The sequence below is a fragment of the Terriglobales bacterium genome, assembly GCA_035543055.1.
In the GTDB taxonomy this organism is placed as follows: domain Bacteria; phylum Acidobacteriota; class Terriglobia; order Terriglobales; family Acidobacteriaceae; genus JAIQFD01.
Genome location: DATKKJ010000036.1, coordinates 1 through 47,543 on the forward strand (window position 1 = coordinate 1; position 47,543 = coordinate 47,543).

Genomic DNA, 47,543 nt, shown 5'->3' on the forward strand with positions numbered 1-47,543 from the left:
GCGGCCCATGTTCCTCAGCGGCTAAAGCCGTGCGGTTTCCCAGTTATCCCCTGCGGGCCTAAAGGCCTGCTCCACCCCGCGGACGCAGAAACTGCTTGTTTTACTTGAACTTTCTGCCATAATCAGCGTGGCTCTGGCGTACTTCGTGGAATCTCAACAAGCTAAGACATTTTTGTCTTTGTTGAGGACGAATACGCCAACATGAAGTTCTTCGCACGGCTGTTCACGCCCACCAGCAACCGGCGGCTCAATGAGCTGATCGGGTTCTTGCTATTCGTCTCCGCGATCCTCCTTTTCCTCGCGCTGGTCTCGTACTCGCCGCTCGACCGTTCCTTGAACACGGCCGCGCCCCAGCCCGCCTCCAGCCCGGCCCGCAACTGGATCGGCCTGTTCGGCGCGCTGCTCAGCGACCTGCTGCTGCAGGCCTTCGGCATCGGCATCTTCCTGCTGCCGGTGATGCTGGGATTGTTCGGCGCGCGCTGGTTCCGGTCGCGCCCGGTGAGCTCGCCGGTCGCAAAGTGCCTGGGAGCGCTTGCCCTGCTGGTCTTCGTCCCCGGACTGCTGGGACTGCTGCCCTGGCATTGGCGCTGGGTGCATGCGGTGCCGATCGAGGGCCTGCTGGGGCGGATCGTGGGCGATGCCCTTATCCATTACTTCAACCTGACCGGCGCCTACATCGTGTGCTTGGCGGTCATCGCCGTGGCCCTCTATCTCTCCACCGCGTTCAGCTTCGGGGCCATGCGGGTGTGGGTGGAGACCCGCTTCGCTTTCGCCTTTGCCGCCTGGGACCGTTTCCAGGATTGGCGCATGCTGCGGGCAAAACTCAAAGCTCAAAAAGAGCTTGAACGCCGCCGGATGATGAAGGCGAAGCCTCTTGTCACCACCCAACTGGTCACCGCCAAGCGTCCGGTGGAAGACAAGCGGGAGAAGACGGGGATCGAGAAGGTGATGGAGGAAGCGGTGCCGACGCCGGCCGCCGCGCCTCTGGCGGCTTCCGTGCCTCCGCCGCCTGCTACGGCCGGCGACGCTCCCGGCATCGGCGCCCGCGCCGACGTCGCCCTCAAGCACAAGACGGTGCTTCCGCGGGTCTCCGGCGGATACAAGCTGCCTTCCAGTTCCCTGCTTCACCGGCCCGACGAGCAGCGCTCGATCGACGAGGAAGAGCTGCGCAACCTGGCCCAGGTGCTCACCGAGAAGTGCGCCGAGTTCGACGTGCGCGGCACCGTCACCCACATCAATCCCGGCCCGGTGGTGACCACCTACGAGTACAAGCCCGAGGCCGGCATCAAGTATTCGCGCATCACCAGCCTGTGCGACGACCTCTGCCTGGGCCTGCGGGCCGAGAGCATCCTCATCGAGCGTATGCCCGGCAAGTCCACGGTCGGCATTCAGGTGCCCAACCGCGAGCGCGAGACCATCTGGCTCCGGGAGGTCATCGAGGCGCAGGAGTTCGCCGGCTCGAAGTCGAAGCTGACGCTCTCCATGGGCAAGGACATCAACGGGCGCATCGTCACCGCCGACTTGGCCTCGATGCCGCACCTGCTGATCGCCGGCTCGACCGGCTCGGGCAAGAGCGTGGCCATCAACGCTTTCATCATGTCCATGCTCTACAAGTCGACGCCCGACCAGGTCCGCCTGATCCTGGTGGACCCCAAGCGGCTGGAGCTGGGCGTGTACGAAGGCGTACCGCACCTGTTCACGCCCATCATCACCGAGCCCAAGGTGGCGGCGGTGGCGTTGCGCAACGCCGTGCGGGAGATGGAGAAGCGGCTGAAGATGCTGGCCGACAAAGGGGTGCGCAACATCGACCAGTACAACAAGCTCTTCGAGGGCGAGACCCCGAGCCTGTTCGAGACGCAGGACGTCGAGCACCGGCCCATCCCCTACATCGTCATCATCATCGACGAGCTGGCCGACCTGATGATGCTCGACGGGCACAACGTCGAGGAGTCCATCACCCGGCTGGCGCAGATGGCGCGCGCCGTCGGCATCCACCTGGTGCTGGCCACGCAGCGGCCCTCGGTGGACGTCATCACCGGCCTCATCAAGGCCAACTTCCCGGCGCGCATCTCGTTCCGCGTGGCCACCAAAGTGGACTCGCGAACCATCCTGGACGCCAACGGCGCCGAGTCGTTGCTGGGACGCGGCGACATGCTCTATCTGCCGTCCGGTTCCGCCCGGGTGCACCGGCTGCACGCACCGCTGGTCACAGAGAAAGAGATCGCCGCCGTGGTGGAGTTCTGGCGCCAGCAAGGCACCGCGCAGTACGAGCAGAAGTTCCTGGAGGCTCCCAAGGACGAGAACAGCAAGGCCGAAGCGGGCTCCGCGGGCGCCGGCATGGAAGATGGCGACGAGAACGACGAGCTCTACGACGACGCCGTGCGCCTGGTGCTGGAGTTTGGCAAGGCGTCCACTTCCCTGCTGCAGCGGCGGCTGCGCATCGGCTACGGCCGCGCCGCCCACCTCATCGATCTGATGGAACAGGAGGGCATCGTCGGCGCTGCCGATGGCCCCAAGCCGCGCGAAGTGCTCAAGCGCCCCGACTGGCTGAGCGAAGTGGAACAGTCGCTACGTTAGAACCTTAACCGCCGAGAACGCCGAGATCGCGGAGAGGATTTAGGCCACGGGTTTACGGATTTTCACGGATTCAGAGCCGCTTCTATCCGTGAGCATCCGTGAAATTCGTGGCCTTTCTTTTCTCTGCGTTCTCTGCGATCTTTGCGGTCAAATTCAGCTGCTGGCGGCCAGGACGACCTCGGCGCGCTCCCGCGCGATCTGGCGCACCCGGCCCAGGTCGATCTTCCCCGTCCCCAGGTAAGGCAGCGCTTCCACGCGGTAGAACTGGTTGGGACGAGGCTTCCACAGCGCCGGCAGGTCTTCGTCGGCGAGGCGATCCAGAACGACCTTGAGCTCCTCGTCGCCGAGCGTGTGCAACACGGCCAGGCGCTCGCCCTTCCTCTCGTCATGGACAGCGGTGACGGCAAAGGTCTGCTCGGTCACGCCGGCGAGCCCGTGCAGGATGTCCTCGATCTTCAAGTGGGGCACCATCTCCCCGCCCATCTTGCTGAAGCGGCTGAGCCGGTCCGACATGGTGAGGAAGCCATCTTCGTCGAGCGCAGCGATGTCGCCGGTGATGTACCAGCCGTCGCGGATGACCTCCGCGGTCTTGTCCGGCCGCCCGAAGTAACCCAGCATGACGTTCGGCCCCTTCACCAGCAGCAGGCCGGACTCGCCCAGCGGCAGCGGCTCCATGGTCTCCGGGTCCACGATCTTGACACTGATGCCCGGCAGCGGGTGCCCGATCTTGCCGCGCTTGGTGCCCACCTGGCGGAAACCCGGCTCGCGGTACTCGCGGCAGTTCACCGCCACCACCGGCGCGCATTCGGTGCAGCCGTAACCTTCGAGCGGCGCCAGGCCGTATTGCTCCTCGAAAGCGTCGGCCACGCGCGTGGGAAGCTTCTCCGCGCCCACGATCATGTATTGCAGCGAGCTGAACTCCTCCCGGGTGCAGCGACGCATGTAGGTCTGAAGGAAGGTTGGGGTCGCCACCAGCAGCGTGCAGCGGTACTTCTCGGTCAACTCGCCGACCGCTCGGGCGTCGAGCGGGTTGGGATGGTAGATGCTGCCGATACCCAGCACCGGCGGCAGCCACAGCAGGACGGTGTAGCCGAAGGCGTGGAACAGAGGAAGGATGCTCATCACCCGGTCGTGCTTGTTGAGCATGAACACCTGCCCCATCTGGTCGATGTTGCTGACGATGTTGAAGTGCGTCAGCATCACGCCTTTGGGCTCGCCGGTGCTCCCGCTGGAAAAAATGACGGTAGCCAGATCGTCGAGATTGGGTGAGAAAGTCAGCCCGCCGAGCGCCTTCTCGATGGCCTGCACGGGGAAGGTCCATGCCATCAGCGCCGCCATCAACTTCTCGTGCAGCCTGGGCTTGGCCGCCACCTCCTCCAGCAGCACCATGCCCGGCAGCTTCAGCGGGACTTTCTCCAGGAACGCGCGCGCGGTCACCACCGTCCTTACGCCCGCCTGTTCCATGCACCGGGTGATGGTGCTCTCCGATGTCGTGTAGTTCAGGTTGACCGGGATCTTGCCGGTCAGCGAGGCGGCGAAGTTGACCAGCGCGCCGCCCACGGTCGGCGGCAGCAGGATGCCGACGAAGCGCTGCCCTTCCCAGACTCTCTGCAGCCGTCGCGCCAGGTAGATGCTCTTGATGAGAGCGGAGATGAACGTGACCCGCGGCGTGCTGGCGTCCGCCATCAGCAGGCGGAAGGGATGGCGGCGCGCCCCGCGCACCAGCGATCGCGGCAGGGTACGCATCTTCTGCTTGCGGTGCTGGTAGGCCTCGGTCGCCAACTCCTGCACCGCCTGCCGGACCTCGTAAGACCTGGACGCGGGCGGCATGGGACGTCCGAAGCTCACGCCGACGTCGTAGGGGATCTGCCAGGGGATCTTCCACAGGAAACGGCCTTGGTCGAAGCTGAAGATCGAGCCCCAGGCGCCGTCCAGGTGGACCGGGATGATGGGGGCATCCACGCCTTTGGCTACGCGCTCGAAGCCGCGGCGGAACGGCAGCATGTGCCCGATGCGCGTGATCTGCCCCTCGGCAAAGATGCAGACCAGGTCACCATCCAGGACGGCCTGGCGGGCCTTGCGCAGCGCCTGGATCATGTCGCGCGGCCGCAGCTCCGAGGAGATGGAGATGGCCCGAGTCATGCGCGCCCACGGGTTCACCACCGGATGGTCGTAGATGCCTTTGTACATCACGAAGCGCACCTGGCGTCGAGTGGCGGCGGTCAGGAGCATACCGTCGAGGAACGAAAGATGATTGCAGACCAGCAGCGCGCCGCCGCTGGCGGGCACGTTGTCACCCCCCGTGACCCGCAGGCGGTACACGGTGTGGGTCAGGAGCCAAAGGAAGGCACGCAGCAGCCAGTGGGGCAGCACCGACAAGGCCTGCCCCAGCGCGATGAAGAAAAGGCTCCCCAGTCCGTCGGGACGGGGGTCGGCGGATCGATCCGAGGCCGGCTGGAACGCTTCTGTCATCGCATGGCCGCCGTCAGGAGTGAAGCTCCTGTGGCGCTAGTGCTTGAGATTCTAGCTGGAAATGTGACGCCAGTCACCGTTGGCGCCGCTCCCTGGGCGCATAATGTAGAGTTGGCCATTCATCCAGATTCATAGGAGTGCAGTATGAAGATCGGCATTCTGACGGGCGGCGGCGACTGCCCGGGCCTGAACGCGGTGATCCGCGCCGCGGTCCGCAAGGGCATCTTTCATTACGGCGACGAATTCATCGGCTTCCTGGAGGGTTGGCGTGGCGTGCTGGAGGACAAGACCGTCCCTCTCGGCCTGAACGAGGTGGCCGGCATCCTGCCCCGCGGGGGCACTATTCTGCGCACCTCGCGCACCAATCCCGACAAACACCAGGGCGGGGTCGGCCGGTGCGCCGAGAACCTGAAAAAGCACGAGATCGACGCCCTGATCGCCATCGGCGGCGACGACACCATGCGTATCGCCACCAAGCTCTGCGAGCTGGGCCTGAAGGTCGTGGGCGTGCCCAAGACCATTGACAACGACCTGAGCGGCACCGACTTCTGCTTCGGCTTCGACACCGCGGTCAACGTCGCCACCTCCGCCATCGACCGCGTTCATACCACCGCCGAGGCCCATGCCCGCGTCATGGTGGTCGAAGTCATGGGACGCGACTCCGGCTGGATCGCCATCTACAGCGGGCTGGCGGGCGGCGCCGACGTCATCCTGGTGCCGGAGCGGCCCTTCGATATCGAAGAAGTCACCGCGGTCATCCGCAAGCGCTACGAGCGCGGGCGGCTGTTCAGCATCGTGGTGGTGGCCGAGGGAGCGAAGCTGGCCACCGACGTGGACCCGTCGCATGGCGCGGCCGTGGTCACGGAATTCGGCAAGGACGAGTTCGGCCATGTGCGGCTGGGCGGCATCGGCAACGTGCTGGCCCGCGAGATCGAGAAGCGCACCGGCTTCGAGACCCGCACCGTGGTGCTCGGGCATATCCAGCGCGGCGGCTCGCCCAGCGCCTTCGACCGCGTGCTGGCCACGCGCTACGGCATGGCGGCCATCGACGCCATCCATCGCAACGAGTTCGGGATGATGATGGCGCTGCGCGGCACCCAGATCGTTTGCGTCCCGCTCAACGAGGACATCCTGCGCACCCGCTACGTGGACCAGGAGCTGGTGGAGGTCGCCCTCGGCCTGCACGACAAGCTGGTGAAAGACACGGTCAGTTAGGGTTTTCGCGGATGTTCAGCGGCGGGTTTCCCGCCTTTTTTTGTCCACACCGCGATGGCGTTGGTACAATGTCGCGCGCAGAGTCCGAGCCCGGAGGAGAGTTCCCATGAAGCGAGTGGTAAGAGTAGGGGTCGTGGTGCTGGTCGTGTCGCTGCTGGCGCAGGCGGCCGAAACCCGCAAGAAGCGCCTGGCAATCATGGACTTCGAATACGGCACGGTGCGCACGGCGGTGGCCGGGATCTTCGGCACCGATGTGGACGTGGGCCGCGGCATCCGCGACCTGCTGGTGAAGTACCTGGTCAAGGACGGCACTTATTCCGTGATCGAGCGCGCCGCCCTGGACAAGATCCTGCAGGAACAGAACTTCTCCAATAGCGACCGCGCCAATCCCAGCAGCGCCGCCAAGATCGGCAAGCTGCTGGGCGTAGACGCCATGGTCTTCGGCAGCATCACCCAGTTCGGCTACGACACCAAGAAGACCCAGGTCGGGGGCGGAGGAGGCGGCTGGGGCGGCTTCGGGCTCGGCGGCTTCTCCCATAAGAAAACCAAGGCCATCGTCACCGTGGACGCCCGGGCGGTGGATATCGATACCGCGGAGATCCTGGTGGTCGCCGACGGCAAGGGCGAGTCTGCCCGCGAGAGCACTTCCATGCTGGGCAGCGGCGGAAGCTGGCGCGGATGGGGCGGCGGCAACGTGGACTTCGGCTCCAGCGACTTCCAGAACACCATCCTGGGCGAAGCGGTGAAGGCCGCCACCGAACAGATGGCATCGTCTCTCATCCAGGGCGCCGACAAGCTGTCGGCCCGCACCATCACCGTCGAAGGCCTGGTGGCGTTCGTGGACCGCGGCACGGTGGTGCTCAACGTGGGCGCCAAGTCGGGACTGAAGGCCGGCGACCAACTCTCCATCGAGCGGGTGACGCGCGAGATCAAGGACCCGGCCACGGGCAAGGTGCTGCGCCGCATGAGCGACAAGATCGGGGTCATCCAGGTCACCTCCACCGACGACAACTCAGCCGAGGCCAAGATCGTCAGCGGCTCCGGCTTCAAGGTCGGCGACATGGCCAAGACCACGACCCAGTAATGCTTGTGGCCCGGCCGTGTCGGCCGGGCTGCACGGGCGACACGCCCGTGCCACACAAGACGAGAGGCCGGCGGCAGCCGGCCATTTCTTAGGCCAGCTGTGCGACATATCCAGCACCCCCTACCCCCTCCCCCCTGGTCTGTCGAAACAAAGGAGTTAGGGGCAAGAATATGTCAGATATGTTGACCCTTCGCTCCGCTCAGGGTCTCGACCGTGGGAGTCAGGAGTCAGGAGTCAGGAGTCAGCGGCTCGGGACGACGAGTTGTCAAAGAACGGCGGCTGCACGCAGCAGCGGCGGCGCCCTTCGGCTTCACCTCAGGGCAGGCTTTAGGCCGCTACAGACAGAGTAGCAAATCGTCAAGTTGTGGACCTGGAGGTCGAGAACGCGAACAACAGCGGAATCAATGACTTGCGGAGGGCGGTAAGATGGGACTTGCTATTGCTTAAAGCTATAAATGAGACGACTAAGTGGTTCGCTTATAAGGGCTTGGCGGGATGCGCAGTAGAGTGAGACGAAAGGAGAATAATGAAGAAATCTTGTTCCTAACCCAGGCAAGCAAAACCAGCTTGCCTGGGGCACCCCCTCATAGTGTGGGCCCGCCTTCCAAGAGCCGTGTACTCATTCGATGGCTTGGGTTTAGACTTCACGCTTCCCATCGTACGCCCATTGAGGAACCCTCCAATGAAGGACGACATATCTCTCCAGATGGTCAAAATTCTCCGCTCACAACGCGACCGGATAAACTGCCTTGAGGATTCTGTACAGGCATTAAAGATGGTGATTTCTCGTATGTCCGGAGCAGATGCTCGAGAAGCATTTGCTGGTTTTGCTGGTCTAGAGCATCAATTTCGTGAAGCTCGCACAGGACACCAAGAGCGCGACCAACTAGACGCTCTGATTGAACTCGCGGATCGCGGGAAAACAACCGACGAAATAGACGCCTAGCCACCAATGCAGCAGCGAATACTAGACTCACTTTCTTCTGCGGGCTCACGTCTGAAGATTGAACGGGCCGAAAAACACATCCGCGACATCAATGCCCTGCTTGAGGAATTTGTCGCGTCTGATTTTTACTCCGTCGAAATCGAAACGAATGGGCATTGCTGCCCCAACTACCTGCGATTTCACATTGACACTTCCGGATTCCGCCTGGACATCGCAGCGGTCGTCATTGGAGACGCCCTGCACAATCTGAGAAGTGCTTTGGATCTTCTCTACTACGCGGCCATTTTGGAATGCGGTGGGCGGCCAACCAGGTGGACACGGTTCCCAGTTTTCGACACGGGGAAGGACGTTGAAAACAAACTTAGAGAGGCTCTGAAGAAGAAGCAGATTACTACCGGAATTCAGGAGCTTCTTCTCGATACGATAAAACCTTACGAGGCTGGGAATTACGCCCTCTGGGCCGTAAACGAGTTGAACATTACGGACAAACACCAACTCCTCATTCCAACTCTCCAGCTTATGCGGTTTGTCGGTATCTGCCTTGAGGACGAGAAAGGCGACGTGGTCATGGAAGATACCGCGTACTTCATGGACACTTCGGGAAGGGTGAGATTGGATCAGGAGCTGGATTGTCGAACTATCACACTCACAGATAAGGGCCATGCTGCCGCTACGATAATGTTCAACATTGGCCTGCCCTTTCAGGCACAAGCGGTTATTCCAACTCTCCATCAACTTGTGGAAGTAGTTTCTGGCGTCGTTGAGTCTTTCCGGCGGGCTGGATTCGTAAAGTAGCGCAGTGGCCAAAGCACACTCCCGCTACCATCGCGCACAGTTCCGCTATGTAGTGTCAATCGTTCCGGCAGGAGAATCCGACATTTGGATCTCAAGAGCTAACTCCTTTGTTTCAACAAACCAGGGGGAGGGGGTCAGTCCGACGCCGGGCTGGGCATTTCGCGGGCGATCTCGCCGTGGGGAGTGGTGCCGGTGAGCTCTTCGGCGGGGACGCCGCCGGCGGCCTGCTGGGCGACGATCAACTGCCGGACCTCGGGGCGCAGGGCGGGCAGGTGCAGTCCGAAGGCGATGCCGCCTGCGATGCACACGCCTCCGCCCAACGCGACTGTGACGGGGGCGCTGAGTCCGTGGGCCAGGGCGCCGGCCAGCAGCGCGCCGAAGGGCGCCATGCCCATGAACATCATTGAATAGAGGGCCATGACGCGGCCGCGCAGATGGTCGGGCACCATGGCCTGGATGAGGGTGTTGGACGACGCCATCTCCACCATGAAGGCGAAGCCGGTGGGCAGCAGCAGGGCCGCGGAGAGCCAGAAGCTGCGGGAGAAGGCAAACAGGATCAGGCTGGCGCCAAAACCGATGGCAGAGGCCGCGACCCACGAGCCCAAGCCCTTCAGTCCGCGGCGGCTGGCCAGGGTCAGGGCGCCGATCATCGCGCCCACGCCGGTGGCGCCCATCAGGATGCCAAGGCCGCGGGCCCCGCCGTGCAGGACCTGGTCGGCGAAGATGGGCATGAGCACGGCATAGGGCATCCCCATCAGGCTCATCAGGCCGAGCAGCAGGAGCAGGGCGCGGATGGGGCCGGTGCGGGCGGAGTACTGGAACCCTTCGACGATGTGGGCCAGGGCGGAATCCGCGCCGCGGGCGCGGATGAGCGGGCGGATATTCATCAGCAGCAGTCCGGCGATGACGGCGATGTAACTGACAGCGTTGGCGAAGAAGCACCAGCCCTCGCCGATGGCGGCGACCAAGATGCCGGCCACCGCCGGCCCCACGATGCGCGCCCCGTTCACCATGGAAGAGTTCAGGGCGATGGCGTTCATCAGGTCGTCCTTGCCCACCATGTCCACCACGAAGGCCTGGCGCACCGGGATATCGACGGCGTTGACCACCCCCAGCAGCGCCGAGAGTACGAAGATGTGCCACACCTTGATGGCGCCGAGCAGGGTCAGGGCGGCGAGGGCAAAGGCCAGCAGCATGGCGGCGGTCTGGGTGGCGATGACGACGCGGTGGCGATTGTGGCGGTCGGCGATGGCCCCGCCGAAGGGTCCGAAGACAAAGACCGGGAACTGGCTAGCGAATCCCACCATGCCGAGCAAGAGCGCGGAGCCGGTCAGGCGATAAACCAGCCAGGACTGGGCCACCGACTGCATCCAGGTGCCGACCAGGGAGATGAGCTGCCCGCCGAAAAACAGCCGGAAATTGCGGTGACCGAGGGCGCGGAAGGTGGCGGCCAGGCGGGACGGCTCAGGTTGCATCGCGGGATCAGCCGGTGCGGTCGGACTCACTCGATATCGCCCTCGAACATTGGATGCACCGTGTCCCCGCAAGAATGCAGCCTACTTCTTCCCCGGTCGCTTGCCGGGAAGGCCCGCTGGGTTCTCATGGGTGCGTTCGCGATAGCCGCCGCGCAAGCCGCTGGCCAAGCCGACGGAAGAGTCGCCAAACTTGTCGCGGAGGCGGTCGGCGGCGGAGAGAGCCTGTTTCCAGCGGTCGTGGCGCTGGCCGTCCAGCAGGTCGAGTTGGCCCTGGCTGCTGCTGAACCCGGAGGTGTGCACACCTAGCAGACGGACCAGGGTCCCGGTGGACCAGTTGGCGCGAAAGAGCGTCCGGACGTGCTCGAAGAGCTCGGTATCGAGCTGAGTGGCGCTCGGAAGAGTGTGGGCGCGGGTGATGGTGGAGAAGTCGGCGTGGCGGAGCTTGAGCTGGACGGTGCGGGCGAAGAGCTTGTGCTCGCGCAGGCGGCGTCCCACCAGCTCGCAGAGGTGAGAGAGGACGGATTCCAGTCGCTCCTGGTCGGCGGTGTCGTGGCTGAAGGTGTGCTCGTGGCTGATGGACTTGGGGCCCACGTCCTCGCCGACCTCGGAGTCGAACCAGCCGCCGGCATCCTCGCCGCGGGCCTTCCCGGCCAAGGCCAGGCCCCACTTGCCGAAACGCTCCTCGAGAAAGGAATCGTCAAGGCGGGTGAGATCGCCGACGCGGTGGATGCCGAGATCATGCAGCTGCTTCTCGGTGACCTTGCCGACACCAGGGATTTTGCGGACGTCAAGCGGCGCCAGGAAACGGGCTTCCTGGCCGGGGAGGATCCACAACAAGCCGTTCGGCTTGGCCTGCTCGGACGATACCTTGGCCACCAACCGCGAAGCGGCGATGCCGATGGAGCAGTTGAGGCGGGTCTCACTCTTGACCGCCTGGTGGAGCGCGTCCGCGGCCCGCAGCGGGGAGCCGTGCAGGCGCTCGGTCCCGGTCATGTCGAGGTAGGCTTCGTCGATGGAAGCCATCTCCACCTGCGGAGAGAAGTTGCCGAGCACCTTGTAAACCTTTCCCGACTGTTCCCGATAGCGGTCGGGGTGACCGTCGAGGAAGATGGCGTGGGGACAAAGCTTGTATGCCGTGCGCAGAGGCATGGCGGAATGGACGCCGAACTTGCGGGCCTCGTAGGAGGCCGCCGAGACCACGCCACGCTCGTTGGGGCGGCCTCCGACCACCACCGCCTTTCCCTTAAGCGAGGGGTCATAGAGCTCTTCGACCGAGACGAAGAAGGCGTCCATGTCCACGTGGAAGATGGTGCGCTGCACCCTTGTAAAGTACAGAGTACAGAGTGCGGAGTACAGGGGGATCGCCCTGCCGTTGAAGGCGTGCCCTTCCGCCCTCGTGTAACATAGTCCGGCTTGCGGGGAGCGGCCGGGAACGGCCGTGTCTGTGGGAAAGCGGGGGTGTGATTGTACGAAAAAGACCAGACCAAGCCGATCCTGCCTGGCCAGGGGGCGTCCGATTACGAGCGGTATCTGAGGACCGACGACCTGTTGGCGTTGCAGAAACCGCGGGAGGAGATGCTCCACCCCGATGAGCTGACCTTCCAGGTCACGCACCAAAGCTCGGAGCTGCTGATGAAGGCGGCGGCGTGGGAATTGGAACGGGCGCGGGAGTACGTCGAGCAGGGCGACTACGGGAATGCGTCGCGGCTTATCCGGCGGTCGAACCGGGAGCTCGACTTCCCCATCGACATGCTGCACATCCTGGAGACCATCACACCCTACGAGTACCACGTGATCCGCGCCGGGCTGGGGCACGGCAGCGGGCTGGACTCGCCGGGATTCGTGGCCCTGCTGCACATCGGGCCGCGGCTGGGAGAGGCGTTCTTCGCCGAATTGGCGAAGGCCGGGCTGAGCCCGGATGAGCTGTACCGGCGTCACGCCGAGTTCTTCGGCCTCCATGAGCTCGCCGAGCAACTGCTGGAATTCGATTCCCGTATGCAGCTCTTCCGCTACAAGCATCTGAAGCTGGCGCAGCGGATCATCGGCGGGCAGGTGGTCGGCACCATGGGAACGCCGGTGGAGATCCTGAAGCAGCGGATGGAGCACGGAGTGCTGTACAAGCCGCTGTGGGACGTGCGCAACGAGATCACGGCGAAGATGAATGCCGCGCTGGAGAAAGAGACCCAGGGACATGGCTGATCGCCGGGATCGCCGTGATTCGCCGAGATCGCCGTCATCAAGACCGGACCAAGGAAGAGGAATGAAGCTCGTAACCTTTGAAGATGTCTTGAAACGACGACGGATTGGTGTGCGTGCACCGGGCGGCGAGATCGTGGACCTGACCGCCGCCTATGCCTTTTATCTCAGGGACGTGGAGAAGAGGCAGGACGCAGCGCAGGCGGCGGAGAAGCACGTTCCACCCAACATGCGGAAGCTGTTCATGGAAGGGGCGGTCGAGGACGCCCGCAAGGCTTTCGACTACGCCGTCCGGCAAGGGCCGGAGGCACGGGGTCCCGTGGGCGAGCGCATCTTCTATCCGGCGAAAGAGGTCACGATCAAGGCGCCCATCATCCCGCGCAAGTTCTTCCATACCGCGGGCAACTTCCGCGAGCACCACGAAGAGGCGCAGAAGGCCGGCTTTTCGCATCCGGTGCTGCCGTGGATCGTCTTCTTCCAGAACATCGACGCCATCGTGGGGCCGGACGAGCCGGTGGTCTATCCATCGCACCTGACCCAGGAGGTGGATTACGAGCTGGAGCTGGCGGTGGTGATCGGAAAAACCGGCAAACATTTCACGGAGCAGGAAGCGCCCGACTACATCGCTGGCTACGTCATCTTCAACGACGTGACGGCGCGGGACATCCAGCGCCGGGAGATGAAATCAGGTGTCTTCAGTTTTTGCAAAGGTATCGACACGTTCTGCCCACTGGGGCCGCACATCGTCACCGCCGACGAGATCCCGGACCCGCACAACCTGGCGATGGAACTGCGGGTGAATGGCGAGGTGCGCCAGCGTTCGCATTCCTCCAAGATGGCGGTGAAGATCCCGCAGATCATCGCGCATTATTCGGCGATGGGCTATAGCGCGGGCGACGTGCTCTCGACTGGAACGGTGTCAGGGGTAGCGGCGTTCAGCGGCGATCCCAAGGCCTGGTACCTGAAGCCGGGCGACGTCATGGAGTGCGAGATCGAGAAGATCGGCGTGCTGCGCAACCCGGTGATCTCGTGGGAGGAGGCACACGGCGGGCCTCCGCCCAAGGTCGCGAGGGCGACATCCTGATATGACGGGCAAGATCTGGACCAGCGAACTGAACCGCAGGCCGGGGGTGCGGCCGGAGTTCGCCTATACCGGCCCAGTGCGGTTCTACGATACGACGCTGCGCGACGGCGAACAGACCGTGGGTGTGGTGCTTACGCCGCAGCAGAAGCTGGAGATCGCCCGCAAGCTGGATGAGCTGGGGGTCGGCCGCATCGAGGCCGGGTTCCCGCGAGTCTCGGCCGACGACGCGGAAGCCATTCGCCTGGTCTCGCAAGCCGGGCTGAAAGCTGAGGTGTGGGGCTTTGCGCGGGCGGTGACTGCCGACGTCGAGGAGCTGATCAAGCTTGGGGTCAAAGCGACGGTCATCGAAGCCCCGACCAGCGACCTGAAGCTCAACGCCTACGGCATCGGGCGCGAGCAGGTGCTGGAGCGGGTGGGCAATGCCATCCGCTTCGCGAAGAAACATGACATCCGTGTCGCGTTCTTCGCGGTCGATAGCACCCGGGCGGAACCGGAATTCTTGCGCCAGGCATACTCCAGGGCGATCGAGGCGGGCGCCAGCGAGATCGTGGTGGTGGACACCATCGGGGTGTGCGGGCCGGAGGCGGTGTTCCACCTGGTGAGCCAAGTGCGCTCGTGGGTGGGGCCGGAGATGCCCATTCACTTCCACGGACATAATGATTTCGGCATGGCGACGGCGAGCGCGGTGGCAGCAGTGCGCGCGGGCGCCAGTTGGATCCAGGGGACGGTCAACGGGATGGGCGAACGGGCGGGGAATGCCGACCTCGCGGAGGTCGCGCTGGCTCTGCAGTGCGTCTACGACGTGCCCGTTGAATTGAATCTGGCCAAGGCGCGGGAGGTCTCGGAGACGGTGCGCCGGCTGGCCGGATATCAGCTCGAGCCGTGGAAGCCGGTGGTCGGCGAGACGCTCTTCATGCGCGAGAGCGGCGCCGTCGCCACTCAGTTCCACATCCCCGAAGCCATCGAACCCTATTCCTCGGAGCTAGTGCAGGCGAGGCGTGAGCTGGTGCTGGGCAAGAAGAGCGGGCTGGATTCCATTGAGATCAAGGCGAAGGAGCTGGGGCTGCACGTCGCGCCGGAGCAGCGTCCAGCATTGCTGGCGGCAGTAAAGCAGCGCGGCATCGAGAAGCGGGGGCTGGTGACGGACGAGGAATTTCGAGAGATGGTCGGCCGTCTCGGGGCGAGAAGCTAGCGCCCTCCTCGACCAGAACCGCTCAGCTGGCGATGTCGGAGCGGGCGCGGCGGGCGTACTCCAGTTGCACTCCCAGACATTTCGGACACACGCCATGGGAGAAGCGCGCGGGTGAGTACTTGGTGACGAATTCTTCCAGGGGCATCCATCCCCCCTTGCCGCGGCCTTTGCGGGCGTCGTCGCGGACCGAGCCGCAGACGGCGCAGGTGGGTAGGATGGATTCGTAGAGCTCCAGGCGCTGATGGAAACGGCGGCTGCGTTCCACCAGCATCAGCACCATGCTGACGGTCATCATGGTCTCGCAAGCGCCGTCGAGCAGAAAGAGGTCCTGGCGGAACAGGCTGAATCTCTCCCAGCCGCCGATCAGGACGGCATTCCACGCTTCGATCGCCTTCACCACCGCAAATGCGGCACAGGACCAGGTGACCAGGCGGGCTCCCCGCGATCGCTCGTAGTGCAAGTAACGAGCCACCATGAAGGCGCCGTAGAGGTAGGCCGCCCCCTCGGCCGAGGAACGAGCCAAGGAACGAACGGCGTAACTCAGGCGGACATCACCACGCAACAGGAAGGAACAGAGGAAGACCAGCAGGCCCATCCAGATGGCGCCCATCAGATACACCTGGCGCAGCTTGGGCCCGGGCCTCCCCCGGAGGCGCAGTGACAGGGCGCCCATGAAAAGAGAGGCGACCTGCAGGAAGGTCAGCAGCAGCGAAATGCAGATCAGAAGCCACTTCGCGGGTTCCCGGGAGAGGTTACGGTCGAGCGCGAACCAGGAGCAGGCGAGCGCCATGCCAAAGAAGATCCAGGCCCTCATCCAGAATGCGAAGAAGGCGGTGGCGGCGTACATCTTGAGGAGCACCATCAGGGCGACCAGGAAGGCGGTCAGGGACAGTTGCCAGAGGATCCAAAGGCGCAGCGAGTCAAGCATGGAGGCACTCGCGAATCCAGCCGCACTCTGTGTGCCAAAGCAGAAGCGGTAAGCGGCTGCTGCCATAGGACTTGAGTGCCGACTGCGAGAATCGGTCGGGCCAAAACCGGACTTCGACGCGTTGCTGGTGCCGAAATGGGGCTCAGCGGCCCTGGCCGACGCCGTACGGGCGGAAGTGAGGCAGGACCGCTTCTCCGAACAGGCGCGCCTGCTCTTCGCGGTTCTCGCCCCAGATCTCGAGCAGGATATTGGTGCAACCGGCCTGGCGGTATTCTTCAATGCGCCGGATACACTCCTCGGGCGTGCCGGCGATGGCGCAGGCCTTATCGAGGATGGAGTCGGTGACGGCCTGGGCGGCGGCCTTGCGCCCGCCGCGTTCCATGGCGTCGGCGATGGGCTGGAGCTCTTCGAAGGTCAGGTTGGCGCTTTGCAGCAGCACGTCGGCCGAGCCCTTGATGTTCTGCACCTTGTTAGCCAGGTACATGGCGGCCATCTCACGAGCGCCTTCCTTCCCCCTCTTTGAGTCGCGGTCGATCGACCCTACGATGACCGAGCCGAGGTCGAGCGCGCTGGGATCGCGGCCGGCCTTGCGCGCGCCTTCTTCCATGTTCTGGCGGGAATAGCGCACGAAAGCCGGCGTCGTGATGCTGGCGGTAAGCAGGCCGTCGGAAGCCGGGTGGGAGCCGGCCAACTTCTGAAGCACCGGACCGGTCCCGGCAACGTACATGGGGATGCGCTCGCGGCGCACGTGGGCGTCCGCCTTCAGTGCTGGTGCGTAGGCCTGGAAAGCCTTGCCGTCGTACTTCACCTCGCGGCCATCGAGCACCTCCTTCACGATGTCGAGGCTTTCCCGCATGACGATGGCTGGGCCGACCTCTTTTCCCTTCTCTCCCTCTCCGATCTCCTTCATGAAGATCTTGGAGGCGCCCAGGCCAAGAATGAAGCGGCTCGGGCCGGCAGCGTCCTGGAGGACGCGGGCTTCCATGGCGATCTGTACCGGATGGCGGGTGTAGGGCGAGATGATGCCCCAGCCGATGGCGATCCGCTTCGTTTCGTGCGCGATGACGGCGGTCATGGCGGTGGAGGAGCGCGCTTCCATGCCGTGCTTGCGCCACCACGGGTAGGCTTCGGCCAGCCAGAAGATGTCGAAGCCGGCGGCGTCGCAAGCCTTGGCCATGCGCACGGTCTGGTCCAGCGGCTCCATGCTCAGTTGCAGAACGCCGATACGGAAGGGGACGGGCATCTTCTCCTCAGGGGCTAAAGCCCAAATCTCTACTGGCCTGAACGGCGCGGCTAAAGCCGCGCCACAACAAACCATCGCAACAGATCAGGGGTCGGTGAATGAATGCTCCAAACCTTTGATCAACTGCCACACAGCTTTATTCAGCGGCGTGGGGACACGCAGCTTCTCGCCCCACTGCACGATGGCGCCATTCATGAAGTCGACTTCGGTCTGCCGCCCGGCCTCCACGTCCTGGAGCATGCTGGCCTTGTGCTTGCCGGGGGCATTGGCTCCCTTCTGCACGAGAGCACGCGGGTCGCCATGCAGGGTGATGTCCTGAGCGCGGGCCACGGCTTCGCCTTCACGGATCAGCGCTTCGAAGAGATCGCCGGTCGGGCCAAGGCGCGTCGCCGCGCCATGATGCAGCCGAGTGAGCGCACCCACCGGATTGGTAGCGGCGTTGAAGATGAGCTTGGTCCATTGGGCGCCGCGAGCGTCGTGCAGCACGATGGTGTTCATGCCGGAGCGGGTCATCAGGGCGCCCAGTTGCTCCACCAGGTCCATGGGCGTGCCGCTGGGCTCGAAGGGGCCGATCCAGGTGTCGCCCTTGATGTCGTAGCCGACATGCCCGGGCTCGATCAGGTGGCCAGCGGGGAAAGTGGTGCCGCGAATCACGTAGCGAACGTGCTCGGCGATCAGCTCCTCGTTCCCTACCCCGTTCTGCACCGAGCACACTGCGCTGTTGCCATCGAAGACCCGTGCGACCTGCTTGATAGCAGTGGCGGTGTGGATGGCCTTGGTGGCCACGATGCCGAAATCACAGCGCGGGATCCCGGCCGGGTCAGAGGAGGCGCGAAGGCGCGCTGTGAAGTCTTCGGCGCCGCTGACGCAAAGGCCCGAGCGGTTGATGGCGTCCACGTGCGGCTGGCTGACGTCGTAGGCCCAGACTTCGACGCCGTCGAGACGCGCCAGGTGCGCGGCGAAGAGACTCCCCACTGCTCCGCAACCGACGACACAGATTCTCATAAGTACTCGGTACTCAGTTAACTTCTCCTAGTGCGAGTGGTTCCCTCTTCCTGAGGAGCCCGCTCGCTGCCATCGAAAAACTTCCATTCGATGCTGCTCAGGTTTTCGCCTTCCTTGCGGCCCACGCGGAAGGTGTCCTGGGTGTAAAGACAGACAGCGCCATCCTGATCCACTACTTGAGGATGCAGGGAAAAGGTCATGTTTTCCTTGAGCTCAATGCTGGTGTTGGCGCCGATCGCCGGATGCTCGATCATGGTGAGCCCGATGGAGTGCCCCGAAAGATGTCCCAGGGAGAAGCCGTGGCGGGCGAAGGTATCGGCGACCGCCTGGTGCACGGTGGAAGCCAGTTCTCCCTCGCACAGGAGGAGTCGCGCCGCCTCCATGGCTTCTGGGTACGCCGCCTTCATCCGGCGAGTGCGCTCGCTCGGCTTGCCCTGGATGAGTGGACGCGAGAATTCGACCCAGTAACCGGTCGCATCGGTGATCTCCAGGGAATAGAGCAAGAGGTCGTCGGGGCCGACGATGCGGTGGCCGGGGACCTTGAAGGCGGCTTCCGCTTCACCGTTGGCCCCGGAGAGCAGGATGTTCATCATGCGCGGGCCGGCGCCGCGAGCGAAGAAGCACTCGACCGCCGGAGCCATGATCTCGGCCTCGGAGCGTCCCGGACGGTAGGCCTTGACCAGGGCCCAGAAACCTTCCTCGATGATGTCCATGGCCTCGCGCACCTGAACGAGTTCTTCTTCGCTCTTCACCGCGCGCGCCATGTCGAAGTGGAAGTCGAAGGGGAGCCACTCCGCGCTTCCCTGCACCAGCTCGCGGAAGTCGCGCACCGGCATGATGTGGTCGAGTCCATAGACGCCCACGCGCTTCCACTTCTTGTCGTCGGCTTTCTCGCGGAGCCAGCGGCCCGGCAGGTCGGGCCAGACCTGGTTGCGCACCCAGGGCTTCTTCTTGTCGCCGATCCAGCGGGCCTCGCGGGGGAAGATGAGCGTGGGTTCGCCCTCCATCGGCAGCAGGACGTAAGCATAACGATGGACGATCTCGAAGCCGGAGACGTAGCGGACCGCGCCTTCAAAGCCGGCGTACTGGTTGCCGCACACCAGCAGCGCGTCCACGTTCTGCTTCTCCATGGTGGAGCGCAGAACCCGGTAGCGGCGGGCGATCTCGGCTTGCGATGGGAACATCAGGGCCTACGATTCCACCCCGCAGATCTCGGCTGCGGCCAGGGCGTATACCTTGGTGATGTCCACCAGTGTCTGGATGGCGACCTTCTCGCCGTCGGCATCGCGCGGGCCGCTGGACGGGCCGTAATTCAGCGTCGGGATGCCGTAGCGCGACAGCACCGAGGCGTCGGAGCACCACAGGACGGTGTCACGCTGCGGCGCGCGGCCCAGCACCCGCTTGTGGCAGGACTCCACGGCTTTCACCATCTCGTGGTCCGGGCTGATGCTCGCCCCGGGCACGGAGACGTAACTCTCGAACTCGATGCCGTGATCGGGAAATCTCTTCTGCAGCTGGCGGACGAGATCGCGAAGCTGATGGCGCGCTTCGGTCATCGGCATCCGCGGCGGCACACGGACATCGAGGAACAAGTCCGCCGTGGGTGGCGTCCGGCTGGCGCGCCAGGGGTCGCCGGCGCGCAGGCTGCCCAGGTTGATAATGCCGCGGTGCCCGCCGAAAGCGGTCTTCTTCGCCCAGTCCTCGGCGAACTTCAGCACCTCGCCCATGACGTCGTGCATGCGGCGGAGGGCGTTCTGGTTCTCGCGGCCCTCGGCGAAGGCGGTGTGCACGTACGGTCCCTTGGTCGTGAAGCGCACCCACAAGGAACCGCTGTGCTCGAGCACCAGCTTCATGTCGGTGGGTTCGCCCAGGATGCACATGTCGGGCAGGATGCCGTGGTTCACCAGGTAGTGCGAGCCGGCGCCATACCCGCGGTATTGCCGGCCGCGGTACTCGCCCCACTGCGACTTCTCGATCTCGCCGGCAACGCAGCCGATGATGACGTCGCCGGTAAGCTTAAACCCCGCCTGCATCAGAGCCTTGACGGCGTGGGTGTAGCAGACCAGCGCGCCCTTCATGTTGTAGATCCCGAGGCCATAAATGTAACCGTCGCGCACAATGGCGTGCGGCTTGTATCCGATGCCGGGCAGGAAGGATTCTTTGCCGGTGTTGGAGGTATCCATGTGTCCGTTGAACATGAGATTCTTGCCCCGGCCATGGCCCTCCCAGCGCGCGATCACGTTGGCCCGCCCCTCCTCGACCTCCTGCCAGGTCACGTTGAGTCCGAGTTCGTCGAAGGCGCGGCGCATGTACTCGGCCATGGCGAGTTCCTCGCCGGTGGGGCTGGCGATATCCACGACATCGCAGGACATCTTCACAATGTCGGCTTCGCGGACTTCGGCGAGGATGCGATTCACCTGCCGGGGAGTGAGCGCTTTCTGTTGTGCGGCCTTGGGCATTCGTCTTTTCACAAGTCAGGTTGAGTGAGTCTTACTGAGAATGCGGAAGTCGTCAGGATAGCGGCAGAGCTTCTCGTTGCCGTCCTTTTTCAGCAGGAAATTGTCCTCCAGGCGCAAGCCACCGCCTCCGGGCCAGTAGATCCCGGGCTCGATGGCCAGCACCATGCCCTGCCTCATGGTGCCTTTGCCGGCCTGGTGCGCGTACGGCGGTTCGTGGGCCCGCGCCCCCACGCCGTGGCAGACCGGGTGCGACGGCTGACCCGGATAGCCTCCTTCGGCGATGCGGGCGCGGATCGTGCGGTCGAGCTCGGGGAACTCCGCTCCGTCCTTGGCATAGGCAATCGCCTCATTGAACACCTTCAACAGGAGGTCCAGGAGCTGGTTGTATTCCTTCGTCAGCTCGCCGATGCAGACGTTCTTGGTCAGATCGTTCCAGTATCCGTCCACGCAGACCCATATCTCGAACAGGGTCGGCTCGTGTTCGACAACGGGGCGGTCGCGAGTGGCGGTAAAGGTCGCGATGCCCTTGCCCGACCACACCAGGGTAAACGCGCGGGCCATCTCCACCTTGCCCTTGTAGCCGACGCCGGTGCCGTGGACGTAGCCTTCGAAGAGCGCAGCCACTTCGCTCTCCTTCATCCCGGACCTCATGCGCTCGCGAGTGTGGTCCATGGCCTCGGCGGCCAGTTCGTTGGCCAGGCGCATGCGTTCGATCTCCTGGTCGGTCTTGATGGCGCGGGCGTCCACCAAGAGCGGCGTGGCATCCGCCACCTGCCCCATCTTGGCACGGAAGGTGTCGAAGTAGGTCTGGGAATAGACAGTGGGCTCGCCTACCATGCGGTCGGCGGACTGAGTGCCCTGGGTCAGCTCCATGCCGACCTTATCGGTCCAACCGTTCTTGCGCAGGACCTCCACGCACAGGTCCACGCAGCGGAAGTTCGGGGGCCGGGGGTCCTTTTCGTCATATCCCTTGAAGAGCTGGATGTTCTTCGTCCAGGCGGTGCGCTCGGCATCGGCAAGCTGGGGCTCGATGACGCACAGCACCGGGTCGCCTTCGCGTGGGAAGACGACCGCATCGTATCCCTTCATGCACCAGTAATTCGTCAGATAGAGGACGTTGTCGGGGGCGCGGCAGACGAGAGCCGACAGGTCCTGCTCCTTCATGAGAGAGTGGACGCGCGCCAGCTTCAGGCGATCGACGGGCCAGGAGGAGGTCGTGGGTGTCATTTGGCCACCCGGTAGCTGTCGAGAGCGTGCTTGGCTGCGGTCTTGCGAGCGTCGCTCTCCCATTCCCAGGAGAGTTCCCTGCCCTTGATGAGCTGGTACATTGCAGTGTGCCGGGGTGCGGGCACGCCGAGGCGCACAGCCTCGCGGGCGATGGCGCCGCAGAGGAAGTCGATCTCGGTGGGCTGGCGGTGGCGGACGTCATAGAGCATCGAGGTCGGATGGTCGGTCTGGCAGCCGATGCGGTTCATCTCCCAGGGGTCGTCCTGCAGCCGAATCCCGGCGGCGGCGGCCACGCTCTTGCCCTCCTCGATCAGCTCTTTCATCAAGTCGCCGACGAACCCTTCGGCAAACTCGCGGCAGTGCGGCAGGTCGGTCAGCGCCGATACGGCGTTGACCGACGCGTTGAAGATCAGCTTTGACCACTGCGCCGGGCGGCAATCCTCGAGCGCCTCGGCTTTGAGGCCGCCGGCAACGATCAGGTCGGCCGCCTCCTTCACCGTGGAGAAGGGTGTGCCGGTCGGTTCGAAGGGGCCGAGCCAGGTGGGAGTGTCGAGCTCGTATTGCACATGGCTGTCGCTGTGCCGCGTGCCGCTCATGAAGGTGCAGGCCCGGATGATCTTGCCGCGGGTGAGCGCCGCCAGGATCTCTTCGCTGCCCAGTCCATTCTGCGCCGAGATGATCGCGCCGCCGTCGAACAGGTGGCCGACCGGCCGGAACGCCTCCGCGGCCTGCGTCGCCTTGGTGGCGACGATGCCCAGATCGAAGTGTGGCAGGCGGTCGGGGCGGGTTTCCGCGTTCACCTGCACGGTGAAATCGTGCGTCCCGGAGACGCGCAGGCCGCGCTCGTCGAGCGCGTGGGCGTGCTCCTCCCGGCGCACCAGGCACCACACTTCGGCCACGCGCGCCAGGTGCGCGGCATACAAGCTGCCGATGGCGCCCGCGCCGACGATGCAGACCTTCTTCATCATGCGGTCGCCCGCCTCGCGATCTTGACGTTCTGATATCTCTGCCCGGTACGGGCCCGTTGCAGCGCGTGAAACAGGCTGCTGCCGGTGTTATGCGAATCGTCGATGATGATGCCCTGGTCGTAAAGCGCGTCCTGGAGCGCGGCCGAGATGGCGTGGATGGGCGCGGCGCCGCCTTCGCCCATCCCCTTGGCGCCGCTGTAGGTGTGGGGCGACGGCGTCTCGATGGTCCCGTACTTGATGAGCGGCATATTCATGGCGGTGATGGGCGTGTAGTCGCTGAAGGTGCCGGTCAGCAGGTTGCCGGACTCGTCGTAGGCACAGGTCTCCATCAGGGCGGCGCCGATGCCATGGGCCGTTGCCCCGTGCACCTGACCCTCCACTATTAGCGGGTTGATGACTGTGCCGCAGTCGTCGATGGCAACGTAGTCGAGGATGGCGGGCACGCAGGTGTCGCGATCGACTTCCATGACCGCGATGTGCAATTGGGACGAGTAGGTCAGCGTGAGGTTGCCGAACTTGGTCTTGACGTCGGGCAGCTTGAAGGGCGCGCGCCAGATGTAGCGGCAATTCAGCGTGAGCTCGTAAAGCTCCTCGGGCAGGATGGCCGAGTTGGTGTTCACGATGTTGGCCAGACCGATATAGGGGATCATCTTCTCGGTGCCGCGTACGCGGACCAGACCACCCTGCTCGTTGTATCCCAGCTCCAAGTCATCCTCTTTCGCCTGCAGCGCAAAGGCAGCCAACTTCAGGATCTCCTTCTTCAGCTTCTGCGCGGCGCCATGGACCGCGGACAGGCCGGAGACCGCGAACTGGCTGGCATAGGTGCCGGTAAAACCGGTGTGGACGTTGCGGTCGGTGTCGAAGCCGGCGCGCACCGTGACCTGGTCGGGATGGATGTTGAGCACATCGGCGACCACCTGCGACGCCACCGTTTCGTGTCCCTGGCCTTGCGGCACGGAGCCCACCGCGACCACCACTTCTCCGAACATATCGAGCTTGACGTTGGCGGCCTGGGAATTACCGCTGAAGGGCGCATCCGGGTTGACGATGCGTGATTGGCCGAAGTTGTTGGTGCCGGAATCGAGCGTGGTACCGATGCCGATGCCGATCATCCGGCCTTCTTTTTTCGCCTCGGCCTGGCGCTTGCGCCAGCCATCGTAGTCGATGAGTTTCTTGGCCAGCGCCAGCATGCCGGGATAATTCCCCGAGTCGTAAACGCAGCCGTTGGGCGTGGTGTAGGGGAATTCGCCAGGTTGGATGTAGTTGCGCAGGCGCATCTCGTCGGCGGGAATGCCGAGCTCGTGGGCGCAGATGTCCACACAGCGCTCCAGGAACCAGAGGTGCTGCATGCGGGAGTATCCGCGGTTGGGGCCGACCGGCGTCTTGTTGGTCACCACCTGGGTGAACTCGATGCGGGCGTTCTTGAAGCGATAGGTGGCGGGAAAGACCTGCGACCAGATCACCGCGCCCAGCGGTTCGTAGCGCGGAAAGGCGCCGCAGTCGTCGAGGTGCTTGGAGGCGACGGCGGTGATCACGCCCTTTTCGTCGAGCGCGATGCGGGTATCACGGAAGGTGCGTTCGTTGCCGTGGGCGCTGGAGTTCATGTGCTCGGAGCGGGTCTCGCACCACTTGATCCAGCGTCCGCCGGCCTTGCGCGAGGCCAGCGCCGCGATCGCCATCTGCGGATAGTTGTTGATCTTGATGCCGAAGCTGCCGCCGATGTCGAAGGTCTCGACCCGGATCTGGTCGATGTGGACGCCCAACGCGGGCGCCAGCAGCTGCATGCCGATGGTGGGGAAGGAATTATTGCATTGGAAATAGATGCGGTCTTCCTTGACGTCCCACTTGGCGATGATGACGTTGTTCTCCAGCGGGGTGGAGGAGAAGCGGTGGAAGTGCATGCGGTCGATCTCGACCACGTGGGCGGCTTCGCGGAAGGCCTTGTCCACGTCGCCGAACTCCCAGGCGCCGTTCCAGATCACGTTGGAGCCCGCCTCTTCGTGCACGACGCTCTTGTCGGTGGCGGCGAACTCAGCGTCGATCACCGGCTGCAGCGGCGTGTACTCGACTTGCACGAGCTCGGCTGCGTCTTCGGCGACGTAGCGCGACTCGGCCACGATGGCGGCCACGGGCTCGCCCTGGTAGCGCACCTTGCCTCGGGCCATGGGCAAGTCCTGGATCCTGCCGCAAACGCCGGGGCCGATCTCCATGAAGGGCGAACACAGGCCCGCGCCGAGCTCCTCCCCGGTCAGGGTGCAGATGACGCCGGGCAAAGCGGCCGCCGCCGAGACGTCAACCCGGTCGATGCGAGCGTGGGCGTAAGGTGAGCGCGCCAGCCGCATGTGGAGGCAGCGTTCGGGCTTCAAGTCGTCGATGAACTTGCCCCGGCCGCGCACCAGGCGCGCTTCTTCCTTGCGCTTGAGCGGCTTGCCGACCCAGTGTTCCTTTTCCTTACCCACGAACTCTCCCGAAGCAGGTCCCTCACGGCTAAAGCCGTTCGGGATGACATCAAGCCAGTGCCGATTGCAGGCCGTCAATCAGTTTCTGCACGTTCTTCTTCGCCAGTGGCTCCAGCAGCCCGCCGGCCAGCGAAGTGAGGCGGCCGAAGACCTGGGCCTCGCCCGCCCATGCCACCTTGGTCCCATCGGGCGCTTCGGCCAAGTCAAAGCCCGCAACCAGGGTGGTGCCTCCGCCGGCGACATCGCCTTTGCCTTCGTATTTTGCCCGCCGGGGCCGCTCGGCCTCCGCCAGGCGCATCTTCACGTCCGCCGTGCCCTTGATGTAGGAAACGCCGACGTTCACCTTGATCGTGAAGTTCTGCGGGTCCTGCACGCTGAGCCCGCGGAACTCAGGCATCAGCGGCCCGAAGCGGTTGGGGTCGGTGAGGAAGTCGAACACCTCCTCCGGACGTTTCTTCACGGTGAATTCCCCGCCGAATCTAATCGCCATGCTGGCTCGCCCTCGTGGCTGCGGCCGCATCGGCGACCGCCTTGAAGATGTTCTGGTATCCGGTGCAGCGGCACGTGTTCCCGGCAATACCCTTGCGGATGTCCTTGTCGCTCGGCCGCGGGTTGCGGGAGAGCAGATAGGCGCCGGAGATCAGCATGCCGGGAGTGCAGTAGCCGCATTGCAGGCCGTGGTCGTTGATGAAGGCCTGTTGCAAGGGATGCAGGTGCCCGTCCGTAGTCAATCCCTCGACGGTGGTGATCTCGGCGCCGTCGGCTTGCACCGCGAACATGGTGCACGACTTCACCGTGACTCCGTTGAACAGGACGGTGCAGGCGCCGCAATAGGTGGTGTCGCACCCCACGTGGGTGCCGGTGAGATCGAATTCATCACGCAGCAATTCGACCAGGAGCAGGCGGGGCTCGACGCTGGCGGAATACTCATTGCCATTGACCCTAAGCTTGATGGCGACGGGCTGGGGCTCAGGCATAAAGGTGGCCCCCTTCGACGCCATCGCCACGGGCGCGTCGATCGGCGAGCTGGATCGCGCGCCGGGTCAACGCCGCGACCAGTTGGCGCTTGTACTCCGCACTGCCCCGCATATCCGGCTGCGGGTCCGCCGCGGCGCGTGCCGCCTCCGCCGCGGCCCCGATGGCTTTCGGGCCCACCGCCTGGCCGCGAAGTGCGTTCTCCGCTTCACGGGCACGGATCGGGGTCAGCCCAACGGCGCTGAGCACGATGGCAACATCGCTGCACACGCCGTCCTGCAACGCGAGTTGCACGCCCACGGCGGCACTGGGATAGACGGGCGCAGCGCGCTTGAAGGCCAGATAGCAGCCTCCGGAGCTCTTGGGCGGCACCTTGACCACGATCTCGCTGATCAGCTCGTCGTGCGCCAGCACGGTGGTGTAGGCATCGGTGATGAACTCCGGCAGGGGCACGGTGCGATCGCCGCGCGGGCTGACGCAACGCACCTCGGTGGCGAGTGTCAGCAGGCACGCCGCCCAGTCACCGCTGGGATCGGCTTCGGCGACGGAACCGCCGATCGTCCCCCGGTTGCGCACCTGGACATCGGCGATCCCGGCGGCGCAGTCGTGCAGGATGGGGATCGCCGCTGCCGCCGGTGAATCTTCGATCTCGGCGTGGCGGGTCAGGGCGCCGAAATGGAGGGTCCCGTTCTGCTGCTTGATGAAGGAAGTACCCGGGATGAAGTTCAGGTCCACCAGGTGGGCCGGGTTGGCGAAGCGAAGCTTCATCAGCGGGATGAGGCTTTGCCCTCCGGCCAGCAGCTTGGCTTCGTCGCCCAGGCTGGCCAGCATGCTCGTCGCTTCCTTCAGCGAACTGGCGCGGTGGTACTGGAATGCGCGCGGATACATAGTCCCCTGTTTGCCCCCATCCCCGGCGAGCGGGCAGCCATTCTAATCCAGACGACGGTTACTGCGCCCGCGAGAACCGGCGGCCAAACCCGGGCTCGGCCGCTCCGCAACCTGCCGACAGAAAGCAGTCCGTGTAAAATAAGCGCCCCCATGGGTGCGCCAACTTGCCAGGCCGGGTCGATGGCTCGATTGCTTGCGGACATCTCCCAGGGTCTTCCCGTCGGTCGGAGAGCGGCATTCCAGTTGATCAATTGTGCTGACGAAGACCTTCCCGCCTTACTCGCGGCTGCACGGACTCTGAAGGAGAGGTTCCGTCCCGGGGTGGTCACGTACTCGCGCAAGGTCTTCCTGCCGCTGACCAATCTGTGCCGTGACTATTGCCGATACTGCGCGTTTCGCAAAGATCCTGGGCAAGTGGGCGCACATACGATGACCCCGGACGAGGTCCTGGCAATCGCGCGCGCCGGTGAGAAGCTCGGATGCCGCGAGGCACTCTTCAGCCTGGGCGACAAGCCGGAGTTGCTGTTCCCCGAAATGCGCGCCACCCTCGAGCATCTTGGTTACAAATCCACGCTGCACTATCTGGAAGCGATGTGTGCGCTGGTGTTGCGCGAGACCCGGCTGCTGCCCCACGCCAATCCGGGCCTGATGAGCGGGGAATGGATCGAGCGCCTGGCGCGATACTGTCCCAGCCTTGGCCTGATGGTGGAGACAACGGCGGAGGCGCTCCTGCGTCCCGGCGGAGCACACGACCAGGCGCCCGACAAGGTGCCCGCGAGGCGCTTCCAAGTCCTGGAGGAGGCGGGCAAACGCAGCGTACCCTTCACCACCGGCCTGCTCATCGGCATCGGCGAGACCCGCGAAGACCGCGTGAATACGCTGTTCGCCATCCGCGCTATGCATCAGCGATATGGACATATCCAGGAAGTGATCGTGCAGAATTTTCGCTCGAAGCCCGACACCCCCATGAGCTCCTGGCCGGAGCCCAGCCGCGGCGAGATGCTGCGTACCGTGGCCGTGGCGCGGCTGATCCTGCAGGACATGAACCTGCAGGCTCCGCCCAATTTATCCTCTCCTGACTACTCTGAACTGTTGCAGGCGGGCATCAACGACTGGGGCGGCGTGTCACCGCTCACGCCGGACCACATCAATCCGGAAGCCCCCTGGCCGCAGTTACAGGACCTAGAAGCGCGCACCGCTGAGGCCGGCTGCTGCTTGCGCCATCGGCTGACCGTGTATCCTGAGTTCCTTCCCAAAGTCCTGAGCCGCGGAGGCTTGCTGGCAGAGCGCGTCTCCGCAGCCATCGACGACGAGGGTTACGCGCGGGGAGCAGCGGCATGATCGTTGTCATCACCGGCGGCACCGGGGGCGCAAAGTTCGTCCAGGGCATACAGTCGTGCATGCCGCCTGAAGAGCTGACATGCGTCGTCAATACCGGCGACGACTTGCTTTGCTGGGGACTGCACATCTCTCCCGACCTCGACTCGATCACCTACGCCCTGGCCGGCCTGCTCAGCAAGCAGCGCGGATGGGGCGTGGAGGGCGACACCTTCGAGTGCCTGGAGGTGATGAAAAGGCTGGGAGCGCCCGCCTGGTTCCAGCTCGGCGACCGAGACCTGGCGCTGCACATCAGCCGCACCGCGATGCTCGCGGCCGGCAAGACACTGAGCGCGGCCACGGCTGCGATCGCCGGCTCATTCGGCATCCGCTCGCGCATCCTGCCGATGGCAGACGCGCGGGTCGAGACCCGCATTGCCACCGACCACCGCGAGCTGAGCTTCCAAGAGTACTTTGTGCGCGAACGTTACCAGGTGCCGGTGCACGCGGTGCGGTTCGAGGGCGCGGCGACGTCCAAGGCTGCGCCCGGTGTCGTGGATGCGATCCTCTCCGCCGACGCCGTGCTCATCGCGCCCAGCAATCCGATCACCAGCATCGGACCGATCCTCGCCATCCCGGCCATCAAGCAGGCACTGCAGGCCACGGCTGCTCCCGTCGGGGCGGTCAGCCCGATCGTCGGTGGGGCAGCGGTCTCCGGTCCCGCCGGCGAGCTTATGGCATTGCGCAGCCTGGAGGTCTCGGGAATGGGGATCGCGGCCGCCTATCGTGACTTCCTGGATGTGCTGGTCCTTGACGAACGAGACGCTCACCTTGTTCCGCTGGCAGAAAAGCTAGGTCTGGGTGTGCTCTGTACTAATTCGCTCATGAAGACTGACGGGGACAAAGCGGCGCTGGCGCAAGCCGCGTTGCAGGCGACTCTGGCTTCGCGGTCGAAACTGAAGCCGGCCGCAGCGGTGCAACGATGATCCTGATCCCGGTCAAAGACCTGCGCGAAGCCAAGCAGCGACTGGGCGAGGTGCTATCGCAGGAACAGCGGACGCTGCTGGCCGAAGCCATGCTGACCGACGTGGTTGAAGCGGTCCTGGGCTGGAAGCAGCATCCACCGGTCGCGCTGGTCACCAGCTATCCCTTCGCCATCAGACTGGCTCGTGACTGCGGCTTCGACGTCATCGAGGACCGTGAGAACCCGGGCGAAACCGGCGCCATCGCCATGGCCACGCGGGTCGCCCTCGAGCGCGGAGCCCGGGAGACTTTGGTCCTGCCCGGCGACATGCCACTGCTCACGACCGCGGAACTGGAAGCGGTCTATGCGGCGGCGCCCCGGCAGGGCGTAGTGCTGGTTCCGTCGGCCGACCGGCGGGGCTCCAACGCCGTCTTGCGCCGTCCCGCCGACCTGATTCCCCTGCGCTTCGGCAATGACAGCTTCGTCCCCCACCTCAACGCCGCCCGCGCCACCGGCAAGCAGGTGGTGGTGCCGGAGTTCGAGGGCATCGGCCTGGACGTCGATACCCCGGCCGACCTCGCGGCGCTGCTCTCGTTGCCTACCCGATCGCGCGCCCAGCTTCTGCTGGAGTGGTGGAAGGTCGCGGAACGCTTGGCCCATGCGCAGAGTGCCTGAGAGCGGCGAGGTGCGGGTGATCCCGGTCCACGGCATGCCCGAGATCGCGCCGGGCTCTGCCCTGCTCGACGAGATCCTGCGTGCCAGCCGGCGTCAACGCAGCCCGCTGCGTGCCGGCGACATCCTGGTGGTGACCCATAAGGTGGTCTCGAAGGCAGAGGGCGGACTGGTCGAGCTGGCGCAGGTAAAGCCGTCGGCGCGCGCCAAAGCCTGGGCCCGGCGATACCCGGTGGACGCCCGCGCGATCGAGCTGGCCTTGCGCGAGGCGGGCCGCATCGTCCGCATGAAAAAAGGCGTGCTCATCACGCAGACCCGAAGCGGCCTGGTCTGTGCCAACAGCGGCGTGGACTTGTCGAATGTGGATGGCGGGAAGTCGGTTGTGCTGCTGCCCCGCAATCCGGACCGCTCCGCCGCGCTTCTGCACCGCGATATAAGAGCGAAGACCGGGCTGCATGTGCCGGTGATCATCACCGACTCCTTCGGCCGGCCGTGGCGCGAGGGGCTGACGGAGGTTGCGATCGGAGTGGCGGGCATGAAGCCGATGCGCGATCTGCGCCGGCGGCGCGATCCGTACGGCTACAAGTTGCGCGTGAGCCTGGAGGCGGTAGCGGATGCGCTGGCCGCAATGGCCGGCGCCGCCTGCGGAAAACTTTCGCGTTGCCCTGCGTGTATCATTCGGGGGTTCTCGTACGAGCGCGGCCGGGGATGCGCAAGCGACCTCGTCCGTCCCTCCGAACGAGACCTGTTCCGATGACCATGAACAGATTCATACCACTGGATCGTTTCTTCGAAGTCGGATGGCAACAGGCCGTTTCCCGCGCGTCGGCGCCGGTGCGTGCCACGTTGGAAAAAGTGCTGTCAGAGGCCGACGGCGGCACGCTGAAGCGTGAGGAGTGCCGGTTGCTGGCTTTTGCCAAAGACGACGATCTGATCGCGCTCCTGGCATGCGCCGACCGCCTGCGTGAGCAGATCGTGGGCGACGTCGTGACCTACGTCGTCAACCGCAACATCAACTTCACCAATGTGTGCTTTGTGGGGTGCAAGTTCTGTGCCTTCGCCGTCGGCCCGCGCGATGCGGATGCGTACTTCCTGAGCCCGGAGGAGGTCGCCATCAAGGCGGTCGAAGCGTGGGAGCGCGGCGCCACGGAGGTCTGTATCCAAGGCGGCCTGCCTCGCAACCTCCATCCCTTCTACTACCGTGACCTGCTGCACGCGGTGAAGACGGCGGTACCGGAAATCCATATCCATGCCTTCTCTCCGATGGAGATCGCGTACGGCGTAGAGCTCACGGGGATGCGCCTGCGCGATTATCTCGCCATGTTGCGAGACAACGGACTCGACACCCTTCCTGGCACGGCGGCGGAGATCCTCGACGATGAAGTCCGCCACGTGCTCTCCGCGAACAAGCTGAGCACGGCGCAGTGGCGCGAGGTGGTCACCACTGCTCACCAGCTCGGTATCCGCAGCACCTCGACCCTGATGTATGGCCACCGCGAGACGCCCGAGCACTGGGTGAACCAGTTGCTGATGCTGCGCGACATCCAGCGCGAGACTGGCGGCTTCACCGAGTTCGTGCCCCTGGGCTTCGTCCACCAGAACACGCTGCTATTTCACCAGGGTCTGTCGCGTGCGGGACCGACCCTCGAGGAGCATTTGAAGATCCATGCTTTGGGCCGCGTGATGCTGGCGGGCGCCATCCCCAACATCCAGGTCTCGTGGGTGAAGCTGAGCCGCGAAATCTCCCAGCTCTGCCTGCGGGCCGGGGCCAACGACTACAGCGGTACGCTAATGGAAGAGAACATATCGCGGCTGGCGGGCGCTACCTCCGGCCAGTATCTCAGCCCGGCGGAGCTGCAGGAGCGTATTCTTGAGCTGGGGCGCATCCCCGCCGAACGCAATACAACGTACACCCGGATCCGGCGTATCCCTGTCGTCCCCGAAGCGGCGCGCGAGGCGCTTCCGGCATGAGAGGTCCGATCGCCATCGTCGGCGGTACCGGACCGGAAGGGCGCGGCTTGGCGCTGCGCTGGGCGCGCGCCGGCAAGCACGTGATTATCGGCTCGCGCGACGCCGAGCGCGCCCGCACCGTCGCCCAGGAGATCTCGACCCTGGCCGGCGACAAGGCGCGCGTCGAAGGCATGGACAACGCATCCGCCGTGAAGACCAGCCGGACGGTGGTGCTGACCATCCCTTTCACCGCACAAGCCGACACGCTGAAGCAGCTCAAGGACAGCTTCGTCCCCGGCGCGGTGGTGGTAGACACCACGGTCCCGCTGGCGGCAGGGATCGGTGGAAAACCGACACGGACGCTGGGCGTCTGGCAGGGATCCGCGGTCCAGGCCACGGCGGAGCTCCTGCCGGAAGGTGTGAAGCTGGCCGCGGCATTCCAGAACATCGGCGCCAAGGCCCTGCTCAGCGACGGGCCGGTGGAGTGTGACGTGATGGTGTGCAGCGACGATCCCCACGCGAAGGAAGTCGCCAGCGAACTGGCCCGCGCCATTCCCGGGGTGCGCGCCATCGACGGCGGCAAACTGGAGAATGCGCGCACCGTCGAGCAACTCACCGCTCTCCTCATCCAGATCAACATGCGCTACAAGAGCCACTCCGCAGGTCTGCGGGTGACGGGCCTCGGCATCCCCGAACCGGAGTACCGGCCCCATACGAAAGGAGCGTCCCATGGCAAAGATCCCGGAAAAGTTCCTTGATCTCTTCAACAAGAAGGCGTTCGGCAGCCTGGGGACCCTCATGCCGGACGGCAGCCCGCAGGTGACGCCAGTCTGGGTGGACTGCGAGGGCGACACCGTGCTGGTGAACACGGCCAAGGGAAGGCAGAAGGACAAGAACATCCAGCGCGACCCGCGAGTGGCGGTCACGCTCATCGATCCCGACAATCCCTACCGGTACGTCGAGATCCGCGGCCGCGTGGTGGAAGCCACCGACAAGGGCGCCAAGGACCACATCGACAAGATGGCCAAGAAATACCTGGGCGTGGACAAGTATCCGTACGCGCAGCCCGGCGAGCAGCGCCTGCTGCTGCGCATCCGGCCGGAGCATGTCAGCAGCATGGGCTGAGTCAGATCTTGATCCGGCCGGTGTAGATGGCAATGCCGACCACGGCGTCCACGCCCATGCGCTCCAGCTCTTCGATCTGCTCCTCGCTATTGATGCCCCCGGCCGCGATCAAAGGCTTGCGCGTGGCCCGGCGAAGGGCACGGACGACATCCATCGGGATCCCCTGCAGCAATCCCTCGCTGTCCACGTGAGTGTAGAGGAACGCGGCGCACCAGGGCTCCAGGGCGCGCATCATCGTTTCCGCGGGTACCGCGGTCGGAGTGCGCCACCCGTGGGTCGTTACCGTCCCCTTTTTCGAATCCACCGCAAAGACCAGATTCTCGACCCCAATGTCGGCCGCAGCTTGCTTTGCGAATTCGATGTTGATCTCGCCGTCGCGGAGCAAGGCCGAACCGAAGATCACCCGCTTTGCGCCGAGCCCCAGTACCTCGCGTGCGCCCTCGATGGAGCGGATGCCGCCCCCGACCTGGCAGGGCAGTCGCTGTGTGAACTGCTTCAGCAGCGTGCGGTTGCTGCCGGTGCCCATGGCGGCATCGAGATCGATCAGTTGGACCAGCGGAAACTTCGAGAACCGCTCGATCCACGGCTCGAAGTCGTCGAATTCCAGCGCCTTCTTCTCGCCCTGCACCAGCTGGACGATGCGCCCGCCCATCAAATCGATGGAAGGGATCAGCACGGCAGCCTCACCGGCACCCCGGCCGCGCGCAGCTCTTCCTTCAGATCGGTGATGCGATTCAGCCCGAAGTGGAAGATGCTGGCGGCGAGCGCGGCATCAGCCCTGCCCCGGGCGAAGACCTCGACGAAATGCTGCGGGCCGCCCGCGCCGCCCGATGCGATGATCGGGATGTTAACCGCCTCTGACACGCGTGACGTCAACTCGCACTCGAAGCCCGCTCCGGTGCCATCGCGGTCCATCGAGGTGAGCAAGATCTCGCCCGCGCCTCGCTGCTCCGCCTCGCGCGCCCATTCCGAGGCGCGGCGGCCGGTCGGCTTGCGTCCGCCGCTGATGTACACCTCGTAGTCGTCGCCGACGCGCTTCGCGTCCACCGCCACGATCACCGCCTGCGAGCCGAAGCGCTCGGCGATGCGCGTGATCAACGAGGGATCGGCGACCGCGGCAGAATTGATCGAGACCTTATCCGCCCCGGCGTCGATGATCCCGGCAGCGTCTTCCAGAGATCGGATGCCGCCTCCGACCGTGAAGGGGATGAACAGCTCGCGCGCTGCGCGGCGCACCGCGTCGATGAGGGTCTTGCGACCCTCGTGCGTCGCCGTGATGTCGAGCAGCACGACCTCATCCGCCCCGGCACGACTGTGGGCGGCGGCCAGTTCCGCCGGGTCTCCGGCATCGCGCAGCTCCTGGAACTGAACGCCCTTCACCACGCGTCCACGGTCGACGTCCAGGCAGGCGATGATGCGCTTGGTCAGCATGCGAGAAAGTTCTTCAGGATCTCGAGGCCGGTGTCGCCGGATTTCTCGGGATGGAATTGCACGCCGAAAACGTTGTCGCGCTCCACTGCCGCCGCGAACGGCCCGCCATAGTCGCAGTCGGCGATCGTTCCCTCGCACAGCGGCGCGCGGTAGCTGTGGGTGAAGTAAACGAAGGCGCCCGTCGGGATGCCGGCCAGCAGCCGTGACCCGTCGCGGACAGAGATCTGGTTCCAGCCGACGTGCGGCGACTTCACGCCCGGGGGAAATTTCGACACCTCGCCCGCGAAGAGCCCGAACCCCGAGATCCCCGGCGCCTCCGTGCTTCCGGCGAACATCCACTGCAGACCGACGCAGATGCCGAGGAACGGCTTGCCACGCCGGATCGCTGCCGTGATGGGCAGCCTCAATGGGTCGAGTGCTCTTGTGGCCGCAAAGTGCCCGACCCCGGGCAGCACGATGCGCTCAGCCTGGGCGATGACGCCTGCGTCCGAGGTGATGACGGACTCGCCCCCTACCCGCTCCAGCGCCTTCTTCACCGAGGCGATGTTCCCCGCGCGGTAATCGACGATGGCGATCACAGCAGTCCTTTCGTGCTGGGCAGCACCCGGCGCATGCGGCGGTCCCGCCAGCAGGCCGCGCGCAGGGCCCGGGCGAAAGCCTTGAACAGTACCTCGATCTTGTGATGGCTGGAGCGGCCGTATTGCACCCGGGCGTGGACGTTGGCGCGAGCACCTCGGGCGAAGCCGTCGAAGAAATCGTGGACCAGCTCTGCCTGCAGATCGCCCACCAGCCGGGCGCGGACTCTCGTCTCCACCACGGCGGTGGCGCGGCCACCGAAGTCCACCGCCGCCAGGCCGAGCGTCTCGTCCATGGGCATCAGGAAGTACCCGGCGCGGAGGATGCCCTTCTTGGCGCCGAGCGCGCGGTCAAACGCCTCTCCCAGCGCGATGCCGACATCCTCGACCGTGTGGTGCTGGTCCACATCCAGGTCGCCCGTAGCCTCAAGCTTCAGGTCGAACCCGCCGTGCCGTGCGAACAGCTTCAGCATGTGATCGAAGAAGCGGATGCCGGTCGAGACCTGGTAACGTCCGCGGCCATCGACGTTCAGCGTGACCCGGATGTCGGTTTCATTCGTCTTGCGGTGCAGCGTGGCTTTTCTCATGCCGACACCTTCGCGCTCTTCAGTTCGGCCATCACCGCCCGCAGCGCCGCGATCAGCCGGTCGGTCTGCTCCCTTGAGCCCAGAGTCATGCGCACGCAACCCTGGCACCCGGGATCACTGGAACGGTCGCGGACGAGAATGCCTCGTTCCCGCATGGCCCCCACGAATCGCCCGCTCTCGGCGCCGATCAATGCCAGCACGAAGTTGGCCTGGCTCGGCCAGTACCTCACGCTGAGCTCGGCCAGCTCCTTCTCCAGGCGCTCGCGCCCGTGCCCGACCTCCGCGACATAATCCCTGATGTACTCGCGGTCTGCCAGCGCCGCCGGCAGGCACGCCAAGGCAACGCCATTCACGTTGTACGGCGAGCTGACCCGGCGCACCATCTTCATCTGCTCGGCAGCACCGGCCAGCACACCGATGCGCAGACCGGCGAGACCATACGCCTTGGAAAACGTGCGGGCGACGAACAGGTTGGGCGCTGTGCTCGCCGCGTCCAGCACGGTCTGGCCGTAGAAGTCGAAATACGCTTCGTCCACCAGCAGCGCGGCGTCGGGCGCCGCAGCCGCGATCTTCAACAGGTCTTCCCTGCTGGCGGCGCGGCCCGTCGGGTTATTGGGATTGGCGAATGCAATCAGCCGCGTGCGGCCCGTGATCCTTGCCAGGACCTCCGCCGTTGGAAAAGCAAAGTCTTCCTTCGCCAGGACGGTGATCACGCGCGCCCCGGTCGCGGCGGCATAGATCTCGTACATCGAGAACGTAGGGACGGCGACGATGACCTCGTCCCCCGACTCCAGATAGGTCTCGCACAGCAGGTGGATCCCCTCGTCCACGCCGTTGGTGAGCAACACCTGCGCGGGCGCGATGCCCAGGAATTCGGCCACCGCTTGCTCGACCGGCTCCCGCTCGGGATACTTCGCCAGGCGTTCGGGGTCGAGGTTGCGCAGGGCCTCCAGCACGCGCGGCGAGCAGCCCACGGTGTTCTCATTGAAGTCGAGGCGCAGGCCTTCGCGACCGCCCAGCGGCGGGTGGTATTCCTTCAACGTCCTGACGGCGGCGCGCGCGCTAAGCATGGGCGCACCTCAAGCGGACAGATTCCGCGTGCGCCCGCAGGCCCTCGGCCTCGGCCAGCGGCACCACCACCGGCGCGATCCCGGCGACGCCCTTCTTGCTCAATTCCTGGAAGGTGATCAGCTTCACAAAGTCGAAGACGCTCAGGCCGCCGCGGTACCGTGCGGCGCCGGCGGTAGGCAGCACGTGATTCGGGCCGGAAGCGTAATCGCCGGCCGCCTGCGGCGAGAAATCGCCGATGAAGATTGACCCCGCGTTGGTCACGAGCTCTGCGTTTTCGCGGCTCACGGTGATGTGCTCGGGCGCGATGCGGTTTGCCCACTCCATGGCTTGCGCCCGCGAACCCGCCAGCAGCGCGACTCCATTGGCTCGCAGCGATTCTTGGGCGATCGGATTCTCGGCCGCAAGGCTCGCGGTCTGCTCCGCCACGGAGTGCGCCAGCTTGAGATTCGTGCTGATGAATACTGCCAGAGCTTCCGGATCGTGCTCCGCCTGCGCCACCAGGTCGGCAGCGATGAAGCGCGCATCGCCTTCATCGGCGACAATCACCACCTCGGTCGGGCCCGCCAGCATGTCGATCGCGCAATCGAAGGCGACCAGCTTCTTGGCCGCGGTCACGTAGAGATTCCCGGGGCCGACGACCTTGTCCACACGCGGCACGCTCTTGGTGCCGTAGGCCAGGGCGGCGATCGCCTGCGCCCCGCCGGTGCGGTAGAACTCCCTCACGCCGAGCATCGCTGCCGCAGCCAGCGTCTCCGGCCGAGGATTGGGCGAAACCACCCGGATCTCATGCACGCCCGCGACCTGCGCCGGTATCACGGTCATCAGCAGCGTGGAAGGCAGCGGATAGCGCCCGCCGGGAACGTAGCACCCGACCGAATCCAACGGACGGACGACCTGTCCCACCGCGACCCCGTCCGCTTCGCGCCGCCAAGGCTGCGGCCTCTGCCACTCGCAGAAGCGGCAGATGTTGGCCGCCGCCTTCTCCAGCGCCCGGCGAAACTCGAACGAGACCGAGTCCAAGGCCTGCTTCATCTCCGCCGCCGGGACGCGCAGTGCCTGCCTCGTCCGCAATCCGTCCCAGCGCTCGGCGTAGCGGCGCAGGGCGCGGTCGCCGGTCTTGCGCACATCTTCCACGATCTTTCGTACCCGGGGTTCGACCTGGTCCAGTTGGCTGCCGCGGCGCTCGAGTGCCACCACCCGCTTCTCCGCTGCCCGGCCTGTCAGGATGCGCAGCATCACAGCACCACCTTGTTCAGCGGATACTCGACGATCCCAGTCGCATTCGCCGCTTTCAGCTTGGGGATCAGCTTCCAGGCCAGCGCTTCATCGATGATGGTGTTCACCGCCACCCACTCGGGGTCGCTCAGGGTCGCGATGGTCGGGCTGTTCAGCGCCGGCAGCACCGCGATCACCTGCTCCAGATCGGCCTTGCGTACGTTCAGCATCAGGCCCACCCGGCCCTGGGCGTCAATGGCGCCACGCAGCATCAGCGCCAGGTTCTCGATCTTTTGCCGCTTGCTGGACTCCTTCCACGCTTTCTTGTTGGCGATGATCTGGGTGTTGGATTCGAGCACGGTGTCGATGATGCGTAGCCGGTTGGCTCGGAGCGACGACCCGGTCTCAGTGACCTCGACGATGGCGTCGGCCAGCACCGGCGGCTTGACCTCCGTGGCGCCCCAGCTGAATTCCACCTGTACGGGCACGGCCTTCGCCGCGAAATAATCTTTCGTGACATTCACCAGCTCGGTGGCGATGATCCGGCCCTTGAGGTCCTCGGCGCGCTTGTAAGCCGAATCTTCCGGCACGGCCAGCACCCAGCGCACTTTGCCCCGGCTCTGCTTGGCGTAAATCAGATCGGTGACGGCGATGACCTCGAGCCCGCTCTCCTTCACCCAGTCCAGACCCGTGAGCCCGGCGTCGAGTGCGCCGTGCTCGACGTAGCGCGCCATCTCCTGCGCCCGGATGAGCATGCACTCAATCTCCGGGTCGTCGGTGGTCGCCGAGTACGACCGCCCATTCGTGTAAACCTTTAAGCCTGCCGTCGCAAATAGCTGCAGCGTGGACTCTTGCAGGCTGCCTTTGGGGACGCCGAGACGCAGCTTCACCGGCCACCTCCGTTGAGCGGCAGGGGGCGCGTGAAGCAGGAGCGCGTGCCCTCGTGGCAGACCACGCCCTTGCCCTCCACCCGCACGCGCAGTAGCACGGTGTCGTGGTCGCAATCGGTGGCGGCGGAGACGACCCGCAGGCGGTTGCCGCTGGTCTCACCCTTCACCCAAAGCCCCTTGCGCGTACGGCTGAAGAAGGTCCCATAGCCGGTGCTGAGGGTCCGCTCGTACGCCTCGCGGTTCATGAAGCCGAGCATGAGCACCTCGCCGGTCGCCTCGTCCTGCACGATGGCCGGCGCCAGCCCCTGCATCTTGTCGAAGTCGATGGTGGACATCACCCGTTCCTTTCCCCAAAAACACAAAACCCGCTGCGCTTTTCGCGTCAGCGGGTTCGAACTTTATGAGTGCCGTCTTAGCCTAGGACCGCACCTCCGCTGACACGCTCGCCGCGTGGTGATGGTGGTGATGGCGATGGGTCAGCGTCTTCATTGCCCGTTCAGGGTAGCCGCGGGGGCAGGTGAAGTCAAAGGAAATTTGTCACTCTACCTTGTGACGCATGTCACGCCGCAGCGAAGGGGCATGCCCGCGCATCCATGTAGTTGGCAAGAGGTACGGGCTGGCAGAGAATGCTGAGGCTCCGCCGGTAGGTGACTTACCCGGCCCAAGCTCCTACAATAGACAGTTCTTCGAGCATCGGAGAAGGAGAGTTCATATGGCCAAGCGCATTTATATCGCCGCCTACGACCAGTCGAAGTTCGGCAAGCTGATGGCGCTCACCGTCCCGCAGATCCTGCGCAACGCGGTCGAGTCCGTCTGCCGCAAGATCAGCGTCCAACCTTCGGTCATCGACGTCGGCTCGGTGGGCGCCGCCTGCGGCTTCACCCTCAACGAGCAGGGCCTGCTCTCCGGCCTGATGGCCATGGTGCCCGGCCTCGAAGGCAAGCCCATCGAAGCCGTCGAGAACGCCTGCGCCTCCGGCGGCCAGGCCATCCTCTCCACCATCTACAAAATGCAGTTCGGGCTGGGCGACGTGGGCCTGGCAGTCGGTTACGAGAAGATGCGCGACAACGAAGGCAAGATGGACGGCAAGCTGGTGGGCAAGGTGCTCGGCTACTTCTCCCATCCCGACGAGCGTGAGGGCAAGACCTTCGTCTTCCCTCACCTGTTCGCCGAGGTCATGCGCGATTACATCAAGACCTGGGGCTCGAGCGAGGAGGAGCTGGCGCAGATCGCGGTCGCCGAGTACGGCAACGCCAAGTACAACTCCTGCGCCCAGATGAACAAGGTGCAGATCACGCTCGACCAGGCGATGAAGATCGAGGGCATCAACCGCTACGTGGTGGACGGCCTGCCGCTGAAGACCTACGACTGCTCGCAGATCACCGACGGCTATGCCGCCATGATCCTGGCCACCGAGGAGGGCCTGAAGAAGCTCGGTGTCCCCAAGGCGGAGTGCGTGGAGATCGCCGGCTACGCCCAGGCTACCGATCCGCTGAAGAAGGAAGGTCGCGACGTCCTGAAGGCTGCGGGCGCCTACCGCGCCATGAATAAGGCCTACGAGATGGCCGGCGCCAAGCCTGCCGACGTCAACGTCGCCGAGGTCCACGACTGCTTCACCGTCATGGGCGCCATCGGGACCGAGGTCATCGGCAAGGCGCAGCCCGGCAAGGGCGCGAAGTACTGGGTGGAAGGCAAGGCCAACGTGGGCGGCGAGTGCGCCATCAACACCTCCGGCGGGCTGATCGCCAAGGGACATCCGGTGGGCGCCACCGGCGTGGCCATGGTGGGCTGGGCAGCACAGCAATTGCTCGGGCGCGCTCCGCAGGAGCTCCAGCAGAAGGACCCGAAGCTGGCCGCGACGTTTAACATCGGCGGCCCCATCTGCGCCTCGGTGTGCACGGTGCTGCGCAGGGCTAGCGCCTAGAGATCAGTGTCATCCCGAGTGGGCTTTAGCCCCGAGGGACCTGCTTCTCCTGCAAGAGAAAAGCAGGTCCCTCACGGCTGAAGCCGTTCGGGATGACACCAAAAGAGAAAATGCGCCGCGAAAGCGGCGCATTTCTTCTTTGCGTCCAAGTGCCTACCGTGTGTGTGTGATTTCCAATATCTTTCCGTCGCTGCGCCGAATCTTCGCCTCGGCTACTCCACCGTTGCATCGTCCTGCTTCGCAAATGCGCCGACCTTTACCGTCTGGGCAGCACAACGTGCCGTACACATGCCAGACCTCGCCGTCTAGCACGGCCCTAAGCGGCTTCTCATTTTCGATTTGCTTCTTTCCGTATATCTTGACGAGGGCAGGTTCGGCAATTTTGATGGCGGTTGCCTCATCCGGCACGCTTACATCACTTGGACTCGGGGCGGTCTGTGCCGCTACGATTAGCGCAAAGGACAGGAGTAACGCGAAAGTTACGGCTTTCATAAAGACAACCTGAGAACCCGGAAGCAGCGGCCCTACTGCTGCTCTTCCCCCTTCTGCTTCACCCGCACCACCACGATCTTGGAGAACCCTTCAGAGAAGCTCGGGGGCTTCAGCTTGGCGGCCATGCGCCGCATGACGTCCTCCGGGACCATCCGCTCCCGCCGGCGGTTGCGTTCCATGCACGTTTCGATGGGCACATCGAAGAACACCGCCTGCACCTCGTAGCCGAAGCCGCGCGCCATGTGGATCCACTGCTTGCGCTCCTTCGGATTCAGGTTGGTGGCGTCCACATAGTTCCAGGGCATGCGCGCCACCAGGCGCGCGCGCAGCAGCGAACGCAGGGTGGAGAACACCAGTCCCTGGTAGCGCTGCTCCTCGATGTCGTCGAAGAGCATGGTGCGCAGCAGGTCGCTGGAGAGCGGGGTCACGCCGCGGCGCTTGAACCAGGTGGTCTTGCCCGACCCGGGCAGGCCGATGGCCAGGATGACCACGCCCTTGGGCTTCTTCTTGGGTTGGGCGCCCATGGCGGCGGCAGGCGCGGCCGGGGGCATGGCCGGGGTCTCCGGCTGGGTCTCGACCTCGAACTTCTGCTCGCCCCGGCTGACCTCGGCGGACTTCCGCTCCTTCTCGAAGGCGTCGATATAGCTAGGCTGGAGGGGGGGTGGATTCCCCTGTTGCGGAGCTTCTTTTTCCTGGCCCACCTTTCCGGTGGACTCGGTGTCCGACGGCACGCCCTTGCGCTTCCGCCGGCGCAGGCGGTCTCTCATCCACTTACGCATATGCGAGGCTTGTAACACAAACCCCCGGCGCTCAGCAATCTCACCCGCGATTGCGCCTGCTTACCCCCGGTGTTAGCATTTTGAGTTTCGAAGTGGGCTTCATAACTCATCTGTATCATCGCCGGGAGGCGCTTATGGCAATCAATGTCGGTATCAACGGATTCGGCCGCATCGGACGCAACATCCTGCGCACCGCCCTCAACGACAGCAACCTGGACTTCGTGGCCGTCAACGACCTGACCGACGCCAAGACCCTCGCCCACCTGCTGAAATACGATTCCGTGCTCGGCAACCTGCCCAACAAGGTCTCCCACGGAGCGGACTACATCGAGGTGGACGGCAAGCGATTCAAAGTGTTCGCCGAGAAAGATCCGGCCAAACTGGATTGGAAATCGGTGGGCGCCCAGGTGGTGGTCGAGTCCACCGGCCGCTTCACCGAGGCCGACAAGGCCAAGGCCCACCTGCACGACACGGTGAAGAAGGTCATCATCTCCGCCCCCGCCAAGGGCGAGGACCTCACGGTCGTGCTCGGGGTCAACGAGGACAAATACGACCCCGCCAAGCACCACATCATCTCTAATGCTTCCTGCACCACCAATTGCCTGGCCCCGATCGCCAAAGTGGTGCACGACAACTTCACCATCCAGTCGGGCACCATGACCACCATCCACTCCTACACCAACGACCAGGTCATCCTCGACTTCCCACACAAGGACCTGCGCCGCGCCCGTGCCGCCGCCCTCTCCATGATCCCGACCTCGACCGGCGCCGCCAAGGCCATCCACCTGGTGATCCCCGACCTGAAGGGAAAGCTGGACGGCTTCGCCATGCGCGTGCCCACGCCCAACGTCTCGGTGGTGGACCTGGTCACCTTCGTGGAAAAGAAGACCACGGTCGAAGAGGTGAATGCGGCCATGAAGAAGGCCAGCGAGTCGGGCCGGCTGGCCAAGTACCTGGGCTACGAGGAGAACGAGCTGGTCTCCATGGATTTCCGTCACGACTCGCGCTCCTCCATCGTGGACGCGCCGCTGACCCGCGTGGTCGCCGGCAACTGCGTGAAGGTGATCTCCTGGTACGACAACGAGTGGGGCTATTCCTGCCGGGTGCGCGACCTCATCAATTTCCTCGGCAGCAAGGGCCTTTAGACGGATCGGGCGATCCGGCCATCTTTGCCATCGAGCCAAGTTTCGGATCGCCCAACTTTCTTTCCACTTGTTCAGTTGGCTCGATGGCCCGATGGCTCGCTCCATGAATAAGCTCTCGATCAAAGACCTCGACCTGAACGGCAAGCGCGTCTTCATGCGGGTGGATTTCAATGTCCCGCTCGATGAACACGGTAGCGTCACCGACGACACCCGCATCCGCGAGACCCTGCCCAGCATCGAGTACGCCCTGAAGCACGGGGCGCGTCTGATCCTGGCCTCGCACCTGGGCCGCCCCAAGGGCAAGCCGAATCCGAAGATGACCCTCAAGCCGGCCGGCGAACGCCTGCGCATCCTGCTAGACGAGAAGCTGGGGCGCGGCGCCAATGTCGGCTTCTCGCCCGACTGCGTCGGCGACCAGGCCAAGGAGCTGGCCTCGCGCCTGGAGAAGCACCAGACGCTGCTCCTGGAGAACCTCCGCTTCCACCCCGAAGAGGAAGCCAACGACGAAAAGTTCTCCAAGCAACTGGCGGAGCTCTGCGACCTGTACGTGAATGACGCTTTTGGCTCCGCCCATCGCGCCCACGCCTCCACCGCCGGCATCACCAGGTTCGTGAAGAAGAACGCCGCCGGCCTGCTGATGGAGAAGGAGCTCACTTATCTTGGCAAGGCCCTCCACAATCCAGCGGAGCCATTCGTGGCCATCCTGGGCGGGGCCAAGGTCAGCGACAAGATCGCCGTCATCCAGAACCTGCTGCACAAGGTGAACACGCTGCTGATCGGCGGCGGCATGGCCTACACCTTCCTGAAGTCGCAGGGCGCCAAGGTAGGTAAGTCGCTGGTCGAGGACGATAAGCTCGACCTGGCCAAGCGGCTGCTCTCCGACGCCAAGTCGCGTGGGGTGAAGCTGCTGCTCCCGGTGGACCACGTGGTCGCCACCAGCATGTCTGCCGATGCCCAGACCAAGATCGTGCCCGCCGACCATGCCCTGGGCGACGACCAGATGGCGCTCGACATCGGCCCCAAGACCGTCGCGCTGTTCGCCGCCGAGATCGACCGCGCCCGCACCATCGTGTGGAACGGGCCGATGGGCGTCTTTGAGATGGCGCCCTTCGCCCACGGCACGGTGAAGATCGCCCAGGCGGTAGCCGCCAACCGTGCCGCCACCTCGATCATCGGCGGTGGCGATTCGGTGGCTGCGGTGCAACAGGCCGGTGTCGCCGATAAGATCACCCACATCTCCACCGGCGGCGGCGCCTCGCTGGAGTTCCTGGAGGGCAAAAAGCTGCCGGGAGTAGAAGCGCTAACGGACAAATGACGCCGCTTGGCGGGGCGTCTGAGCCCCGCCGGCGTCATCCTGAGGGGGCTTTGGCCCCGAAGGATCTCGCGTGCACTATGCGAATCACCATCACTCCAACCCGCGCCATTGAGCTCGTCCAGGGCGACATCACCCGCGAGAGTGTGGACGCCATCGTGAACGCCGCCAATCCCGACCTGCTTCCCGGGGGCGGGGTTTGCGGCGCCATCCATCGGGCCGGCGGACCGGAGATCGCCGAGGAATGCCGCCGCATTCGCCAGGAGAAGGGCCCGGTACGGACCGGCAGCGCAGTCGCCACCATGGGCGGAAAGTTGTCCCGGCACGTGATCCATGCCGTCGGGCCGGTGTGGCAAGGCGGACGGCAGGGCGAGCCCGAAGCCCTGGCCGGCTGCTATCGCCAGTCTCTCCGCATCGCCGACGGCCTCAAGCTCCAGAGCATTGCCTTTCCCGCCATCTCCACCGGCATCTTCGGCTATCCGGTGGCGGAGGCGGCGGAGATCGCGCTGAAGGCGGTCGCCGACTCGCTTCCTGCTCTCCAATACGTCGAACGAGTGCGCTTCGTCCTCTTCGACCAGTCCACATTCGATGCCTTCATTGCCGCGGCCCGGCGTGTTCCGGCCGCTTCCTAGGATCGCGAATGCCAAGAAAGAAATTGATCGCCGCCAACTGGAAGATGTACAAGACCCCCGACCAAGCCCGCGAGTTCGTCCGCGCCTTCCTGCCGATGGTGGCGGGCCACGACCGGGACGAGATCGTCCTCTGCCCGCCCTTTGTGGACATCGCCGCGGTGGCCGAAGCCGTCAAGGGCTCAGACGTCGCGGTGGGTGCGCAGAACATCGCCTGGGAGAAGGAAGGCGCCTTCACCGGCGAGATATCCGCCGAGATGCTGCTGGCCATCGGCTGCACCCACGCCATCATTGGCCACTCCGAGCGGCGGCAATACTTCGGCGAGACCGACGACACGGTCAACGCTCGCCTGAAAGCGGCGCTCGAGGCCGGGCTGACGCCCATCGTCTGCGTCGGCGAGGTGCTGGAGGAGCGGGAATCCGGCATGACCGAGGAAGTCCTGCGCCGCCAATGCGCTCGGGCCTTCCGCAAGATCTCGGGCAAGAAGGCAGCCAAGCTGGTCATTGCCTACGAGCCGGTGTGGGCCATCGGCACCGGAAAGACGGCGACCCCGGAGATGGCCGCCGAGGCCCATGCCCTCATCCGCGCCGAAGTCTCCAAGGCGATGGGCCAGGAGCTCGCCGACAACCTGCGCATCCTCTATGGCGGCAGCGTCAAGCCGGAGAACGCCAAGGCGCTGATGTCGGAGGCGGAGATCGACGGCGCGCTGGTCGGCGGCGCCAGCCTCAAGCCCGACAGCTTCACCGCCATCGTCAAGTACTGAATAGGGCCTCTGCTATAATGAAACTCGCCCTTCGTGTCCGTCTGCGCGTGCGGAAGTGGTGGAATTGGCAGACACACCATCTTGAGGGGGTGGCGCCGAGAGGCATGCGGGTTCAAGTCCCGCCTTCCGCACCATCCGACCCCCGAAAACGGGCGAAGCTTAAGAGAAAGGTCAAGGCGCGTTTGCGCCCCGGGTTGTTTACAGCATGGTCGTCCTGCTCACCATCCTTCACGTCATCGTCTGCTTCTTCCTGATCATCGTGGTGCTGCTGCAAAGCGGCAAGAGCGCCGACATCGCGGCCGCCTTCGGCGGCATGGGTAGCCAGACCGCCTTCGGTCCTCGTGGCGCCGCCACCGTCCTGACCAAGGCCACCACCTGGGCCGCGATCATCTTCATGATCACCTCGCTGAGCCTGGCCATCATCGCCTCGAAGAAGCGCGCCGGCTCCATCCTCGGCGGCACCAAACCCGCGCAGACCCAGGGTCAGACCCAGCCCTCGGCGCCTCCGGCCCAGAACCCGGTGCAGGGCCAGCCGCAGCAGAACCGGCCCGTCGCCCCGCAACCCGCTTCGAAGTAGTCCCCAGTCACCGGTCGCCAGTTTTCAGAAAGCTTCGCCAGCGTGCGAGGCTTTTCGTTATGCTGGACTGGCGACTGGCTACTGGCCACTGACCATGCTTATGATCCACGAGATCCTGGCCGTCGGGCCGCTGCAGTGCAACTGCTCCATCATCGGGGACGAGGCCTCCAGGGAGGCCATCGTCCTGGATCCCGGCGACGATGTCGAAGACGTGATGGAACTGGTGCGCCGCCATCAGCTCTCGGTCAAGCAGATCGTCATCACCCACGCCCACATCGACCATGTGGGTGGCGCCATGAAGCTCAAGCGCCTGACCGGCGCTCCCATCCTCATCAACCAGAACGACTACGCCCTGCTGAAGATGCTGGACGCGCAGGCAGGCTGGGTAGGCATGAGGCCTCCCGGACAGGTGAAGATCGACCAATCCCTCGGCGAAGGCGACAAGGTGCGCGCCGGCGGGCTCACGGGCTCCGTGCTGTACACCCCGGGCCACACTGAAGGCAGCATCTGCCTCTATTTCCCGGCCGACAAGATGCTCTTCGCCGGCGACACGCTCTTCGCCGGCAGCATCGGGCGCACCGACCTGCCCGGCGGCTCCTACGACAAGATCATGGCCTCGCTGCATGGCCCGGTGCTCTCCCTGCCCGACGACACCATCGTCGTCCCCGGCCATGGCCCGCTCACCACCATCGGCGACGAGCGCGAGACCAATCCTTTTCTCCTGCGCCGCTCCTGAGCAAATAAAGAATCCCCGGCGGAAACCGGGGATCGATGTTGACCCTGCGTGCGGCGCTTACATCCCGCCGCTGTTGTACATCTCGACGATCTTCGGCGAAACGTACTTCTCCGGGACTCTGAACTTGGGCGACTTCTTGGCGGCACGGAAGGCGGCCATCGCCGCTTCCTGCAGTTTCGGGTCGCTGGCCCCGGCCAGGT

At 64.7% G+C, this 47,543-nt stretch carries 45 protein-coding genes and 1 tRNA gene; 22 read left to right on the forward strand and 24 right to left on the reverse strand.

Annotated elements, in window-relative coordinates:
- The first annotated feature begins 201 nt into the window (after positions 1–201).
- Positions 202–2,577: a DNA translocase FtsK 4TM domain-containing protein gene (locus VMS96_02335; GenBank protein HVP42238.1), complete on the forward strand. Its 2,376-nt coding sequence runs from the start codon at positions 202–204 to the stop codon at positions 2,575–2,577.
- A 153-nt stretch (positions 2,578–2,730) separates the two neighbouring features.
- Here the strand turns inward: VMS96_02335 and VMS96_02340 are convergent, their stop codons facing one another.
- Positions 2,731–5,049 (reverse strand): AMP-binding protein, encoded by a 2,319-nt coding sequence (locus VMS96_02340; GenBank protein ID HVP42239.1) that lies wholly within the window; start codon positions 5,047–5,049, stop codon positions 2,731–2,733.
- 144 nt (positions 5,050–5,193) lie between these two features.
- On the opposite strand from VMS96_02340, the gene VMS96_02345 reads away from it, so the two are divergent.
- The 3 genes from VMS96_02345 to VMS96_02355 all read left to right on the forward strand — a co-directional run bounded on the left by VMS96_02345 (position 5,194) and on the right by VMS96_02355 (position 8,294).
- Positions 5,194–6,264, forward strand: coding sequence for a 6-phosphofructokinase (locus VMS96_02345; protein ID HVP42240.1), 1,071 nt, complete (start codon positions 5,194–5,196; stop codon positions 6,262–6,264).
- Positions 6,265–6,370: 106 nt separating this feature from the next.
- Positions 6,371–7,348, forward strand: a complete 978-nt coding sequence (locus VMS96_02350) for a CsgG/HfaB family protein (protein HVP42241.1) — start codon at positions 6,371–6,373, stop codon at positions 7,346–7,348.
- Between the two features lie 682 nt (positions 7,349–8,030).
- Positions 8,031–8,294, forward strand: a complete 264-nt coding sequence (locus VMS96_02355) for a hypothetical protein (protein ID HVP42242.1) — start codon at positions 8,031–8,033, stop codon at positions 8,292–8,294.
- Positions 8,295–8,339: 45 nt separating this feature from the next.
- Here VMS96_02355 and VMS96_02360 read toward each other — a convergent pair whose 3' ends face one another.
- From VMS96_02360 to dinB, 3 genes are all read right to left on the reverse strand, one after another.
- Positions 8,340–9,101, reverse strand: a complete 762-nt coding sequence (locus VMS96_02360; protein ID HVP42243.1) for a hypothetical protein — start codon at positions 9,099–9,101, stop codon at positions 8,340–8,342.
- Positions 9,102–9,223: 122 nt separating this feature from the next.
- Positions 9,224–10,564 carry an MFS transporter gene (locus VMS96_02365; GenBank protein ID HVP42244.1) on the reverse strand — a complete coding sequence of 447 codons (1,341 nt, stop codon included), beginning with the start codon at positions 10,562–10,564 and terminating at the stop codon, positions 9,224–9,226.
- Positions 10,565–10,645: 81 nt separating this feature from the next.
- The gene (gene dinB, locus VMS96_02370) at positions 10,646–11,884 is read right to left on the reverse strand and encodes a DNA polymerase IV (GenBank protein ID HVP42245.1); all 1,239 of its coding nucleotides are present in this window, start codon (positions 11,882–11,884) and stop codon (positions 10,646–10,648) included.
- A gap of 144 nt (positions 11,885–12,028) precedes the next feature.
- On the opposite strand from dinB, the gene VMS96_02375 reads away from it, so the two are divergent.
- The 3 genes from VMS96_02375 to VMS96_02385 all read left to right on the forward strand — a co-directional run bounded on the left by VMS96_02375 (position 12,029) and on the right by VMS96_02385 (position 15,036).
- The gene (locus VMS96_02375; GenBank protein HVP42246.1) at positions 12,029–12,763 is read left to right on the forward strand and encodes a tryptophan 2,3-dioxygenase family protein; all 735 of its coding nucleotides are present in this window, start codon (positions 12,029–12,031) and stop codon (positions 12,761–12,763) included.
- An 88-nt stretch (positions 12,764–12,851) separates the two neighbouring features.
- A complete protein-coding gene (locus VMS96_02380; protein HVP42247.1) occupies positions 12,852–13,844 on the forward strand; it encodes a fumarylacetoacetate hydrolase family protein in 993 nt (330 codons plus the stop codon).
- A gap of 1 nt (position 13,845) precedes the next feature.
- The gene (locus VMS96_02385; GenBank protein HVP42248.1) at positions 13,846–15,036 is read left to right on the forward strand and encodes a hypothetical protein; all 1,191 of its coding nucleotides are present in this window, start codon (positions 13,846–13,848) and stop codon (positions 15,034–15,036) included.
- 22 nt (positions 15,037–15,058) lie between these two features.
- Here the strand turns inward: VMS96_02385 and VMS96_02390 are convergent, their stop codons facing one another.
- The 11 genes from VMS96_02390 to VMS96_02440 form a co-directional block, all read right to left on the reverse strand.
- Positions 15,059–15,964: a hypothetical protein gene (locus VMS96_02390; protein ID HVP42249.1), complete on the reverse strand. Its 906-nt coding sequence runs from the start codon at positions 15,962–15,964 to the stop codon at positions 15,059–15,061.
- Between the two features lie 142 nt (positions 15,965–16,106).
- Complete coding sequence (locus tag VMS96_02395) at positions 16,107–17,207, reverse strand: LLM class flavin-dependent oxidoreductase (GenBank protein HVP42250.1); 1,101 nt, start codon at positions 17,205–17,207, stop codon at positions 16,107–16,109.
- A gap of 84 nt (positions 17,208–17,291) precedes the next feature.
- A complete protein-coding gene (locus VMS96_02400; GenBank protein ID HVP42251.1) occupies positions 17,292–18,212 on the reverse strand; it encodes a 2-dehydropantoate 2-reductase in 921 nt (306 codons plus the stop codon).
- Positions 18,213–18,229: 17 nt separating this feature from the next.
- The gene (locus VMS96_02405) at positions 18,230–19,396 is read right to left on the reverse strand and encodes a M24 family metallopeptidase (protein ID HVP42252.1); all 1,167 of its coding nucleotides are present in this window, start codon (positions 19,394–19,396) and stop codon (positions 18,230–18,232) included.
- Positions 19,397–19,402: 6 nt separating this feature from the next.
- Positions 19,403–20,671, reverse strand: coding sequence for a M20/M25/M40 family metallo-hydrolase (locus VMS96_02410; GenBank protein HVP42253.1), 1,269 nt, complete (start codon positions 20,669–20,671; stop codon positions 19,403–19,405).
- Between the two features lie 15 nt (positions 20,672–20,686).
- Entirely contained in the window at positions 20,687–21,898 is a 1,212-nt protein-coding gene (locus VMS96_02415) for a Xaa-Pro peptidase family protein (GenBank protein ID HVP42254.1), read from the reverse strand.
- A complete protein-coding gene (locus VMS96_02420) occupies positions 21,895–22,866 on the reverse strand; it encodes a 2-dehydropantoate 2-reductase (protein HVP42255.1) in 972 nt (323 codons plus the stop codon). The genes VMS96_02415 and VMS96_02420 overlap by 4 nt, the downstream gene beginning before the upstream one ends.
- On the reverse strand, positions 22,863–25,325 hold the full coding sequence (locus tag VMS96_02425) for a xanthine dehydrogenase family protein molybdopterin-binding subunit (GenBank protein ID HVP42256.1): 2,463 nt from the start codon (positions 25,323–25,325) through the stop codon (positions 22,863–22,865). The genes VMS96_02420 and VMS96_02425 overlap by 4 nt, the downstream gene beginning before the upstream one ends.
- 49 nt (positions 25,326–25,374) lie before the next feature.
- Positions 25,375–25,815, reverse strand: a complete 441-nt coding sequence (locus tag VMS96_02430; protein HVP42257.1) for an SRPBCC domain-containing protein — start codon at positions 25,813–25,815, stop codon at positions 25,375–25,377.
- A complete protein-coding gene (locus tag VMS96_02435; GenBank protein HVP42258.1) occupies positions 25,805–26,302 on the reverse strand; it encodes a (2Fe-2S)-binding protein in 498 nt (165 codons plus the stop codon). Before VMS96_02435 ends, VMS96_02430 begins: the two co-directional genes overlap by 11 nt.
- Positions 26,295–27,188 carry a xanthine dehydrogenase family protein subunit M gene (locus VMS96_02440; protein ID HVP42259.1) on the reverse strand — a complete coding sequence of 298 codons (894 nt, stop codon included), beginning with the start codon at positions 27,186–27,188 and terminating at the stop codon, positions 26,295–26,297. The genes VMS96_02435 and VMS96_02440 overlap by 8 nt, the downstream gene beginning before the upstream one ends.
- Positions 27,189–27,368: 180 nt before the next feature.
- On the opposite strand from VMS96_02440, the gene cofG reads away from it, so the two are divergent.
- Genes cofG through VMS96_02475 form a run of 7 tightly spaced genes read left to right on the forward strand, consistent with a single transcriptional unit; the run spans position 27,369 to position 33,216 of the window.
- A complete protein-coding gene (gene cofG, locus VMS96_02445; GenBank protein ID HVP42260.1) occupies positions 27,369–28,529 on the forward strand; it encodes a 7,8-didemethyl-8-hydroxy-5-deazariboflavin synthase CofG in 1,161 nt (386 codons plus the stop codon).
- A complete protein-coding gene (gene cofD / locus VMS96_02450; protein HVP42261.1) occupies positions 28,526–29,491 on the forward strand; it encodes a 2-phospho-L-lactate transferase in 966 nt (321 codons plus the stop codon). Before cofG ends, cofD begins: the two co-directional genes overlap by 4 nt.
- Positions 29,488–30,144, forward strand: coding sequence for a 2-phospho-L-lactate guanylyltransferase (gene cofC / locus VMS96_02455; GenBank protein HVP42262.1), 657 nt, complete (start codon positions 29,488–29,490; stop codon positions 30,142–30,144). Before cofD ends, cofC begins: the two co-directional genes overlap by 4 nt.
- Positions 30,128–30,898 carry a coenzyme F420-0:L-glutamate ligase gene (cofE, locus tag VMS96_02460; protein ID HVP42263.1) on the forward strand — a complete coding sequence of 257 codons (771 nt, stop codon included), beginning with the start codon at positions 30,128–30,130 and terminating at the stop codon, positions 30,896–30,898. Before cofC ends, cofE begins: the two co-directional genes overlap by 17 nt.
- 2 nt (positions 30,899–30,900) lie before the next feature.
- Positions 30,901–32,112 (forward strand): 5-amino-6-(D-ribitylamino)uracil--L-tyrosine 4-hydroxyphenyl transferase CofH, encoded by a 1,212-nt coding sequence (cofH, locus tag VMS96_02465; protein HVP42264.1) that lies wholly within the window; start codon positions 30,901–30,903, stop codon positions 32,110–32,112.
- Positions 32,109–32,849 carry an NADPH-dependent F420 reductase gene (gene npdG, locus VMS96_02470; GenBank protein HVP42265.1) on the forward strand — a complete coding sequence of 247 codons (741 nt, stop codon included), beginning with the start codon at positions 32,109–32,111 and terminating at the stop codon, positions 32,847–32,849. Before cofH ends, npdG begins: the two co-directional genes overlap by 4 nt.
- On the forward strand, positions 32,821–33,216 hold the full coding sequence (locus VMS96_02475) for a PPOX class F420-dependent oxidoreductase (protein ID HVP42266.1): 396 nt from the start codon (positions 32,821–32,823) through the stop codon (positions 33,214–33,216). Before npdG ends, VMS96_02475 begins: the two co-directional genes overlap by 29 nt.
- 1 nt (position 33,217) lies before the next feature.
- On the opposite strand, the gene VMS96_02480 is transcribed toward VMS96_02475, so the two are convergent.
- The 8 genes from VMS96_02480 to hisI are packed head-to-tail and all read right to left on the reverse strand — an operon-like array spanning position 33,218 to position 39,320.
- Positions 33,218–33,892, reverse strand: a complete 675-nt coding sequence (locus VMS96_02480) for a HisA/HisF-related TIM barrel protein (GenBank protein ID HVP42267.1) — start codon at positions 33,890–33,892, stop codon at positions 33,218–33,220.
- The gene (hisF, locus tag VMS96_02485; protein ID HVP42268.1) at positions 33,886–34,647 is read right to left on the reverse strand and encodes an imidazole glycerol phosphate synthase subunit HisF; all 762 of its coding nucleotides are present in this window, start codon (positions 34,645–34,647) and stop codon (positions 33,886–33,888) included. The genes VMS96_02480 and hisF overlap by 7 nt, the downstream gene beginning before the upstream one ends.
- Positions 34,641–35,225 (reverse strand): imidazole glycerol phosphate synthase subunit HisH, encoded by a 585-nt coding sequence (gene hisH / locus VMS96_02490; protein HVP42269.1) that lies wholly within the window; start codon positions 35,223–35,225, stop codon positions 34,641–34,643. The genes hisF and hisH overlap by 7 nt, the downstream gene beginning before the upstream one ends.
- Positions 35,222–35,809, reverse strand: a complete 588-nt coding sequence (gene hisB / locus VMS96_02495; protein HVP42270.1) for an imidazoleglycerol-phosphate dehydratase HisB — start codon at positions 35,807–35,809, stop codon at positions 35,222–35,224. The genes hisH and hisB overlap by 4 nt, the downstream gene beginning before the upstream one ends.
- Positions 35,806–36,879 carry a histidinol-phosphate transaminase gene (gene hisC / locus VMS96_02500; GenBank protein ID HVP42271.1) on the reverse strand — a complete coding sequence of 358 codons (1,074 nt, stop codon included), beginning with the start codon at positions 36,877–36,879 and terminating at the stop codon, positions 35,806–35,808. The genes hisB and hisC overlap by 4 nt, the downstream gene beginning before the upstream one ends.
- Positions 36,872–38,116 (reverse strand): histidinol dehydrogenase, encoded by a 1,245-nt coding sequence (hisD, locus tag VMS96_02505; GenBank protein ID HVP42272.1) that lies wholly within the window; start codon positions 38,114–38,116, stop codon positions 36,872–36,874. The genes hisC and hisD overlap by 8 nt, the downstream gene beginning before the upstream one ends.
- The gene (gene hisG / locus VMS96_02510; protein HVP42273.1) at positions 38,116–38,985 is read right to left on the reverse strand and encodes an ATP phosphoribosyltransferase; all 870 of its coding nucleotides are present in this window, start codon (positions 38,983–38,985) and stop codon (positions 38,116–38,118) included. The genes hisD and hisG overlap by 1 nt, the downstream gene beginning before the upstream one ends.
- Positions 38,982–39,320: a phosphoribosyl-AMP cyclohydrolase gene (gene hisI, locus VMS96_02515; protein ID HVP42274.1), complete on the reverse strand. Its 339-nt coding sequence runs from the start codon at positions 39,318–39,320 to the stop codon at positions 38,982–38,984. Before hisI ends, hisG begins: the two co-directional genes overlap by 4 nt.
- A 377-nt stretch (positions 39,321–39,697) precedes the next feature.
- On the opposite strand from hisI, the gene VMS96_02520 reads away from it, so the two are divergent.
- Complete coding sequence (locus tag VMS96_02520) at positions 39,698–40,909, forward strand: thiolase family protein (protein ID HVP42275.1); 1,212 nt, start codon at positions 39,698–39,700, stop codon at positions 40,907–40,909.
- A 524-nt stretch (positions 40,910–41,433) separates the two neighbouring features.
- Here VMS96_02520 and VMS96_02525 read toward each other — a convergent pair.
- Positions 41,434–42,168 (reverse strand): ATP-binding protein, encoded by a 735-nt coding sequence (locus tag VMS96_02525; GenBank protein HVP42276.1) that lies wholly within the window; start codon positions 42,166–42,168, stop codon positions 41,434–41,436.
- 146 nt (positions 42,169–42,314) lie between these two features.
- Here VMS96_02525 and gap point away from each other — a divergent pair, with 146 nt between their 5' ends.
- The 7 genes from gap (at position 42,315) to VMS96_02560 (ending at position 47,343) form a co-directional block, all read left to right on the forward strand.
- Entirely contained in the window at positions 42,315–43,325 is a 1,011-nt protein-coding gene (gap, locus tag VMS96_02530) for a type I glyceraldehyde-3-phosphate dehydrogenase (protein ID HVP42277.1), read from the forward strand.
- Positions 43,326–43,428: 103 nt separating this feature from the next.
- A complete protein-coding gene (locus tag VMS96_02535; GenBank protein HVP42278.1) occupies positions 43,429–44,640 on the forward strand; it encodes a phosphoglycerate kinase in 1,212 nt (403 codons plus the stop codon).
- A 77-nt stretch (positions 44,641–44,717) separates the two neighbouring features.
- Positions 44,718–45,269, forward strand: coding sequence for an O-acetyl-ADP-ribose deacetylase (locus VMS96_02540; protein HVP42279.1), 552 nt, complete (start codon positions 44,718–44,720; stop codon positions 45,267–45,269).
- 8 nt (positions 45,270–45,277) lie between these two features.
- On the forward strand, positions 45,278–46,030 hold the full coding sequence (gene tpiA, locus VMS96_02545) for a triose-phosphate isomerase (GenBank protein ID HVP42280.1): 753 nt from the start codon (positions 45,278–45,280) through the stop codon (positions 46,028–46,030).
- A 49-nt stretch (positions 46,031–46,079) separates the two neighbouring features.
- Positions 46,080–46,164: transfer RNA gene (locus tag VMS96_02550), tRNA-Leu, on the forward strand.
- Between the two features lie 71 nt (positions 46,165–46,235).
- A complete protein-coding gene (gene secG / locus VMS96_02555; protein HVP42281.1) occupies positions 46,236–46,607 on the forward strand; it encodes a preprotein translocase subunit SecG in 372 nt (123 codons plus the stop codon).
- Positions 46,608–46,707: 100 nt separating this feature from the next.
- The gene (locus tag VMS96_02560; GenBank protein ID HVP42282.1) at positions 46,708–47,343 is read left to right on the forward strand and encodes an MBL fold metallo-hydrolase; all 636 of its coding nucleotides are present in this window, start codon (positions 46,708–46,710) and stop codon (positions 47,341–47,343) included.
- Positions 47,344–47,543 lie beyond the last annotated feature (200 nt).

What these genes read in the sequence shown, in the direction of transcription:
- VMS96_02440 (HVP42259.1), bottom strand. Translation starts at nt 27,188, where the DNA reads ATGTATCCGCGCGCATTCCAGTACCACCGCGCCAGTTCGCTGAAGGAA.
- hisB (HVP42270.1), bottom strand. Translation starts at nt 35,809, where the DNA reads ATGAGAAAAGCCACGCTGCACCGCAAGACGAATGAAACCGACATCCGG.
- VMS96_02405 (HVP42252.1), bottom strand. Translation starts at nt 19,396, where the DNA reads ATGTTCCCATCGCAAGCCGAGATCGCCCGCCGCTACCGGGTTCTGCGC.
- VMS96_02475 (HVP42266.1), top strand. Translation starts at nt 32,821, where the DNA reads ATGGCAAAGATCCCGGAAAAGTTCCTTGATCTCTTCAACAAGAAGGCG.
- cofD (HVP42261.1), top strand. Translation starts at nt 28,526, where the DNA reads ATGATCGTTGTCATCACCGGCGGCACCGGGGGCGCAAAGTTCGTCCAG.
- hisD (HVP42272.1), bottom strand. Translation starts at nt 38,116, where the DNA reads ATGCTGCGCATCCTGACAGGCCGGGCAGCGGAGAAGCGGGTGGTGGCA.
- cofC (HVP42262.1), top strand. Translation starts at nt 29,488, where the DNA reads ATGATCCTGATCCCGGTCAAAGACCTGCGCGAAGCCAAGCAGCGACTG.
- VMS96_02415 (HVP42254.1), bottom strand. Translation starts at nt 21,898, where the DNA reads ATGACACCCACGACCTCCTCCTGGCCCGTCGATCGCCTGAAGCTGGCG.
- VMS96_02410 (HVP42253.1), bottom strand. Translation starts at nt 20,671, where the DNA reads ATGCCCAAGGCCGCACAACAGAAAGCGCTCACTCCCCGGCAGGTGAAT.
- VMS96_02540 (HVP42279.1), top strand. Translation starts at nt 44,718, where the DNA reads ATGCGAATCACCATCACTCCAACCCGCGCCATTGAGCTCGTCCAGGGC.
- hisC (HVP42271.1), bottom strand. Translation starts at nt 36,879, where the DNA reads ATGCTTAGCGCGCGCGCCGCCGTCAGGACGTTGAAGGAATACCACCCG.
- VMS96_02520 (HVP42275.1), top strand. Translation starts at nt 39,698, where the DNA reads ATGGCCAAGCGCATTTATATCGCCGCCTACGACCAGTCGAAGTTCGGC.
- VMS96_02335 (HVP42238.1), top strand. Translation starts at nt 202, where the DNA reads ATGAAGTTCTTCGCACGGCTGTTCACGCCCACCAGCAACCGGCGGCTC.
- VMS96_02435 (HVP42258.1), bottom strand. Translation starts at nt 26,302, where the DNA reads ATGCCTGAGCCCCAGCCCGTCGCCATCAAGCTTAGGGTCAATGGCAAT.
- VMS96_02560 (HVP42282.1), top strand. Translation starts at nt 46,708, where the DNA reads ATGATCCACGAGATCCTGGCCGTCGGGCCGCTGCAGTGCAACTGCTCC.
- VMS96_02430 (HVP42257.1), bottom strand. Translation starts at nt 25,815, where the DNA reads ATGGCGATTAGATTCGGCGGGGAATTCACCGTGAAGAAACGTCCGGAG.
- secG (HVP42281.1), top strand. Translation starts at nt 46,236, where the DNA reads ATGGTCGTCCTGCTCACCATCCTTCACGTCATCGTCTGCTTCTTCCTG.
- VMS96_02345 (HVP42240.1), top strand. Translation starts at nt 5,194, where the DNA reads ATGAAGATCGGCATTCTGACGGGCGGCGGCGACTGCCCGGGCCTGAAC.
- VMS96_02390 (HVP42249.1), bottom strand. Translation starts at nt 15,964, where the DNA reads ATGCTTGACTCGCTGCGCCTTTGGATCCTCTGGCAACTGTCCCTGACC.
- tpiA (HVP42280.1), top strand. Translation starts at nt 45,278, where the DNA reads ATGCCAAGAAAGAAATTGATCGCCGCCAACTGGAAGATGTACAAGACC.
- cofG (HVP42260.1), top strand. Translation starts at nt 27,369, where the DNA reads ATGGCTCGATTGCTTGCGGACATCTCCCAGGGTCTTCCCGTCGGTCGG.
- VMS96_02420 (HVP42255.1), bottom strand. Translation starts at nt 22,866, where the DNA reads ATGATGAAGAAGGTCTGCATCGTCGGCGCGGGCGCCATCGGCAGCTTG.
- hisI (HVP42274.1), bottom strand. Translation starts at nt 39,320, where the DNA reads ATGTCCACCATCGACTTCGACAAGATGCAGGGGCTGGCGCCGGCCATC.
- VMS96_02525 (HVP42276.1), bottom strand. Translation starts at nt 42,168, where the DNA reads ATGAGAGACCGCCTGCGCCGGCGGAAGCGCAAGGGCGTGCCGTCGGAC.
- npdG (HVP42265.1), top strand. Translation starts at nt 32,109, where the DNA reads ATGAGAGGTCCGATCGCCATCGTCGGCGGTACCGGACCGGAAGGGCGC.
- VMS96_02385 (HVP42248.1), top strand. Translation starts at nt 13,846, where the DNA reads ATGACGGGCAAGATCTGGACCAGCGAACTGAACCGCAGGCCGGGGGTG.
- VMS96_02535 (HVP42278.1), top strand. Translation starts at nt 43,429, where the DNA reads ATGAATAAGCTCTCGATCAAAGACCTCGACCTGAACGGCAAGCGCGTC.
- VMS96_02355 (HVP42242.1), top strand. Translation starts at nt 8,031, where the DNA reads ATGAAGGACGACATATCTCTCCAGATGGTCAAAATTCTCCGCTCACAA.
- VMS96_02340 (HVP42239.1), bottom strand. Translation starts at nt 5,049, where the DNA reads ATGACAGAAGCGTTCCAGCCGGCCTCGGATCGATCCGCCGACCCCCGT.
- hisF (HVP42268.1), bottom strand. Translation starts at nt 34,647, where the DNA reads ATGCTGACCAAGCGCATCATCGCCTGCCTGGACGTCGACCGTGGACGC.
- VMS96_02365 (HVP42244.1), bottom strand. Translation starts at nt 10,564, where the DNA reads ATGCAACCTGAGCCGTCCCGCCTGGCCGCCACCTTCCGCGCCCTCGGT.
- VMS96_02350 (HVP42241.1), top strand. Translation starts at nt 6,371, where the DNA reads ATGAAGCGAGTGGTAAGAGTAGGGGTCGTGGTGCTGGTCGTGTCGCTG.
- VMS96_02395 (HVP42250.1), bottom strand. Translation starts at nt 17,207, where the DNA reads ATGCCCGTCCCCTTCCGTATCGGCGTTCTGCAACTGAGCATGGAGCCG.
- VMS96_02400 (HVP42251.1), bottom strand. Translation starts at nt 18,212, where the DNA reads ATGAGAATCTGTGTCGTCGGTTGCGGAGCAGTGGGGAGTCTCTTCGCC.
- cofE (HVP42263.1), top strand. Translation starts at nt 30,128, where the DNA reads ATGCGCAGAGTGCCTGAGAGCGGCGAGGTGCGGGTGATCCCGGTCCAC.
- gap (HVP42277.1), top strand. Translation starts at nt 42,315, where the DNA reads ATGGCAATCAATGTCGGTATCAACGGATTCGGCCGCATCGGACGCAAC.
- cofH (HVP42264.1), top strand. Translation starts at nt 30,901, where the DNA reads ATGAACAGATTCATACCACTGGATCGTTTCTTCGAAGTCGGATGGCAA.